The organism is Bartonella pachyuromydis, assembly GCF_039543065.1.
GTDB classification, from domain to species: domain Bacteria; phylum Pseudomonadota; class Alphaproteobacteria; order Rhizobiales; family Rhizobiaceae; genus Bartonella; species Bartonella pachyuromydis.
Map to the genome: position 1 here is coordinate 115,344 of NZ_BAABJA010000003.1, position 57,671 is coordinate 173,014.

38 protein-coding genes and 1 tRNA gene (1 of these 39 only partly in view) are annotated in these 57,671 nt (G+C 37.4%); 19 read left to right on the forward strand and 20 right to left on the reverse strand.

Annotated features, from left to right (window positions below):
- Nucleotides 1–61: 61 nt before the first annotated feature.
- The 7 genes from purC to ABD917_RS03580 all read left to right on the forward strand — a co-directional run bounded on the left by purC (nucleotide 62) and on the right by ABD917_RS03580 (nucleotide 6,391).
- Complete coding sequence (gene purC / locus ABD917_RS03550) at nucleotides 62–826, forward strand: phosphoribosylaminoimidazolesuccinocarboxamide synthase (protein ID WP_345118799.1); 765 nt, start codon at nucleotides 62–64, stop codon at nucleotides 824–826.
- 82 nt (nucleotides 827–908) lie between these two features.
- Complete coding sequence (gene purS / locus ABD917_RS03555; RefSeq protein ID WP_345118722.1) at nucleotides 909–1,148, forward strand: phosphoribosylformylglycinamidine synthase subunit PurS; 240 nt, start codon at nucleotides 909–911, stop codon at nucleotides 1,146–1,148.
- A gap of 12 nt (nucleotides 1,149–1,160) precedes the next feature.
- The gene (gene purQ / locus ABD917_RS03560) at nucleotides 1,161–1,832 is read left to right on the forward strand and encodes a phosphoribosylformylglycinamidine synthase subunit PurQ (protein WP_345118723.1); all 672 of its coding nucleotides are present in this window, start codon (nucleotides 1,161–1,163) and stop codon (nucleotides 1,830–1,832) included.
- A gap of 290 nt (nucleotides 1,833–2,122) precedes the next feature.
- Nucleotides 2,123–4,333 carry a phosphoribosylformylglycinamidine synthase subunit PurL gene (purL, locus tag ABD917_RS03565; RefSeq protein ID WP_345118724.1) on the forward strand — a complete coding sequence of 737 codons (2,211 nt, stop codon included), beginning with the start codon at nucleotides 2,123–2,125 and terminating at the stop codon, nucleotides 4,331–4,333.
- Between the two features lie 64 nt (nucleotides 4,334–4,397).
- Nucleotides 4,398–4,631 (forward strand): BolA family transcriptional regulator, encoded by a 234-nt coding sequence (locus tag ABD917_RS03570; protein WP_273720678.1) that lies wholly within the window; start codon nucleotides 4,398–4,400, stop codon nucleotides 4,629–4,631.
- A 98-nt stretch (nucleotides 4,632–4,729) separates the two neighbouring features.
- Nucleotides 4,730–5,062 (forward strand): Grx4 family monothiol glutaredoxin, encoded by a 333-nt coding sequence (grxD, locus tag ABD917_RS03575; RefSeq protein ID WP_345118725.1) that lies wholly within the window; start codon nucleotides 4,730–4,732, stop codon nucleotides 5,060–5,062.
- Between the two features lie 72 nt (nucleotides 5,063–5,134).
- Nucleotides 5,135–6,391, forward strand: a complete 1,257-nt coding sequence (locus tag ABD917_RS03580) for a multidrug effflux MFS transporter (RefSeq protein WP_345118726.1) — start codon at nucleotides 5,135–5,137, stop codon at nucleotides 6,389–6,391.
- A gap of 93 nt (nucleotides 6,392–6,484) precedes the next feature.
- Here the strand turns inward: ABD917_RS03580 and parC are convergent, their stop codons facing one another.
- A complete protein-coding gene (parC, locus tag ABD917_RS03585) occupies nucleotides 6,485–8,734 on the reverse strand; it encodes a DNA topoisomerase IV subunit A (RefSeq protein WP_345118727.1) in 2,250 nt (749 codons plus the stop codon).
- 906 nt (nucleotides 8,735–9,640) lie between these two features.
- The gene (gene aspS, locus ABD917_RS03590; RefSeq protein ID WP_345118729.1) at nucleotides 9,641–11,434 is read right to left on the reverse strand and encodes an aspartate--tRNA ligase; all 1,794 of its coding nucleotides are present in this window, start codon (nucleotides 11,432–11,434) and stop codon (nucleotides 9,641–9,643) included.
- A gap of 135 nt (nucleotides 11,435–11,569) precedes the next feature.
- Here aspS and rnd point away from each other — a divergent pair, with 135 nt between their 5' ends.
- Entirely contained in the window at nucleotides 11,570–12,724 is a 1,155-nt protein-coding gene (gene rnd / locus ABD917_RS03595) for a ribonuclease D (protein WP_345118730.1), read from the forward strand.
- A gap of 460 nt (nucleotides 12,725–13,184) precedes the next feature.
- On the opposite strand, the gene ppx is transcribed toward rnd, so the two are convergent.
- Both ppx and ABD917_RS03605 read right to left on the reverse strand, forming a co-directional pair.
- Nucleotides 13,185–14,696 carry an exopolyphosphatase gene (ppx, locus tag ABD917_RS03600; RefSeq protein ID WP_345118731.1) on the reverse strand — a complete coding sequence of 504 codons (1,512 nt, stop codon included), beginning with the start codon at nucleotides 14,694–14,696 and terminating at the stop codon, nucleotides 13,185–13,187.
- A gap of 6 nt (nucleotides 14,697–14,702) precedes the next feature.
- Nucleotides 14,703–16,883: an RNA degradosome polyphosphate kinase gene (locus ABD917_RS03605; protein ID WP_345118732.1), complete on the reverse strand. Its 2,181-nt coding sequence runs from the start codon at nucleotides 16,881–16,883 to the stop codon at nucleotides 14,703–14,705.
- 309 nt (nucleotides 16,884–17,192) lie between these two features.
- On the opposite strand from ABD917_RS03605, the gene ABD917_RS03610 reads away from it, so the two are divergent.
- Nucleotides 17,193–17,441, forward strand: coding sequence for a zinc-finger domain-containing protein (locus tag ABD917_RS03610; protein WP_345118733.1), 249 nt, complete (start codon nucleotides 17,193–17,195; stop codon nucleotides 17,439–17,441).
- A gap of 33 nt (nucleotides 17,442–17,474) precedes the next feature.
- Complete coding sequence (locus ABD917_RS03615) at nucleotides 17,475–18,722, forward strand: FAD-binding protein (RefSeq protein WP_345118800.1); 1,248 nt, start codon at nucleotides 17,475–17,477, stop codon at nucleotides 18,720–18,722.
- Between the two features lie 802 nt (nucleotides 18,723–19,524).
- Here the strand turns inward: ABD917_RS03615 and dnaE are convergent.
- Nucleotides 19,525–23,013, reverse strand: a complete 3,489-nt coding sequence (gene dnaE, locus ABD917_RS03620) for a DNA polymerase III subunit alpha (RefSeq protein WP_345118734.1) — start codon at nucleotides 23,011–23,013, stop codon at nucleotides 19,525–19,527.
- A 388-nt stretch (nucleotides 23,014–23,401) separates the two neighbouring features.
- Here dnaE and recG point away from each other — a divergent pair, with 388 nt between their 5' ends.
- A complete protein-coding gene (recG, locus tag ABD917_RS03625; RefSeq protein WP_345118801.1) occupies nucleotides 23,402–25,510 on the forward strand; it encodes an ATP-dependent DNA helicase RecG in 2,109 nt (702 codons plus the stop codon).
- 876 nt (nucleotides 25,511–26,386) lie between these two features.
- Here the strand turns inward: recG and glmS are convergent.
- The 5 genes from glmS to ABD917_RS03650 form a co-directional block, all read right to left on the reverse strand.
- Nucleotides 26,387–28,210 carry a glutamine--fructose-6-phosphate transaminase (isomerizing) gene (gene glmS / locus ABD917_RS03630; protein WP_345118735.1) on the reverse strand — a complete coding sequence of 608 codons (1,824 nt, stop codon included), beginning with the start codon at nucleotides 28,208–28,210 and terminating at the stop codon, nucleotides 26,387–26,389.
- Nucleotides 28,211–28,382: 172 nt separating this feature from the next.
- Entirely contained in the window at nucleotides 28,383–29,732 is a 1,350-nt protein-coding gene (gene glmU / locus ABD917_RS03635; protein WP_345118736.1) for a bifunctional UDP-N-acetylglucosamine diphosphorylase/glucosamine-1-phosphate N-acetyltransferase GlmU, read from the reverse strand.
- Between the two features lie 14 nt (nucleotides 29,733–29,746).
- On the reverse strand, nucleotides 29,747–30,532 hold the full coding sequence (locus ABD917_RS03640) for a cytochrome c biogenesis CcdA family protein (RefSeq protein WP_345118737.1): 786 nt from the start codon (nucleotides 30,530–30,532) through the stop codon (nucleotides 29,747–29,749).
- A 48-nt stretch (nucleotides 30,533–30,580) separates the two neighbouring features.
- Nucleotides 30,581–31,549 (reverse strand): carboxypeptidase regulatory-like domain-containing protein, encoded by a 969-nt coding sequence (locus ABD917_RS03645; protein ID WP_345118802.1) that lies wholly within the window; start codon nucleotides 31,547–31,549, stop codon nucleotides 30,581–30,583.
- 61 nt (nucleotides 31,550–31,610) lie between these two features.
- Nucleotides 31,611–31,934, reverse strand: coding sequence for a HesB/IscA family protein (locus ABD917_RS03650; RefSeq protein WP_345118738.1), 324 nt, complete (start codon nucleotides 31,932–31,934; stop codon nucleotides 31,611–31,613).
- A gap of 100 nt (nucleotides 31,935–32,034) precedes the next feature.
- On the opposite strand from ABD917_RS03650, the gene ABD917_RS03655 reads away from it, so the two are divergent.
- The 3 genes from ABD917_RS03655 (at nucleotide 32,035) to ABD917_RS03665 (ending at nucleotide 37,686) form a co-directional block, all read left to right on the forward strand.
- Entirely contained in the window at nucleotides 32,035–33,237 is a 1,203-nt protein-coding gene (locus ABD917_RS03655; protein WP_345118739.1) for a deoxyguanosinetriphosphate triphosphohydrolase, read from the forward strand.
- Between the two features lie 31 nt (nucleotides 33,238–33,268).
- Nucleotides 33,269–35,026, forward strand: a complete 1,758-nt coding sequence (gene argS / locus ABD917_RS03660) for an arginine--tRNA ligase (RefSeq protein WP_345118740.1) — start codon at nucleotides 33,269–33,271, stop codon at nucleotides 35,024–35,026.
- Between the two features lie 146 nt (nucleotides 35,027–35,172).
- On the forward strand, nucleotides 35,173–37,686 hold the full coding sequence (locus ABD917_RS03665; protein ID WP_345118741.1) for an SPOR domain-containing protein: 2,514 nt from the start codon (nucleotides 35,173–35,175) through the stop codon (nucleotides 37,684–37,686).
- 160 nt (nucleotides 37,687–37,846) lie between these two features.
- Here ABD917_RS03665 and ABD917_RS03670 read toward each other — a convergent pair whose 3' ends face one another.
- Complete coding sequence (locus tag ABD917_RS03670; protein WP_345118742.1) at nucleotides 37,847–38,149, reverse strand: hypothetical protein; 303 nt, start codon at nucleotides 38,147–38,149, stop codon at nucleotides 37,847–37,849.
- Nucleotides 38,150–38,434: 285 nt separating this feature from the next.
- Between ABD917_RS03670 and ABD917_RS03675 the strand changes: the two genes are divergently transcribed.
- Entirely contained in the window at nucleotides 38,435–39,544 is a 1,110-nt protein-coding gene (locus ABD917_RS03675; protein WP_345118743.1) for a branched-chain amino acid aminotransferase, read from the forward strand.
- Nucleotides 39,545–39,668: 124 nt separating this feature from the next.
- On the opposite strand, the gene glpX is transcribed toward ABD917_RS03675, so the two are convergent.
- Together glpX and ABD917_RS03685 are read right to left on the reverse strand one after the other, a co-directional pair.
- Complete coding sequence (gene glpX / locus ABD917_RS03680) at nucleotides 39,669–40,655, reverse strand: class II fructose-bisphosphatase (protein WP_345118744.1); 987 nt, start codon at nucleotides 40,653–40,655, stop codon at nucleotides 39,669–39,671.
- 155 nt (nucleotides 40,656–40,810) lie between these two features.
- The gene (locus tag ABD917_RS03685) at nucleotides 40,811–42,121 is read right to left on the reverse strand and encodes a homoserine dehydrogenase (RefSeq protein WP_345118745.1); all 1,311 of its coding nucleotides are present in this window, start codon (nucleotides 42,119–42,121) and stop codon (nucleotides 40,811–40,813) included.
- A 1,270-nt stretch (nucleotides 42,122–43,391) separates the two neighbouring features.
- Between ABD917_RS03685 and ABD917_RS03690 the strand changes: the two genes are divergently transcribed.
- From ABD917_RS03690 to ABD917_RS03700, 3 genes are all read left to right on the forward strand, one after another.
- Nucleotides 43,392–43,466, forward strand: a tRNA-Glu gene (locus ABD917_RS03690).
- 949 nt (nucleotides 43,467–44,415) lie between these two features.
- A complete protein-coding gene (locus ABD917_RS03695; protein ID WP_345118747.1) occupies nucleotides 44,416–45,630 on the forward strand; it encodes an NADP-dependent isocitrate dehydrogenase in 1,215 nt (404 codons plus the stop codon).
- A 122-nt stretch (nucleotides 45,631–45,752) separates the two neighbouring features.
- The gene (locus ABD917_RS03700; protein WP_345118748.1) at nucleotides 45,753–47,180 is read left to right on the forward strand and encodes an MFS transporter; all 1,428 of its coding nucleotides are present in this window, start codon (nucleotides 45,753–45,755) and stop codon (nucleotides 47,178–47,180) included.
- A 38-nt stretch (nucleotides 47,181–47,218) separates the two neighbouring features.
- On the opposite strand, the gene ABD917_RS03705 is transcribed toward ABD917_RS03700, so the two are convergent.
- The 7 genes from ABD917_RS03705 to ssb all read right to left on the reverse strand — a co-directional run bounded on the left by ABD917_RS03705 (nucleotide 47,219) and on the right by ssb (nucleotide 56,495).
- Nucleotides 47,219–48,427 (reverse strand): MFS transporter, encoded by a 1,209-nt coding sequence (locus tag ABD917_RS03705; protein WP_345118749.1) that lies wholly within the window; start codon nucleotides 48,425–48,427, stop codon nucleotides 47,219–47,221.
- A 688-nt stretch (nucleotides 48,428–49,115) separates the two neighbouring features.
- The gene (gene tgt, locus ABD917_RS03710) at nucleotides 49,116–50,234 is read right to left on the reverse strand and encodes a tRNA guanosine(34) transglycosylase Tgt (protein WP_345118750.1); all 1,119 of its coding nucleotides are present in this window, start codon (nucleotides 50,232–50,234) and stop codon (nucleotides 49,116–49,118) included.
- A 1,069-nt stretch (nucleotides 50,235–51,303) separates the two neighbouring features.
- Complete coding sequence (locus tag ABD917_RS03715; protein WP_345118751.1) at nucleotides 51,304–51,816, reverse strand: peptidylprolyl isomerase; 513 nt, start codon at nucleotides 51,814–51,816, stop codon at nucleotides 51,304–51,306.
- Between the two features lie 19 nt (nucleotides 51,817–51,835).
- Entirely contained in the window at nucleotides 51,836–52,429 is a 594-nt protein-coding gene (locus tag ABD917_RS03720) for a peptidylprolyl isomerase (RefSeq protein WP_345118752.1), read from the reverse strand.
- The gene (gene coaD / locus ABD917_RS03725; protein ID WP_345118753.1) at nucleotides 52,419–52,940 is read right to left on the reverse strand and encodes a pantetheine-phosphate adenylyltransferase; all 522 of its coding nucleotides are present in this window, start codon (nucleotides 52,938–52,940) and stop codon (nucleotides 52,419–52,421) included. The genes ABD917_RS03720 and coaD overlap by 11 nt, the downstream gene beginning before the upstream one ends.
- 21 nt (nucleotides 52,941–52,961) lie before the next feature.
- Nucleotides 52,962–55,748, reverse strand: coding sequence for a DNA gyrase subunit A (gyrA, locus tag ABD917_RS03730; protein ID WP_345118754.1), 2,787 nt, complete (start codon nucleotides 55,746–55,748; stop codon nucleotides 52,962–52,964).
- A 234-nt stretch (nucleotides 55,749–55,982) separates the two neighbouring features.
- Nucleotides 55,983–56,495 carry a single-stranded DNA-binding protein gene (gene ssb / locus ABD917_RS03735; RefSeq protein ID WP_345118755.1) on the reverse strand — a complete coding sequence of 171 codons (513 nt, stop codon included), beginning with the start codon at nucleotides 56,493–56,495 and terminating at the stop codon, nucleotides 55,983–55,985.
- A 333-nt stretch (nucleotides 56,496–56,828) separates the two neighbouring features.
- Here ssb and uvrA point away from each other — a divergent pair, with 333 nt between their 5' ends.
- Nucleotides 56,829–57,671: the start of an excinuclease ABC subunit UvrA gene (gene uvrA, locus ABD917_RS03740; RefSeq protein ID WP_345118756.1), read on the forward strand. The gene runs 2,073 nt beyond the window's last position; the window shows 843 of its 2,916 coding nt (coding positions 1–843); its start codon is at nucleotides 56,829–56,831; the stop codon falls past the right edge of the window.

Consider the following 57,671-nt stretch of genomic DNA (forward strand, 5'->3'; position numbering starts at 1 on the left):
CCAATTAGGATAGTATTATTTATTAATGCTATTTAAAACCTCTCAACAATAGAGAATCATGATGAATCGTCGCCACCGTATTTATGAAGGCAAGGCCAAAATTTTGTATGAAGGACCTGAACCAGGTACCTATATTCAGTTTTTTAAAGATGATGCAACTGCCTTTAATGCAAAAAAACATGAAGTTATCGACGGAAAAGGGGTTTTAAATAACCGCATTTCGGAACATATCTTTAGTCATCTTAGCCGTTTGGGTATCCCAACACATTTTATCAAGCGTATAAATATGCGCGAACAGCTTATTAAAGCCGTCGAGATTATTCCATTAGAGGTTGTTGTTCGCAACGTTGCTGCTGGCTCTCTTGCCAAACGTCTAGGATTGGAAGAAGGAACCGCCCTTTCACAATCCATTATTGAATTTTACTATAAAAATGATTCTCTTGATGATCCAATGGTAACGGAAGAACATATCACTGCCTTTGGATGGGCTGTCCCCCAAGAAATAGAAGATATTATGCAACTTTCAATTCGTATTAATGATTTTCTTTCTGGACTTTTTGCAGGTGTTAATATTCAACTCATTGATTTCAAAATGGAATTTGGTCGCCTGTGGGAAGATGAAACAATGCGCATTGTTCTTGCTGATGAAATATCGCCTGATTCTGCAAGGTTATGGGATATGCAAACGCAGGAAAAAATGGATAAAGATCGTTTTCGGCATGATATGGGTGGGCTTATTAACGCTTATCAAGAAGTGGCAAAACGTCTTGGTATTATCAATGAAAATGAACCTCCAAGGCCAACTGGTCCAGTGTTAGTAAAATAATAAACAAGGTGGCATGCATTCACCTTTCTTTATATTGATACCCCTCTTCAAGGAGAGGCATTTTAACAACAGGAAATAAAAGATGAAAGCACGCGTTACGGTGACTTTAAAAAACAGCGTCCTTGACCCGCAAGGAGAAGCAATTGTAGGTGCTTTAAAAAGTTTAGCGTTTAAAGGTATTCACTCCATTCGCCAAGGAAAAATTTTTGATATTGTGCTTGATGATCAACCTTCTGAAACTGCAAAGCAAAAACTTGAACAAATGTGTGAAGAGTTACTAGCAAATACCGTTGTTGAAAATTACACGATAGAACTTCTGTAAGCGAGGCTCTTCATGAAAACTGCTATCGTTCAATTACCTGGATTAAATCGTGATCAGGATATGGTTGCAGCATTACGCCATATAACAGGGATTGAACCCTTAAAAATTTGGCAAACAGAAACAACAATTCCCGATGTAGATATCATTGTTATTCCTGGTGGTTTTTCTTATGGAGACTATTTAAGATGTGGAGCTATCGGTGCAAGAACCCCCGTTTTGCAGGCTGTACGTGAGAAAGCAAAAAAAGGTGTTACAATCATTGGCATATGTAATGGATTTCAAATCTTATTGGAAGCTGGTTTATTACCCGGCACTTTAATGCGTAACACTTCATTGAAATTTGTTTGCCGTGAAATAAAGCTTGAAGTGGTCAATGCCAATACAAAATTTTCTCGCTATTATTCCAACGGACAGATTATCCGTTGTCCTGTTGCACATCACGATGGGAATTATTTTGTCGACAACGAGATATTAAGACAAATGGAAGACGATGAACAAATTGTTTTTCGCTATGCAGAAAATACAAATCCTAACGGTTCGATAAAGGACATTGCTGGTATCATCAATAAGGCTGGTAATATTCTTGGTATGATGCCTCATCCTGAAAATTTCATTGAACAAGCACACGGCGGTACTGATGGGCGTTTACTCTTCCAAAGTGCTTTAGAATTAACGAATGGGTAATGACAAAAAAGATTTTATGCTACCTCACTGTGTTAAAGTCAAAAATCTATAGTATTTTTCATACGATAAATTTACCAATAAAATGTTTTACAAACACGATGGAGCGTATTTTTAAACACACAAAGATTGTTCAAAAGCCCTTAATAACAAGGGCCAATAACCAGCATCTCCGCTTAGGATTTATAAACCGCTGCCTTATCAAGGCCGAATAAAGTCATTTATGACCGAAACTACTAAGTTTAAAATAATAATGATGCTAAATTTTGATTAATTTAATGGATAAAACGTTCATGAATTCTAGTAATAACAGAGCCATTACGCCAGAACTTATTGCCCAACATGGTTTAAAAGATAATGAATATCAACATATCCTAAGCTTGATTGGCAGAGAACCAACATTTACTGAGTTGGGAATTTTTTCGGCAATGTGGAACGAACATTGTTCTTATAAGTCATCTAAAAAGTGGCTTAAAACGCTTCCAACAGAAGGAAAATGTGTCATTCAAGGACCTGGTGAAAATGCTGGTGTCGTTGATATTGGTGATGGTCAATGCGTTGTTTTCAAAATGGAAAGCCATAATCACCCCTCTTATATTGAACCGTATCAAGGTGCAGCAACAGGTGTTGGTGGTATTTTGCGTGATGTCTTTACCATGGGTGCTCGTCCTGTTGCAGCTATGAATGCTTTGCGATTTGGAGCTCCCAATCATCCTCGAACACGTCATCTTGTTTCCGGCGTTGTTTCTGGAATAGGTGGTTATAGTAATGCTTTTGGCGTCCCAACTGTTGGTGGAGAAGTCAATTTTGACAAGCGCTATAATGGCAATATCCTTGTAAACGCTTTTGTTGCTGGTATTGCAAAGACCGACTCTCTTTTTTATTCCAAGGCCCAAGGAGTAGGACTCCCTGTTGTTTATCTTGGTGCAAAAACAGGACGTGATGGTGTTGGTGGAGCAACAATGGCTTCTGCCGAATTTGACGATTCAATGAGTGAAAAACGCCCAACGGTTCAAGTAGGTGATCCTTTTACAGAAAAATGCCTTCTTGAGGCTTGCTTAGAACTCATGGAACTGAGAGCTGTCGTTGCTATTCAAGATATGGGTGCTGCGGGTTTAACATCTTCTGCAGTTGAAATGGGCGCAAAAGGAGATTTAGGAATACAGCTTAATCTTGATAAAATTCCTGTACGTGAAGAAAATATGACAGCCTACGAAATGATGCTTTCTGAAAGCCAAGAACGCATGCTCATGATACTGAAACCAGAGCTAGAAAAGCAAGCCGCAGCAATTTTTCAAAAATGGGGACTTCATTTTTCCATTATTGGAGAAACAACCGATGATTTACGTTTCCGTGTCTTTCATCAAGGGGAAGAAGTTGTTAATCTTCCCATCAAAGAGCTTGGAAATGAAGCACCTGTTTATGATCGTCCTTGGAGTGAACCCATAAAAAAAACACTTCTTAAAGCAGAAAACGTTGAAAGGGTCGAAAATTTGGGTGATGCACTTCTCACATTATTGAATTCTGCTGATCAAAGTTCAAGGCGATGGGTCTATGAACAATATGATACACTTATTCAGGGAAATACGCTTGTTCGTCCAGGAGGTGATGCTGGTGTCATACGTGTAAGCAGTGATGACAAACGTGCTCTTGCTTTTTCTTCTGATGTGACGCCTCGCTATTGTGAGGCAGATCCTTACGAAGGGGGGAAACAAGCCGTCGCAGAATGTTGGCGCAATATCAGCACAACAGGCGCAGCACCATTGGCAGCCACAGATAATCTTAATTTTGGTAATCCTGAAAAACCTGAAATTATGGGACAATTGGTGTTTGCCATTAAAGGTATAGATGAAGCCTGTAGAGTTTTAGACTTCCCTATCGTTTCAGGAAATGTTTCTCTTTATAATGAAACCAATGGAGAAGCAATTCTGCCCACACCAACAATCGCTGGTGTTGGCCTTCTTGCTGACTGGTCTAAAATGGTAACAATCGATGGTATGCAAAATGAAGATATTATTGTTTTGATTGGAGTATGCGGCTCCCACTTAGGCCAATCAATCTATGCACGTGATATTTTAAATATTGAGACAGGTTCACCACCTCCGGTAGATTTACAGCTTGAAAAAAAGCATGGGCAATTTGTTCGAGATGTTATTCATAACGGTTTTGTAAATGCTGCTCATGATCTTTCTGACGGTGGTCTAGCCATTGCACTTGCGGAAATGGTTATTAAAGCAGGTAAAGGCATTAAAGCTAAATTAAGTAATAAACAACCACATCATGCAGAGCTTTTCGGAGAAGACCAAGCACGTTATCTCTTAAGCGTCAAACCTCATGCCCTCAACAGTCTTACAGAATTCGCACAAACAAACGCAGTTTCTTTAACAGAGCTTGGTAAAGTTGAAGGTGATTCTCTTGACATAGAGGAAGTATTAACACTTTCCATAGACAAGCTCACACAAGCTTATGAAAGTTGGTTTCCGCAATTTATGGGCGAGAAATAAAGAGTTATTCGTCTCTACTTGACTTAATGCTATTCTTATAAAGAATAAATAAAGGAGAATAATCATGGCAATGAGTGCCCATGCAATTGAAACACTTATTCGCGAAGGCATTCCTGATGCAACCGTGATAATTCGTGATCTAGCTGGTGATGGAGAACACTATGCTGCTGAGGTAACTTCTGAAAGTTTTCGCGGTAAAAGCCGTGTCCAGCAGCATAAAATGGTCTATGATGCTCTTAAAGGCAATATGGGAAATGATCTTCATGCGTTAATGCTACAAACGAATATTCCCAAATGATTTTTAAAATTCTTCTTGCATTCATTCACTTAATACGAGTAGAAAATAACATGAATGCAAACACACACTTACAAAATCTGCAATATTGAGGAATGAAGATGACCACTGTTCATGATTTTATTGACAACGAAATTAAAGAAAATGATGTCGTTTTATTCATGAAGGGAACACCCGATGCTCCACAATGCGGATTTTCAGGACAGGTTGTTCAAATCCTTGACTATTTAGGATTAGATTATAAAGGGATAAACATCTTAACTTCTCATGAATTGCGTCAAGGAATTAAAGACTATTCAAATTGGCCAACAATTCCACAACTCTATATTAAAGGAGAATTTGTTGGTGGTTGTGATATTGTGAAAGAAATGTTTCAAAATAATGAATTGCAAGAACTGCTAAAAGAAAAAAATATTCCTTGCAATAGATCATAGGTATCTTTCATTTTTTTTCAGACTCTTAAAGAGAGCTGTGTTCAGTAGAAATTCTTATTTTAAGGATGCCTTATGTCATATCCAATTGATGAACTCACGCACCGTGAGGCGATTAGAAAAAAAATTGGCTATAAAGAATTTGTTCTTCTTATTGGTGCACTCATGGCTATCAATTCTATAGCTGTTGACATTATGCTTCCAGCTATGCCCGATATTTTGAACAGCTTACACATTCTTAATGAAAATGATCAACATTATATCATTTCTGGTTATCTTATAAGTTATGGCATCACACAGATATTTTTTGGACCGATAAGTGATCGTTATGGACGTCGTAAACTTATTCTCATTGGTCTTGCATTTTATTCCTTTACAGCAATTGCTTGTGCCTTTGTATCCAACTTTTCTCTGTTACTTATTTTACGTATCTTGCAAGGCATAGGGGGTGCTGCTATGCGCGTCCTGACAGTTTCTGTTGTACGCGATCTTTATAGTGGTCGAAAAATGGCAGAAGTTATGTCTATCGTTATGATGATTTTTCTGATTGCACCAATGATTGGACCAGCTACTGGACAATTCATTTTATTGTTTGGAAATTGGCAAATTATCTTTATCTTCATGGCAATTATTGGTTTTGGACTGATGGTTTGGATTAAATTACGCCTGCCTGAAACTCTTTATAAACAACGTTCTCTTTCTTTTTCTTCGGTCAAATATAATTTATGGGTTATCATCACCAGTCGTACAACCCTTTGCTATACACTCGCAACTTCCATTATTTTGGGTTGCATTTTTACCGCTGTTAATACATCGCAGCAAACATATGAGGGAATTTATAATCTAGGACTTTGGTTTCCAATTGCCTTTGCTGTTGGTGCAGCTTTTCAAGCTCTATCATCATTTTTAAATTCTCAATTAGTTGGACGCCTTGGCATGCGACGTATCGCACATACGATGCTTTTGCTCTTTTGTATCACCTCATGTATCTGGTTTATTGGCTCACTCTTAACAAATGGCGTTCTCCCTTTTCCTTTTTACATGCTGCTGTTTTGTATATTGATGTTTGCCTGCGGTGGCATTATGGCCAATTTCAATACCCTTGCTCTCGAATCTGTAGGAGAAATTGCTGGGATAGCATCTTCTGTCTCTGGTTTTCTTCAAACGTCTATCGCCACCGGTCTTGGTTTTTTTATTGCCCAACAATTTGATGAAACAACGATACCCAATTCAGCGGCATTTTTCTTTCTCAGCATCATCGCCATATTTCTTGTTTTATGGGCTGAACGTGGGTATCTTTTCAGGCAGTATCACCATGATCCTAATGAATAGAAGTTTCTCCCAAAAAATTAACATACTCCTGCGGTATAAAAATCGTAAAGTCGCTCTTTTAACACCTTATAACTTATAAACCAGAGATATTATTTAATGAGCAAATTTTCCTGATTTTGGAAAACCTTTGGGAACCAAGCGCCCTACCCCAGCGCGTGTTCCCATCCACTCAATGAGCTCATCAGCTTGACGATTAAAACAGCGCTCAGCAGTATCTTGCCAACTTAAACCTTCTGATAAATTAAAAGTTTTAGCATCAACAATACCGCCTTCTTTGTAGCGTTGCAGACGAACTCCTCTACCACGACTCATTTCTGGTATTTGTTCAATGGCAAAAATAAGCATTTTACGATTTTCACCAACTATTGCAACATGATCACCTTTTACTGGAACACAAAGTTTTACTTTATCAGGAGACTTTACATTCATAATTTGCTTGCCTTTTCGTGTATTGGCAATCACCTCAGTTGCAGATACAATAAAGCCATTTGCATGAGATGAAATTAAGAGCAATTTTTCCTGTGCATTATAGACAAAAGCTGTCAAAACATCGTGATCATCATCCATATCAACTAAAAGACGAATGGGCTCACCATGTCCTCGTCCTCTAGGCAAACTATTTGCAGAAATAGCAAAAAACTTTCCCCCCGTGCTTATTATAATAACCTTATCGGTAGTGAATGCCGGAAAAGCTAACTTCAAACCATCCCCTTCTTTGAAAGAAAGTGCATTATAATCACTCAAATGTCCTTTCAAAGAACGCATCCAACCCTTCTCAGAAATGACAATCGTAACCGGTTCTTTTTCGATCATCGCCTGATGAATATCATCAATATCATGCTTTGGTGCTTCCTCAAATGTTGTACGCCTTTTTCCCAGAAGGGTATCAGGACCAAAAATTTTACGAACCTTTATGATTTCCTCTGCAATTATTTTCCATTGTTTTGCACGAGACGCCAATAAATTTTGCAGTTTTTCTTTTTCATCCCTCAAATTTTCAAATTCCTTACGAATTTCAAATTCCTCAAGCTTACGTAAAGAACGTAAACGCATATTAAGGATAGCCTCAGCTTGATTTTCTGTTAATTGAAAACGGTCGATGAGCTTCTTTTTGGGGTCATCCTCTTCACGAATAATCTGGATGACCTCATCAAGATTTAAATACGCAATAAGATATCCATGAAGAATTTCTAATCGGCAATCAATTTGATCAATGCGATAATGAGAACGGCGAATAAGGACTTCTTGACGATGTTCGAGCCATTGCTGTAAACTCTCGCGCAGAGAAAGAACATTGGGTATTTTTCCAGAAGATAGAACATTAAGATTAAGAGGAAATCTTACTTCAAAATCAGTCAATTTAAAAAGAGACTCCATAAGGAGTTCAGGATCAACAGTACGATTTTTAGGAACAAGCACAATGCGGATATCTTCTGCCGATTCATCTTGAATATCTTCAAGCATGGGTAAGCGCCGTGCAAGGAGCAATTCCGCTGTTTTTTCAATAAGGCGTGACTTTTGAACTTGATAGGGAATTTCGGTCACAACAATCACATAAGAACCACGACTACCAGATTCCTGATGCCAACGTGAACGCAAGCGAAAAAACCCACGCCCAACGCGATAAGATTCCTCAATACTCTTTTTAGGCTCAACTAGAATACCACCTGTCGGAAAATCAGGACCAAGCACAAACCGATTTAATTCCTCATCATTTACATCGGGATATGCAATCAAATGAAGTGCTGCATCACAAAGCTCTGCAATATTATGAGGTGGAATAGATGTTGCCATGCCAACAGCAATCCCTGATGAACCATTTGCTAAAAGATTAGGAAAAGCTCCAGGTAAAACAACCGGCTCTTCATCTTCCTCATTATAGGTTAAACGAAAATCAATAGAATTTTCATTAATTCCCTCAAGTAGCAAGGCAGCCACTTCAGTCATACGCGCTTCCGTATATCGCATAGCCGCAGCATTATCACCATCAATATTACCAAAATTGCCTTGTCCATCGACCAACGGATAACGAACAGCAAACCCCTGTGCCAAACGCACCAATGCATCATAAATAGAAGCATCACCATGGGGATGAAATTTTCCCATCACATCACCAACAATCCTTGCACATTTGGCATAAGACTGTCCTGGATTAAGCTTGAGTAAACGCATAGCATGGAGAATGCGCCGATGCACAGGTTTTAAACCATCACGGACATCAGGTAACGCGCGGTGCATAATAGTAGAAAGTGCATAAGCTAAATAACGCTCTTGTAAAGCAGAACGCAATTCTATCGGCTCAATATGTTCTTTATCAAAAGGTAAATTCATTTTATCAGACATAGTATAAGGATGACAATTCCCAAAATAATGAGCAATTATTCCATAAGATTTTTTAGTGTAATCTTTTATGAGCCAAATATTATTATTGAATAATCGACTATATAAAAATAAACAGGGTGATTAAAACATGAACAGAAAATTATATCAATTTGAAAAAGTTATACGCACGCTCTAAACTTTATCTAAAATCCTATACAGGAATGCTTCATGCATTCGGACTCAATCTTTTTCTGGAAACTTGGAAATAATCACAATATATTGATTTATAATGATAATGAACAGTTTTGCATATTAAATGAGAAAACCCCAATATAGTGAAATTCTTTCATTTAAAATCTTTTCATGTTAAATTAATTAAAATCATTATCTCGCATGTTACAAGAGAGATGAGCATGTGGATAAAATTGCCTCCCCTTATGAATCATCTCTAGTGCCAAGGACTAGCAAAACATTGGGATCTAGCAAAGAATATGATGGCATCGGTTTTTTATCAAAAATTCGGCTTCTCTTAGCAAAGACCCCTTGGCTAATCGCTTTATACAATTCAGTTTATACACTCTATAAGAAAATCCTACCTAAATATTATCTCCATAGCCCAAAACACCACAATGTATAAAGCTTCATCTACCTTATAGCATTGCTCTAAACAATGCTATTTTGAGCACAATAGAATAGAAATAATATCTCATTTCATATAATGAACATTATAGAATTTATTAACAAAATGAAACGTTATTAAACACCGCATCATGCTTATAAGCACTAAGATAACCGCTAGTTTCTACAATGCTAAAGAACGTAAACGCAGTATAAACTCAAGCTTTATGAATAGCATACACATTCATACAAGTTAAAAAACTTAAAACTTCATTGTAGACAGAAAGCTGCTAACAATCCAAAATCAATTTATGAACTACTTTTGCCAACAGGAGCCATTCGTATCCCTAAATCACGTAATTGTGCAGAAGAAACATCAGACGGAGCCCCCATCAAAAGATCAAGCGCTTGCTGATTCATAGGAAACAAAGCAACCTCACGTAAATTTTTAACGCCTTGCAAAAGCATAATAATACGATCAATACCAGCCGCCATACCACCATGTGGTGGAGCTCCATAATGAAATGCACGATAAAGAGCACCAAAACGATCTTCTACCACCTCTTTAGAGAGACCAACAAGACTAAAAACTTTAAGCATCATTTCTGGTGAATGATTACGAATTCCACCCGATGCAATCTCATAACCATTACAAACAAGATCATACTGAAATGCTTTAAGAGTAAGAGGATCTTGACATTCAAGAGCATCCTTACCCCCTTGCGGCATAGAAAAAGGATTATGTGCAAAATCAAGCTTTTTCTCATCTTCATTCCATTCAAAAAATGGAAAATCAACAATCCATGCTAAAGAGAAAGAGTCTCGATCAACAAGATCTAATTCTTCTCCTACGTGTGTACGCGCAGCTCCAGCAAAAGATGCGAATTTCTTTGGATCCCCTGCCACAAAAAAGCAAGCATCACCACTTTCAAGTCCAAGCTGTATACGAAGAGCTTCTGTTCTTTGCTCGCCGATATTTTTAGCAATAGGGCCAGCCCCTTCAAATTTCCCCTGCTCTTCACGCCAGAAAATATAACCAAGTCCAGGCTGTCCCTCACCTTGTGCCCATCCATTCATACGATCACAAAAAGCACGGCTTCCGCCCGTTTTCGCTGGAATAGCCCACACCCGTGCATTTTTATCATTCGCTAAAATATGCGCAAAAACTTTAAAGCCAGAACCATAAAAATGCTGTGAAACATCTTCCATAATAATCGGATTACGTAAATCAGGCTTATCTGAACCATATTTTTGCATCGCTTCATCATAAGAAATACGAGGAAATTTTTGTGTTACAGGCTTTCCATTTGCAAACTCCTCAAAAAGAGAGCGCATAATAGGTTCCATTGTTACAAAAACATCCTCCTGTTCAACAAAACTCATCTCAAGATCTAATTGGTAAAATTCTCCTGGAAGACGATCAGCACGCGGATCTTCATCTCTAAAACAAGGAGCAATTTGAAAATAACGATCAAAACCCGACATCATCAACAACTGTTTGTATTGTTGAGGAGCTTGAGGCAATGCATAAAATTTTCCCTGATGAACACGACTTGGCACCAAAAAATCACGTGCCCCTTCCGGCGATGAAGCTGTCAAAAGTGGTGTTGTAAATTCGGTAAAACCATTCTCTTGCATGGAGCGTCTGATAGCAGCAACAATTTCAGTGCGACGTATGATATTTTTGTGCATAGTTTCACGACGCAAATCAAGAAAACGATACTTCAATCGAATATCTTCTGGATAATCAGGCTCACCAAAAACAGGTAAAGGCAACTCATCAGACTTTGAAAGGATTTCCACCTCTTTGGCAAAAATTTCAATTTCACCTGTTGGAAGAGATGTATTGATAACCTCATCAGCACGTGCACAAACGTCCCCGTCTACACGAATGACCCACTCGGCACGTACACTCTCAATAACTTTAAAAGCTGGTGAAGCAGGATCAGCAACAATCTGTGTGATTCCAAAATGATCACGCAAATCTACGAAAAGGATTCCGCCATGATCACGAACACGATGAACCCATCCCGAAAGACGAACCTTTGTTCCTACATCACATTTACGAAGAGCAGCGCAATTATGACTGCGATAACGATGCATAGTTTTTGCCTTTGATATAATATTTCACATGCGCTACAAAGGCTTTTTCATAACCATTTGTCAAGATATGAGGATAAAGACTCAAAAAAAAAGTCAAGAAAAGACAAATTTAATTTCTCTCATTATAATAGAACGATGATGAATCTTATTACACAAACTAAAGATCTTGAAATTGCACTTGCTATTCTACGTAACTCAGATTTTATAACAGTCGATACTGAATTTATCCGTGAGACAACTTTTTGGCCACAGCTGTGTCTCATTCAGCTTGCCTCACCAGATACGACAGTTTTGATTGACCCAATGTCACAAAATATTGATTTACAGCCATTTTTTGATCTTATGAAAGATGAAAAAATTGTCAAAGTTTTTCATGCCGCGCGTCAAGACATTGAAACGATTTATCATCTTGGAGGAATCATTCCCTCACCTCTCTTTGACACACAAATAGCAGGATCAATTTGTGGATTTGGTGATTCTATCTCCTATGACCAAATTGTACAACGTTGCACAGGTCAGCAACTTGATAAATCATCTCGTTTTACAGACTGGAGCTGCCGCCCTCTTTCCGAAAAGCAATTGCTCTATGCGCTTGCTGATGTAACCTATCTCAGAGACGTTTATCTCTTATTAAAAAAACAGCTAGAAAAAAACAAACGCACCCACTGGATGGATGATGAAATAGCAATTCTTTTAACACCTAAAACCTATGATATGCCAGAAGAGGAGGCATGGAAAAAAGTAAAAGGAAAAATCAGAAAACCACGCGAACTTGCCGTATTACAAAAAATAGCAGCTTGGCGTGAACGTAAAGCACGCAAATATAATATTCCGCGTCGTCATGTTATGAAAGATGAGAGCTTGATTGAAATAGCAATCCAACAGCCAACGGATGAAATTGCCTTAAAACGTTTGCGCAGTCTGAACAAAAATTGGGATAAATTCTCAATCGCGCACACACTCATCAAAGCTATAAACGAAGGCTTAGAAGTTGATCTTGCGACTTTACCCCCTCTTCCTAAATATAATCCACTCAATGAAACATCAACTGCCCTTATCGAACTTCTTAAAGTATTATTAAAACTCGTTGCCAATGAAAACGGCATTGCACCAAAAATTATTGCCACAACTAATGATTTAGAAAAAATCGCTAATGGATGTATCAAGAAAAATATTCCCGCCATGAATGGCTGGCGCTATGAAATATTTGGAAAAAAAGCCGAACAAATGCTCAAAGGCCAGATAGGATTTTATTTTGATAATGGAAAAATAAACATCAAACAACTCTAATTTACAAAAGATTTTTTACCGTTTTCGTTCTAAAATTAGCGTAGTAAAATCTTTGAAAAGAGTTTATTCGTTTTGAATATAAGTAAGTGTAGTAAGAATCAAAAAAGGGAAATTGTCTAATCTAATCTCATTAAGCGAGTTTTATGTAAAAAAATAAAAAATCTAGGCAGATTTTAAGTACTTTTGTTCCGAAAAAATCTGTCCTATCATTCACATTTTCTTATTAATTTAGTTCGCGTTAATTTAGAATGTGCTTTATTGTCAATACCAATATGGCAAAAAAACACCTCACAATTTCAAAACTCAAATTCAATCAATGCTTGAGCTTTAAATAATGATAAAAAACCAGCCTCTAATCAAATACTAAACTAGTGCAACACAACAAAAAGCTAAATCTGCCTTAACAAACCTCATGCGTAATAATAGAGCAATGAATTTCTACAAGTTAATAGAAAAAGGATCAAAACGTTTCAAAAGAAAGCGGCTGATTTATTATTTTTGATAACTTCTTTAAGTGATTGAGAGGACGTTCCCCTAATAAATCAGCATAACGCCTCGGAATATACAAAACAATGTGATCTGTTTTTTTATGCCACGATAAATGAGGCAAAATTCCTGCAGTAGAAGCACTGAAAAGGTAAGCAATCCGCATAATTTCACCAAGAGTTCTTGCTTTTTTCACGAGATCTTTAGTTGCAAGTTGAAAAACAGGAAGAGATTCTTCATCAATCAATGAACTTGTATTGCGAAAAAAAACAGCGAGCGCAGCATAAGCACGCCCTTCATGAGAAATTCCCGGATATGATCCTAGTGCTATCCGATTAGCTGCCTCATTCCCCCTATAATCTGGATGGATACGCCAACCAATATCTGCAAGAAGACAAATAGCCTTGCGATAACGGCATTCATTTTCAGTCTCGAGAATTCCAAAAGCTTTAAAAGCGCTTGTCGTAAAATCAATAAGCTCTTCTGCCTGCTTTGGTGAACGAGCTCGTAAAATAGCCATTTCCGTGCATGCTGCAATGAGAGGATCTGAAGAACGAATACTCTCTGGCAATCGTGAATAAAGAAATCCCTCACGAACACCAGCTCCAGAAAAGATGATGCTTTCAAAGCTCATATATTGAATAAGTTCAATAAGAATAATCGCTCCATAAGACAAAAGCTGACGACGATTTTTTGAAACAGCCGCAATTCCTTTTATATTATCAATATTACCACGCACAACAAAACGCAGGAAATCTTCCATTTCAGCAGCATCAACTTCATAGCCATGCATAACAGGTAGCCGATAATGTTTAGTTGCCATATGGAGTTTTGCCAAATTACGCCAAGTTCCTCCTACGGCATAAAAACAACGCACCATGCTCTTGCGAATAACAGAAGATTTTCCAAACTGCTCATGGGCAATTTTGGCTGCAACAGCAATATCATTATTGGACATATATTGTAGGCGCAAACCACCTAATGGCAATGTTACTCCCTCACCTACCTCAGAGCCATCAATCTCAATAAGTTCCAAACTTCCACCACCAAGATCTCCAGAAAGCCCTTTAGGTTTATAAAAAGTAGAAATCACCCCATATGCTGAATAAACAGCCTCTTCACTTCCTGAAAGGAGATATATTTTATTTTGCAAAATATTTTCAGCGTTTTGAATAAATATTGACCCGTTTTTTGCTTCTCGCGCCGCTGCCGTTGCAAGTGTATAGACCTCATCTGCTCCAATCTGTCGACAAAGTGCACGAAACCGTTTTAGTGTCTGCAACGCCATTTTCATTGATTTTTCTTCTAAAAATCCAGTTTTCGCGACACCTTGACCAAGCCCACAGAGAACTTTTTCATTAAATAAAACTGTTGGAGAACGAACAAGCCCCTCATAAATAACGAGTCGAACAGAATTTGAACCAATATCGATAACAGCAACAGGTTTACATCCTTTTAGCCGTCCTTGAGCATTTATATACGTCATTGGATTTCAGTCTTTACGCACTTCGTCTTGTCGCCGATGCAATGCCATCAAACGTGAAGCAGAAGCCTCAAAAGACTTTTTCCACCCCGCAGAACCTGCATTGACCATAAAATACTCCTGTGCATTAAACGGACCTTCACCTTTTTGCGGTGTTATACGCCTTGATTTTCCATTACGAAGTATATCAAAACTTTGTTGATTATCAATAATATTAGCCAACATAATTTGTAAAAGAATCTGTTTACGAACCGTCTTATTAAAAACTGGAACCAATATTTCAATACGATAATCCAGATTACGAGGCATCATATCGGCAGATCCTAAATAAACAAGTGCATTCTCATTTGGTAAATCTTCACCATTACCAAAACAAAAGATGCGACTATGTTCAAGAAAACGCCCTACAATTGACTTTACACGAATATTATCTGAAAATTTTGGAATACTGGGTCGCAAACAACATATACCACGCACTACTAAATCGATCTGTACACCTGCTTGACTGGCACGATATAAAGCATCGATAATTTCGGGATCAACCAATGCATTGACTTTCATCCAAATAGCAGCAAACCGTCCCTGCTGCGCATTGATAATTTCTCCTTCAATACGCTCCAAAATACAACTGCGCAATGTTAAGGGAGAAAAAGCAATCTTCATCACTTCATTTGGGCGTTCATATTGAGCAATATATTGAAACAATAATGCAACATCACGAGCAATATCATCATCGTTAGTAAAAAAAGAAAGATCGGTATAAACTTTAGCATTAATAGGATGATAATTTCCCGTGCCAAGATGAACATAAGAGCGAAGACCTTTTTCTTCACGCCTCATGATAAGTGACATCTTAGCATGTGTTTTTAAAGCAATAAAACCAAAAACAACCTGTACACCTGCACGCTCAAGATCACGCGCCCAACGAATATTTGCTTCCTCATCAAAACGTGCTTTAAGTTCTACCAAAGCAGTCACTGATTTTCCTTGTTTAGCAGCCTTAATCAAAGCACTGACAATTGGGCTATCACTCGATGTACGATAAAGTGTCTGTTTAATTTCCACAACATCAGGATCGTTGGCCGCTTGATGTAAAAATTGTACAACAACATCAAAGGATTCATAAGGATGATGAAGTACGATATCATTTTCACGAATAGCTGCAAAACAGTCCCCCTTATGCTCACGAATACATTCAGGAAAACGAGGATGATAAGGAATAAATTTTAAATCATTACGTGGGATAGAAATGATCTCTGAAATCATATTAAGCGCCAAAAGCCCATCAAGAACACTGATCCAGTTATCAGGAACAGCAAGAGCATTGCTGATAAATTGGCGTAAATTCTCTGGCATTCTGGCATCAAATTCAATTCGAATAACCAGCCCACGACGACGCCTTTTAAGAGCAGTTTCAAAAAAATGAACAAGATCTTCAGCCTTTTCTTCTACCTCAATATCACTATCACGAATCACTTTAAATGTGCCAATTCCATCAACTTTATGATCAGGAAATACATAATTTATGAAAAAGCTAATAATATCTTCATAGGCAATAAAACGAAAATGATTGTCTTTTTGAGGGAGAAGAATAAAACGCCTTAAAGCTATTGGCAGTGGTAACAACACTACAATCGCTTGGGGATCATCACACCTAGACAATTGCAAAGCAAGTGAAAGCCCTAAATTAGGAATAAATGGAAAAGAGTGAACAGAATCAACAAACAAAGGCTCTAGAATAGGAAGAATTTTATCAAGAAAATATTTTTCAAGCCATGATTTTTCAATTTTTGAAAGCTCATCAGGACAAATAATTTCGATATCATTCTGTTTTAATTCATGGCGTAAAACACATAACTCTCGTAATTGCTGAGCCTGCAAATGCGAAATCTCAGCTAACACAAGATCAAGTTGCTCTTGTGGTGTGCGCCCGTCTGCACTGCACACTGTAGCTCCAGCACGAATTTGAGCAGCAAGACCAGCAACACGAACCATAAAAAACTCATCAAGATTTGCTGCTGAAATGGAGAGAAATTGTAGACGTTCTAATAAAGGATGCCTTGTATTAGTTGCCTCCATTAATACACGCGTATTAAATTGTAACCATGAAAATTCTCTATTAACAAACCTCATCGGATTTTTCATCGTTATATCTGATAGAGAACTCTGACCTTCCACCCTCTGTCCCATATATTTTAGCTAAACTTCCTTTATACTTTCTAAGATTTTATGGTTGAATATACCATAGAACACTTTATCATATATTCTGTTTAACAATCTATTTTTCTTATGGTATTTACATTAAATACTTCAAACAATTAATATTCTTCCTCCATGTAAAATGCTAAAAAACAAAATAACTAGCTCATTAATATACAAGATAGTGAGTTTGTCTTAAAAAGCACCTTGCATTATTATAAGCTTTATTACAAACTCATACATATACAATAACAAATCTCAATCATAGCTGAAGAGATAATTTATCCGGAGCTTGACACCATGGCTGATCACAACATTCCTCATTTTCAAAATGACCTTGGATATAAAACAATCGAAATTGGTGTAAAAGAATTTATGTGTGTGGGTGCTACACAACCCTTCGATCACCCTCATATTTTTATTGATATGGGAGCAGCTGATGAAAAAATTTGCCCTTATTGTTCAACACTTTATCGCTATATTTCCTCGTTATCATACAATCAAACAAATCCACCAGGATGTTTATATCATCCCAATAATTCATTATAATGCGTTTGCTACTTTTTCAATATGAAGAAACTTATAAACCTATCGCCAATCATCGTTGGAGGTGGAATTGCAGGTTTAAGTACTGCTTTAGCACTCGCCCATAAAGGAATAGAAAGTACACTTATTGAAAAGTGTAAACAGCTTGATGCTGTGGGAGCTGGTATTCAGCTTACCCCAAATGCAACCTGTATCCTTGCTCGTTGGGGAATTCTTAATAAGCTCATAGAAATGGGTACAACACCACGTTTTCTTGAGTTAAGAGATGGGCTCTCTTTAAAAATGCAATTACGTGTTGATCTAATCAATCTATCAGAAAAATACTGGAAATTCCCTTATATTACAATTCATCGTGCCACCTTACAAAAAGTTTTATACAACACCGTTATGGAAAATCCCCTTATCAAATATAAAATAGGCGAAGCGATTATATCGTCTACTCCAGCCCAAAACAGCATTGATATAAAAACCATAAAGACAGATACATCAAATAAGACAGAACAACACCAATTTTATTCAACACCTCTTCTTATTGGATGCGATGGAGTTTGGTCCACACTACGGAAATTGGCTCCTTTTCATGAAAAAGCGGATTTTAGTGGCTTTATTGCTTGGCGCGCAACAACAGAATTTGAAAATCTTCCTAAAGACTTTCGTTCTTTATTACAAAATATAAAAACAATTATTGCTTGGATGGGACCTCAAAATCATCTTGTTGTCTATCCCATTCAACCATCAGCAAAACTGTTTAATTTTGTAGCCATCACAAATGGAGAAAATTCAAAACAAGGATGGGCACATAAAGGAAATAAAGAATATTTGAAATTTCTTTTTAAAGATTGGCATAAACAAATTTTGCAAATCTTTGACCATATTGATGAGTGGACCTATTGGCCTCTCTTTCATATGAAACAACATCGTTTTTTAGGCTTAGAAAGACAAGTATTTGTTGGTGATAGTGCACATGCAGCCCTCCCTTTCGCTGCACAAGGCGCTGCTATGGCAATAGAAGACGCCGCCACACTAGCAGAAACACTCTCTCATAAAAATCTGTCATTTAAAAAAGCTCTTTTGCTTTATGAAAAAATACGAGCGCCCCGAATGAGAGCAGTAAAAAAACGCGGCGATTTTAATAGAATAGTCTATCATGCAACGGGTCCCATAGCAATTGCACGTAATTTTATCATGAAAATTCGTACACCAGAGAGTATCATCTCTCAGCTTAATTGGCTTTATATGTATGATGCTATGAACACTATAAAAATGGACGATAAAAACTTATAAAATATCCCTAATAACTTTAAAGACCTAAGAAACACTTTATTTACTTTATGATGTTACCAGCTTGACATCATGTATCAAAAATAAAAATAAGAATTTTCACTGTTTCTAATCTGGTTTAAAGAAGAACTTCCCTCCCCACAAATCAATTAAAACATAGCTTGTAATAGACAATACATTTAATTTATTAATTTATCATGATAATTTATTGTTTTGCATGTTGAATGAGAGACTTGAACATTCTAGGATTTCTCCATTTCAAATTTCTTTACTTTGAATCAATCAAAATCATTCGTTTACACGTTATGCGTAAGATGAGCATGTAAATAAAAAAACACTAATGCAAGGAGTAAAAACATTTCTAATAAACGATCTCAGACGCCAAAGACTGTAGCAATATTGAGAATTTGTAAAGAGTATAATAGTGCCGGCTTGTTCCTTTCCTTCATAAGTGTAAAGATGATGCTGCACAATGAATTTACCATTATAGTATTCACGGGCGAGCCTTCGCAAAATGGGATTAGGGATGTCCTGAGAAATGTTCCTTTAAAATAAATGCGTAAGTTAGCAATTCAATAACATTTTGTTTTACATATGGGGCATGTCGTTCTTTTAAGGACATGATAAACAAAAGCATGAAACAATACGCAGTCTCCATTACTTAATAAGATATTGCTTTGGATAGTTTTGAAAACCGTAAAGCCGAATTAAAAGGAGATAAAAACTGGCTTATACCCTTAAGCTTCATATTCTTCCTCAATTATGCGATCACCGTGCAATAGCAATCACCTTATAAATCCCAAGTTTAAGTCAACTCTACATTGATAACCCCCTGAATCGATTTCATAGCACTTGCTATATGTGAATTAACCTTATACCGTTTTGGAAGCGCAATTTCAACCTCCCGTAATCCATCTTCTTGAATAAGAATAATCCCAACTTCTCCATTCCCATGAGGATTTAAATTTTTCTCAATTTGCGCAAGCATATCAACTGTTTTTATAAAGAGGCGCATCATTTTATGATTCTGTAACGCTTCCTTTTCCAAAGATTGAACCGTCTCTAGTCGCAAACTAACACCCTCAAAGCGATTTTCCGCACTCACTGTGATGATAAAAGATTTTCCAGGTTCTAGTATTTCTTCATAATCCGCAAGTGTGTCAGAAAAGAGCACTGCTTCATACTGTCCACTCGTATCAGAAAAATGAATAATCCCCATTTTTTTACCAGACTTTGTTTTGCGCACTTGTTTTGCTACGACAGTTCCAGCAAGTCTTGCAGCAGTTGCTCCCCCTTTTACGGCATTGGCAAAATGAAGCCAAGTCTGAACGCGTTTTTTAGCGAGAATAGCTTGATACTCATCTAGAGGATGTGCAGAAAAGTAAAAACCTATTGCTTGAAATTCTCGATGAAGTTTTTCATTCAGCAACCAAGGAGATGTTTGCGATAAAACTAAAGGTTCTTTTAATCCCCCCGTCATGCCAAAAATATCAATCTGTCCGCTAGAATTATTCTCGAGAATACGAAGCGCACGTGCATGAAGCGTTCCAAGACTTGCCAATAGAACTTCTCGTGCGATATGAAAACAATCAAAAGCGCCAGCGCAAATCAAGCTTTCCATCGCACGCTTATTAACAATACGCGGATCAATACGCGCGCAAAAATCTTCCAAATCCTTAAAAGGTTTATTTCCCCGACAAGCAACAATATGATCAACAACCGCTTCGCCTACACCTTTAATGGCAGCAAGAGAATAATAAATACAGTTATCACCAACTTCAAAAATACGATGTGACGTTTGCACACAAGGTGCAATGACTTTAATACCTAACCTTAATGCTTCACGGCGAAAATCATTTAACTTATCCGTATTTGTCATGTCATAGGTCATTGAAGCGGCTAAAAACTCAACGGGATGATGTGCTTTCATATAAGCTGTCTGATAAGAAACGATTGCATAAGCAGCAGCGTGTGACTTATTAAAACCGTAATCGGCAAATTTTGCTAAAAGATCAAAAATAATATCAGCTTGATCTTTATCAACACCACCAGCAACGGCTCCATTCACAAAGCGCGTCCGCTGTTGTTGCATTTCTTTATGAATCTTTTTACCCATAGCACGACGCAATAAATCCGCTTCCCCAAGCGAATAACCAGCAAGTACTTGAGCAATCTGCATCACTTGTTCCTGATAGACGATAACACCTTGTGTTTCTTTAATAAGATGATCTATTTTAGGATGAATGGAAGCAATTTCCTCTTCCCCGTGTTTGCGTGCATTATAAGTTGGAATATTCTCCATTGGACCAGGACGATAAAGTGCAACAAGAGCAATAATATCTTCAATACGGTCAGGTCTCATTCCAATCAATGCTTTACGCATACCAGCACTTTCAACTTGAAAGACACCAACCGTTTCACCACGCGCCATCATAGCATAGGTCGCATCATCATTGAGTGGAATATTTGACAAATCTATTTTGGTACCTTTTCGTGCAACAAAATCTACCGCCATTTTTAAAACAGTAAGGGTTTTCAACCCAAGAAAATCAAATTTAACCAATCCAGCCTGTTCAACGTATTTCATATTAAACTGTGTCACAGGCATATCGGAGCGAGGATCACGATACATTGGAACAATCTCTGAAAGCGGTCGATCACCAATAACAATCCCTGCAGCATGGGTTGATGCATGACGATAAAGTCCCTCCAACTGAAGCGCGATATCTAATGTACGCCCTATGAGGGGATCTTTTTTCTTTTCTTCCTCAAATTTAGGTTCATCTTTGATAGCATCAGCCAACTCAACTTGGCTCCCCGGCGCAGCAGGAACGAGTTTTGTAAGATAATCCACCTGCCGATAAGGTACTTCTAAAACACGCCCAACATCACGCAACACCGCACGTGCTTGCAATTTACCAAAGGTAATAATTTGCGCAACTTGATCACGACCATATTTTTTTTGAACGTACTGAATCACCTCTTCGCGTCGCTCTTGACAAAAATCGATATCAAAATCCGGCATAGACACACGATCAGGATTAAGAAAACGCTCAAAGAGAAGAGAAAAACGCAATGGATCAACATCAGTAATAGTCAACGCATAAGCAACCAGTGAACCAGCACCAGAACCACGCCCTGGGCCAACTGGAATATCATGAGCTTTTGCCCATTTTATAAAATCTGAAACGATAAGAAAGTAGCCTGAAAATTGCATACGTGTAATAATGGACACTTCATAATCAAGCCGCTCTTCATAATCTCTAACAGTATATCCTTCAGCCAATCCAATTGTCTCAAGGCGCATTTTTAAACCAGCTTTAGCTTGATTTAACAATTCACTATCTTCTACTTCTAAAGTACAGTTTAAATCAACAGACTTTTCTATAAAACGAGGCAAAATAGGTTTTCGAACTGGCGTAGCAATATGGCAACGCAATGCAATTTCAACACTGTTTTCCAGAGCTTCTGGAAGATCAGAAAACAGTGCGACCATTTCATCTTGTGATTTCAAGTAATGATCTGGTGTCACACGTTTACGCTCTGGATTAGAGACAAGTTGTCCTTCTGCAACTGCCATCAATGCATCATGAGCTTCATAGCCTTCTTTATTCAGAAAGAAAGCTTCATTGGTTGCAACAAGAGGAATATCATATTGATACGCCAACTCAATAAGTGCAGCTTCTACTTGTTGATCAAAAGAGCCATGCCGCTGTAATTCTACATACAGACGATCAGCAAAAATTTTTTTTAAAGAAATTAAGCGTTCAGCAGCTCGTTCTTTTTTTCCTTCTGCCAAAGAGAAATTTATAGGCCCTCCCTTGCCCCCCGTTAAAGCAATGATTCCTTCACTGTGCAATGACAACCAATCAATTTTTATATGAGGAGGATCAGTATCGCACTTATCAAGATAAGCACGACTAACAAGACGAACCAAATGGGCATAACCAATCTCGCTAGCCGCCAACAAAACAATAGAGCCAAAATCAGCAGAATAACGCGATTGAGCAAAACACGTATTATTATCCTCATCAGCAAAATCAACAGTAAGTTGACAGCCAATAATAGGCTGTATTCCATGAGAAAAACAATATTGTGAAAATTCTAAAGCACCAAACAAATTATTTGTATCGGTAATAGCAACCGCTGGGACATGATCTGAAATCGCATGTTGAATGATTTGTGGGATTTTTAGAGCACCTTCAAGAAGTGAATAAGCAGAATGTACTCTCAAATGAATAAAGCGAGGGAGAGAACTCTTTTCATCTCGTATTTTACTTTTATCTTCTGCCACTTTCACAGTTTCCCATTATAAAATAAATGTCAAATTGAGTCTTTATCTGCCTTATAATAGAGAATACTCTAACATCTCTTTTCCTTAATTTATAAGTCCATCATACCGGTATATAAGCAAGACATTTTAAGTTTATTGCTATTTATAAAAGACTTTCATCAAGAAAATATCTCTATTCACAGCAAATAAATAGACAAAAACAAAAAGGAAAAAATTGTATAGAATATGCTACATATTGCTCTCTTTTTATTTTAGATACTCTTTTAAAGATAAAATTTTCTGCTTGAAATTCAAAGTGTAAATAAAGTAATTTTCTCTTCTGTGTCTTATCCTCAAAAAGCCCTTCTAAAGCACTAGTAAAAACAAAATGAGCAAGCTAAATTTGTCTATGCCTCCAAACCTTATTGCTCCCCTTTTTAATTCTATCCGTACCCTTTCTGGGGTCACAGCTAAAGTCTATAGCTTACTGGCAAAAGTCTTAAACATTAATCCTACACAACACGACCCCACCCTCATTGATCTTCTTCAATTAATGCCCTATTCTGTTATAGACCGCAGAATACGTCCGAGCATTGCTGATGCACAAGAAGGAGATACTGTTACACTCGAAATTGTTATTGATCAGCATCAACCACCACCAATGGGCCGCAATCGATTACCTTATCGGGTCACTGCACATGATCCAACAGGGAAAATGACTTTAGTCTTTTTTCATGCCAAGCCTTTTTGGTTGAAAAAACAACTACCGGAGGGAAAAAACGTCATTGTATCAGGTAAAGTTGAACGTTTTAATGGACAACTCTCAATGGTCCATCCCGATCACATCATAGCAAACGAACAATCAAATCAAATACCCTTGGTTGAACCCGTTTACCCTTCTACCGCTGGACTTCCTACAAAAACACTAAGGCGTGCCATACAAAATGCTCTTGATTCTCTTCCTCTTTTACCAGAATGGATAGAAGAAAATGTCAAAAAGCAGCAAGATTTTTGCTCTTTTTCCGTTGCTTTACGCCGTATTCACACCCCTGTTGATCCCAATGACTTAACTCTAGAAAGTGCAGCACGCAAACGCCTTGCCTACGATGAACTGCTTGCTTGTCAATTGGCTCTTGGACTCGTGCGTTTAAAAACCAAGTCTCTTTCTGGAACATCTCGTCCATCAACAGGGATTTACACTGAAAAATTGCTGCAAATCCTTCCCTTTCAACTGACGAATGGACAAAAAAAAGCGATATGCGACATTGCAAATGATCTTTCTTCACCTGAACCGATGCTACGGCTTCTCCAAGGTGATGTAGGAGCAGGAAAAACCGTCGTTGCACTAATGGCAATGGCACAAATTGCTGAGAATTTAGGACAATCAGCTTTAATGTCACCAACAGAAGTTCTTGCTAGACAACATTTTGCAACAATTGCACCTCTTGCCGAAAAGATTGGCTTACAAACAGTTCTTTTAACGGGACGAGAAAAAGGAAAAGTACGCACAAATATTTTAAACGCTATTCATTCAGGAGAAGCTTCTTTTATCATTGGAACCCATGCACTCATACAAAAGAGTATTTCCTATCATAATCTTTCCCTCGCCATTATCGATGAACAACACCGTTTTGGTGTACATCAACGTCTTGCCCTTACAGCAAAAGGGCATAAACCTGATATGCTGGTTATGACTGCTACCCCTATTCCACGTACACTCGTCTTAACAACTTTTGGGGATATGGATGTTTCTCAGCTTACAGAAAAACCGATGGGACGACAGCCTATTACAACAGCAACACTTTCTTTAAAACGTATTGATGAACTCATAGAACGAATTGCCATTGCCTTAGAAAAAGGAGAAAAACTCTATTGGATTTGTCCTTTAGTAGAAGAATCGAAAGCTCTAGAGCTCACTTCTATTGAAAGTCGTTTTACTATGCTCCAAGGGCTATTTGGAACACGTGTTGGTATGATACATGGCAAAATGTCGACGGATGAAAAAGAAGCAGCTATGACATCCTTTAAATGCAGAGACATCAGTATTTTAGTTGCAACAACGGTCATTGAAGTAGGGGTAGATATTCCAGATGCTTCAATCATCGTCATCGAACATGCGGAACATTTTGGTCTTTCACAACTACACCAATTGCGTGGACGTGTCGGACGGGGAGAAAAAAAATCCTCCTGTATTTTGCTCTACAAAGAGCCCTTAACAAAAACGGCTGCACAACGCCTTAATATTATACGTAGTACAGAAGATGGTTTTAAAATCGCTGAAGAAGACTGGCGCCTGAGAGGAGAAGGAGAACTTTTAGGCACACGACAATCTGGTATACCTGAATTTCACATAGCAAACCTTGCCGTACATAGTGATCTTTTATCGATAGCAAGAAGAGATGCACGTTTATTTTTGCAACGTGATCCCCATCTTTCTTCACAACAAGGGCAAGCCTTACGTTTGCTGCTTTATCTTTTTGGAAAAGATGATGCTACACGTCTCTTACGAGCAGGATAATGATAAAAAAGCCATTCAATAAAAAATTAAAATTTATATCCTTATTCAAGCATACTCTTACAATTTGTATTCCCATCGTCGTTCTCCTAAAGAGTATACTGTAAAACTCTAGCCTCCATCCTCAAAGTTATAACGTCACATAAACAAAATTCTCCCTCCTCACAGCTAAAATTATACTGCTCTCGCATAAAAACAATTTATAAAAGGCATATCCTTTTATATTTTTCTATTCACACATCTAACGCCTTTTCTGACATGGTAGAAAACGTTTTTGAGTTATGAAGAAAATGAAAAAATATTTCTATATTTAATATCCTCATAAAATGCATAATATACAGATTTATAATGATAATTTATTGTTTACTCCTATTGAATTAAGGTTTAAATATTGTCAGATTTTTTCATTCTAAACCCGTTTATATTGAAATAATCAAAATAACCTTTGTGTACATCACAAGCAGAACTGACGTGTAAGCAAAAATTGTACAAAAAAGGACTAAAGATGTCTCTTATGAATCATCTTAGCGAGCAAGGACTATAGCTATATTGAGAACTAAAAAAATAGTAGATTGTGCCAAGTTTGCTTCTTCACAAGCGTAAAGATAGTGTGTTTAATCTTTATTGCTATACCATTCACGGACGTCGTCACGAAATGGGCTGGAGAGTATTGAAAAATATTTTTTAAAACAAATGCGTAAAATATGCAACGCAACGGCGTTCTATTCTACGTGAGAGATCCCTATGAAAGAAGGCGAAAAATAAAAACATGAGGCAATATGTATTCTTTATTATGAAAAATAAGATACCACCACTCCTCATGAATCTGTTATATTCTCCAATGATTCCTGCAAAGCTTCAGAGACATAAAATCATCTTTTACTCAACAGTGACTGATTTTGCTAAATTGCGAGGTTGGTCAACATCTGTTCCTAATAAAACAGCCGTATGATAAGCAATTAATTGAATGGGTAAAGCATAAATAATAGGTGTAATAAATTCCGGAATATCTGGCAAAATGATCGTTGATAAAGTATCAAGATGAACTGCTTCTGCCCCTCTTTTATCAGTGATCAAAATAATACGCCCCTTTCGTGCTGCCACCTCTTGCATATTAGAAACAGTCTTTTCAAACCACTGATCATAAGGTGCAACAACAATTACTGGGACTGTCTCATCCACCAACGCAATTGGTCCATGTTTTAACTCACCAGCAGCATAACCTTCAGCATGAATATAAGAAAGCTCCTTCAGTTTAAGTGCTCCCTCAAGAGCAATAGGATAAGAAGTTCCACGGCCAAGATAAAGAACACTTTTTGCATGCATTAAATCACGACAAATATGTTCAATCTTATCATCCAGCTTGAGAACCTCATTTAAAATACGCGGAATCTCTGCCAATTGTTGAACTAACTTATGTTCCGCTTCTTTTAAGAGATATCCCCGTTGCTTAGCTGCTCCAAGCGCCATTGCAGCAAGCGTTGCTAACTGACAAGTAAAAGCTTTTGTTGAAGCAACACCAATTTCTGGTCCAGCGCGCGTTGGTAAAATAAAATCAGCTTCTCTTGCCATTGTTGATTGCTCAACATTCACAATTGTTGCGGTTTTTACACCACGCTCACGACAATAACGTAAAGAAGCCAATGTATCAGCTGTTTCACCAGATTGAGAAACAAACATCGATAATACATCATAAGTAAGAGGGGGTTCACGATAACGAAACTCTGAAGCGACATCATTATCAACACTTAAAGCAGCAAATTTTTCAAACCAGTAGCGAGCAATTAAGGTTGAATAATAAGCCGTTCCACAGCTTGCAAAAACGATCCGATTAATATTTTTCCAATCAATTGAATTCTCAAGTGGGCGAACCGTATGGTTTCCAAGGTCAAGATAATGAGCTAAATTATGAGAGATCACTTCAGCTTGTTCAAACATTTCCTTGTGCATGAAGTGACGATGGTTCCCTTTAGAAACCAATAAATTTCCTTCCAATAATGTTTTCACAGGGCGTTTTACCGGTTGGTTATCCGTATCGTAAATTGTTACACCCTCACGCGTCAAAACAGCCCAATCTCCATCTTCCATATAACTAATACGATTGACGAATGGTGCCAAAGCAATTGCATCCGATCCAACAAAAAATTCATCTTTTCCGTAGCCAATTGCCAGTGGTGGCCCAGAACGAGCAGCAATCATAAGATTGTCTTCACCCTCAAAAATAACAGCAAGTGCAAAAGCACCTTGCAATCTTTTCCAGCTTGTGCGCATGGCTTCCTGTGGAGAAAGAGCATTGTTTAATGCGCGCGTAATTAAATGTGCAATAACCTCCGTATCTGTTTCCGTTTCAAAGCTATAACCATCTTCAATAAGTTCCTTTTTCAATTCTACAAAGTTTTCAATAATACCATTATGAACAATCGCCAGCTTTTCCGTTACATGAGGATGCGCATTTCGTTCCACAGCAACTCCATGGGTCGCCCAACGCGTATGGCCAATTCCTAAATTTCCTTTTAAAGGCGTTTTTTTCAATTTTTCTTCTAAATGAACAAGCTTACCTTCAGCGCGCACGCGATAAAGCTTCCCATTATAGACTGTTGCGATCCCCGAGGAATCATATCCTCTGTACTCAAGACGTTTTAAACCATCAACTAAAGAGGATGTAACACATCTCTTGCCAAAAATTCCTATAATTCCACACATGAAAAAGCTCCAACTCACATCTGAGACTTATATAATCTCATAAAACAATCAAATTATCTTTATTTAAAATTTACAGCTATCAACTAAACAAAACATGTAGGACAATATGCTAAAGTAAGCCTGCTATAAAATTTTAGATTACCCTAAAACAAAGAAAATAGACTGAAAATAATCACTTTTTCTGTTTATCTGTTAATAAGCGTGCACGCAATTTCGTTGCATAATCCTTTTTCGTTACTTGTCGTGCACGTCCAAAAGCCATACTATCCATAGGAACATTTTCAGTGATAACACTTCCTGACGCAATATATGCACCATTCCCTATCATTAATGGAGCAACAAGTGCCGAATTAGACCCAACAAAAGCATAATCACCAATTATCGTTTTATACTTATGAACACCATCATAATTACAAGTAATCGTACCAGCTCCAATATTGCTATGTGTACCAATTTCTGCATCCCCAACATAACTCAAATGATTAATTTTAGAGAATTCTCCTACCCTAGCTTTTTTGACTTCACAAAAATTTCCAACCTTTACTGACTGTGCTAACTCTGTACCAGGACGCAAACGTGCATAAGGGCCAATCTGTGCATTCATACCAACCACTGTCCCCTCTAGATAACTAAATGCATGAATAACCGCACCAGATTGTACTCTCACTCCTTGCCCAAAATAAACATTTGGCTCAATGATAACGCTAGGTTCAATCTCTGTATCATAAGAAAAATAAACAGTTTCTGGTTTAAGGATTGTCACACCAGATAACATGAAATCGCGTGCTTTACGCTTTTGCCACAAAGCATCCGCCTCAGAAAGTTCAAAACAGTTATTAATCCCGACAATATTTTCATAAGGCACTTCAACAACACGAATATCTAATCTCTCACACACTGCAATAGATACAATATCTGTAAGATAATATTCTTTCTTCGCATTATTATTACCAACCTTCTCTAAAAGAGAAAGTGCATGCTTTCCATTAAGAGCAAATATTCCACCATTACAAAAAGAAATTTTTTTTTCTTCATCGCTGGCATCTTTTTCTTCTATAATCGCAATCAGTTTACCATTTTTCTTAACAAGGCGACCATATCCCGTTGGATCTGCAGCATAAAAACCAGCCACAACAACATCTGCCCCACCAGCAAGTTGCGCGCGAATTTTTTGCAATGAATTTTGCTCAATCAAAGGGGTATCACCAAAAACAATAAGTACATCATCAACCCCTTTCTGCAAAGCTACACGAACAGAAAGAGCAGCATGTGCAGTTCCCAAACGCTCTTTTTGTTCAAAAATCATTGCATTTTTTGCAAATGATTGAACAATTTCCGTGACATCTTTAGCACCACATCCCACAACAACAGCTAATTGCGAAGCCCCTACTGCTTCTATTTGTTTGATGACATGGCATATAAGGGGTAATCCAGCAATTTTATGCAACACCTTAGGAAGAGACGATTTCATACGCGTCCCTTCGCCTGCTGCAAGGATAATAGAAAGACAATTTCTAACCATAAAAACACATAAGATTAACGAGAAAATCCAAAAAAATTTACAATATCATCCCAACGAAGAGCTTCAACATTACTCAACGAAGGATAATGTTCCAAGAGCCAGAAGGAAAGATCCTGCATTGAACCTGTTAAAAATAAAATACCGCTAACAATCAAAGAAATGCCAATAATTTTTTCAACTTTTCCTAAATGAATACGAAAAGATCCTAAAAACCTCATAAAACTTCTGGAAAAGAGAGCTGCTAAAACAAAAGGCACCCCAAGGCCTAACGCGTAAATTCCCAAAAGAAGAGCTCCCTCACCTACAGTTTCTTTTGTCCCTGCCAAGGTTATGACAGGTCCTAAAATTGGACCAATACATGGTGTCCAACCAAATGCAAAGGCTAAACCAATAACATAAGCTCCTAAAGGACCAGCTGGCGTTCCGCGTGTTTGAAAACGTGCTTCGCGAAATAAAAGAGCAATCTTAAAAAAACCCAAAAAATTTAAACCAAAAATGATAATGACAATTCCCGCAGCAAGAGTAAGCCAATCACGATAATAACCAATAAACTTACCAATTATGCTCGCACTGGCACCCAAAGCAATAAAAACAGTTGTAAAACCGAGCACAAAAGCAATAACAGAGGATAGAAGCCTCCACCGTATAAATACCTTCCCATTGTACTTTTCTGAACGAAAATCATCAATACCAATCCCTGCCATATAGCATAGATAAGGAGGAACTAATGGCAAAACACATGGTGATAAAAAAGACAATGCACCAGCTAAAAAAACACCTACTGTTGAAATTTCTATCACAAAAACCCTCTATTCATTTCTCATCATATTCTATGCTAAAAATCGCTATTAATCCATTTCCTCATCGATTTGTTGCATATTTTGTTTATTTGCTACCACATTTATTTCTTCATCATATCCAGAAACAACAGAAAAAACTTTCTGGTAAATTTTATCTTGATTTTTAGCAATCGCAATATATTCCCCCTCAGCTAATACGAGCGAAACATAAGCACCAACTGTCTCATAAACGATATCACCAGAATCATTTGTAATAGACCAACTTGTATCAGCAAGCGCTTCCCCTCCTTCTTGCCTTACCAACTTCAAAACGATTTGAGCTGCCTGATGTTCAAGAGTAACTTCTGTAATTTTACCTGAATCTACTTGAACATCAGAACGAACAGTAGCGTTAATAGAACCATAATGGGAAGAAACATGATAACGGCCCGCTCTCAAACGCACAATTGATTGAGCTCTAATATTCGATAAAATAATACCAGTTTCATCATTTTCTTTTTCATCTTCGTAAACAGTGAAACGCAATTCCTTTTCATTGATTGCACCATTGAGCAGTGTCGCATTAAAAATAATACCACCAGCGTCAAAGTTAAAATTCTTCACAAGATTTTGTCCACTTTCTAAATTTACATTCTCCACGGCACTCACATGACCGAATGAGACATGAATAAGGTAGCTTCCTGGTTCTAAATCAAAACGCGCGCTCCCCCCCTCATAAGTTGCAATGAGTGGTAATTTATTATCAATACCTAAGATAGGTGCATAAACCCGCCATATGAGCCCTTTCACAATATCTTCGTTGCTATTTTTTAATCGAGCACGCAAAACAAGCCTACTTTGAGGAACAAAATTTTCTTTTTCATGATCTGGTTCATAATGTGGAGATGTTATAATAAAGCTTTTTAGTTGTGTCTGCTGATGATCTTCTCCTTCTCTAGAAAAGACGCAATGACTCCAAACCAATAAGCCAAACACCACACATAAACACCGGCACAATATTTTTGTAAAAACACCCATTTGTCCATTGTTGACTAAAGTGATAACTTTTTCAAGAAACAATATCACTAAGTCATCACTCTCAAATTGAAAAACTCACCCCACATCCACAAGATGAAACTGCATTGGGATTATGAATTTGAAAAGACTGTCCCATAAGATCATCAACAAAATCAATTTCAGCACCTTCCATAAAGGGAAGTGATAATGAATCAATAAAAACAATCGCCCCATCTTTTTTTAAAACAAGATCATCTTCAGACATTTCAGAAACTAAATCATATTTATAAGAAAAACCAGAACATCCCCCGCCTTCAACGGAAATACGTAATCCTATTTTATCGGGTTCACTCAAAAGTATCTGTGCAATTCGCTTGGCTGCAACATCTGAAATATTTACACGCATTCTATATATCCTTGCATTAAACTATCAAGAAAGAGTATCCCCAAAGAAAGAGACGTTAATAAACCCACCACAATTTTAAGATGAGAATGGACAGCTTGCAATGGATATAAGTAATATCAATACCAATTACCAATCTCGAGCAGTCTACAGTAGCAACCCACAAACAAGCCGTGGTAGATTATTTCATGAGACTGCGAATACCATAAGGTCACCTTTTCAACGAGATAGAGATCGTATTATTCATTCTAATGCATTTCGACGCCTGAAACACAAAACGCAGGTGTTTATTGCTGATGAAAGTGATCATTATCGTACGCGATTGACACATTCAATAGAGGTTTCTCAAATTGCACGAACATTAGCCCGAGCCCTCTGTCTTGATGAAGATCTTGCCGAAGCCATTTCCCTTGTTCACGACTTTGGGCACACACCTTTTGGTCATGCAGGAGAAGATGCCCTTAATGAAGCAATGGCACCTTATGGTGGCTTTGATCATAATGCACAAGCATTACGCATTGTTACAAAACTAGAACAACGCTACGCAAATTTTGATGGGCTTAACCTCACTTGGGAAACTCTCGAAGGACTTGTGAAACATAACGGTCCCCTTTTAGGCCCTTATGCAAATAAAACGCAGGTTTCTATCGATATTCTACAGTACAATGCAAAACAAGATCTTGAACTCGACTGTTTTGCAGGACTAGAAGCACAATGTGCTGCTATTTCTGATGATATTGCTTACAATGCACATGATATCGATGATGGGCTACGTTCACAATTGTTAACGCTTGATCAGTTCGAACAAGTTTCATTAACAGCAGAATTATTAAAAGATATTACAGATGAATATCCACAACTCGATCAAGTTCGTCGTGGTTACACACTCGTACGAAGACAGATAAGAACTATGGTTGAAGATGTGATCAAACAATCGCAAGAAAACTTAGCACGAATCAAACCAACAAGCACCAAGGATGTTCACAACGCAAAACAAACCATTGTTACCTTCTCCCCCGCAATGGCGCTTCACGAAAAAGAACTCAAAGAATTTTTATTTAAAAATCTTTACTATCATGAACAAGTTCTTAGTCGTCGTAATACAGCAAAATGCATTGTACAAAAATTATTCGACTATTATTATAAAAATCCAGAGAGTATGCCTGAAAATTGGTGCAAAAAGACGGAGCACTTAACAAATCAAGAGTTAGCGCGTCTTATTGCTGACTTTCTATCAGGTATGACCGATCACTATGCTCTACGTGAATATCACCGTTTATTTGACTACACAAATAATTTCATTTAACTGCTTTTAAATACCATGATGGAAGTTGAATATGAATGTCTTTAAAAACTTCGAGAGAAAAATTAAAAAATCGCTTGAATCATCTGATGTAAAAGGGAAAAATGGAGAGGATTTAGATTTATCAAGAATCACTGTTGATCCTCCACGTGATTCTTCCCATGGGCATTTATCAACGAATGCTGCTATGGTGCTTGCCAAATCTATCGGATTAAATCCTCGAATACTTGCAGAAAAGATTATTAATCTTCTCAAAAATGAGCCCTCTATTGAGAGTATTGATGTTGCCGGTCCTGGTTTTATCAACATAAGGCTTACAAAATCGTTTTGGCAAGATGTTATAAAATCGATGCTTGAATTAGGTCTTTCCTACGGTCGTATCGCCATGGGGCAAGGAAAACGCATCAATGTTGAATATGTATCAGCAAATCCAACAGGACCAATGCATGTGGGGCATTGCCGAGGTGCTGTTGTTGGAGATGTTCTCTCCAACTTGCTGCAATTTGCCGGCTATAACATTACAAAAGAATATTACATCAATGATGCTGGTCAACAAATCGAAATACTCGCTCACTCTGTGCTCTTGCGCTATCGTGAAGCTCTTGGAGAAAAAATCACTGAAATTCCAGAAGGTCTCTATCCTGGTGAATATTTGATACCATTAGGCCAAACACTTGCACAAGAATTTGATGATCAATTGCTCACTATGGATAAAGATGAAGCTTTATCTATCGTAAAAGAGCGTGCCATTCATGCAATGATGTCGATGATTCGTGAAGATTTAGCCGCCCTTAATATTTATCACGATATCTTTTTCTCTGAGCGAATGCTGTATGCAGATAATGCGCGCGCCATTCGTAATACGATTAATGACCTTACCTTAAACGGTTACATCTATAAAGGAAAACTCCCACCACCAAAAGGACAAAACGTAGAAGATTGGGAACCAAGCGAACAAACTTTGTTTCGTTCAACAGATGTTGGAGATGATCAGGACCGTGTCTTAGTGAAATCTGATGGCTCTTATACCTATTTTGCTGCGGATGTTGCGTATTTTCGTGATAAATTCAATCGTCAATTTGATGAAATGATTTATATTTTAGGAGCAGATCACGCTGGTTATGTAAAGCGCTTGGAAGCGATGGCAAAAGCAATTTCTGGCGATAAAGCTAAGTTGAGCGTTTTCTTATGCCAATTAGTAAAACTTTTTCGCAATGGTCAACCTGTACGCATGTCAAAAAGAGCCGGATCATTTGTCACTTTACGTGATGTTGTAGAAGAAGTAGGCCGTGATCCTGTGCGTTTTATGATGCTGTATCGTAAGTGTGAAGCCCCTCTTGATTTTGATTTTACAAAAGTAACAGAACAATCAAAAGATAACCCCATTTTTTATGTACAATATGCAAGTGCACGCTGTCATTCAGTCCTTCGTCAAGCACGAGAAGCTCTTCATATTGAAAATCTTTCAAATGATACAATAACCACGCACCTTAATCGATTAACTGATGATAATGAGATATCCTTAATACGCAAACTTTCTGAATATCCACGTATCATTGAACAGTCTGTTGTTCATAAAGAACCACATCGATTGGCATTTTATCTCTATGATCTGGCTTCCAGCTTCCATGCCCATTGGAATAAAGGAAGCGACAATCTAAATTTACGCTTTATTCAGCCTGACGATAAGGAACTATCGCTTGCCAGATTGGGCTTAATACAAGCTGTCATAAATATTTTATCATCAGGGCTTACAATTATAGGAGTCGAAGCTCCAATAGAAATGCGTTGAAAAAGTTCTATAATTACATAAAATGAGTACTTTATTAACAAACTTTTTCGTATATTTTGATAGGGAGGGGAAAATTATAATGAAGATAACAAATCAAAATTAACCATTTATTGCACCAAGATGCAGATCATCATGTGAGAAAAGCTATGAGCGACAACGATCGCAAGAATCCACACGAAATGAAACAAAATCATGAACATCATGATCCTTTAGAGAGACTTGCGCGAATTTTTAATCCGCATAAACAAAGCGAAAGTCAAAATGATCAGTCTCCCATACGGACTAATCAAGCAATGTCTCATTCCTCGAAAGTTCGACCCTCTCCTGAAAATTCATCCTATGATGATTTTGATTTGTCTTTTCTAGAAGCAGAACTTGAAAATAATTTAACGAATGATTTGCCCTTTAATGAGCAAAAGAAGCAATGGGACTTACATACAACTACCGATGAGAAAACGTCAGATGTTGCATCAACTTCTTCTTTCAATCATTTAGAAAGAAAAGGCTTTTTACCTAAAGAAGAGAAATCTTTGCCTATGAGTCATGATGAAGAGCAAATTTTAGATGCACTTTCTCCATTACCCATTCCTCAAAATCAATCACCTCAAAAGAAAGCGACTTCTTTTGAAAAAAGTGATTTTAGTACACAATCAGAGTCTTCCTTATTTGATAAAGCTGATAGACAAGCCAGCCAAAGAAACATAACAGACCCTCGCGAACAAACTGTCCGTTTTTCACCATCAGCCTCACCACAAGAGAGCGCTGCGAATATACAACGAAATGACAACGACGATCAAAGCTTCTACGATAGTTTTATACAACATCCCTATAAAGTTTCGACTTATGAAGAAAATCAAATAAAAGAATATCATACTGATGTTTCTTCCTCTTCTACAAACAGGTTCTTCTCTTCTTCTCATCTTAGTGCAGAAAAAGAAGATACGAAAAAAAATGAAACAATGAGAAACTTCTCATCACCCTTGGATGTAACACAAATAAGCGAACATTCTGATTTAAAAGATTCCCTCCAAGAACATCATATGACCAATTACCCAAAGTTTTTTGAAGAAGAAACCTCTCAACAAGAAACTTATGCTGAAAAAAATCTTAAATATCACAATGTTCAAACCGAATATATCAATATTGCTGAAAACTCTGAGCAAAACAATAAAAAAGAAGGGTTGTATAATCAAAATAATTTAAATGATATAGGCTCCCCATCGGAACCTCTTACGACAAGGCAAATAGGTGGTTTTTCTACGCATAACTATACGCATAAAAATACTCCTCCTCCAAATATAGATACTTATAAATTTGCAGAGGAGATTGTAGAAAAAACCGGACCAATTATGGTCCCTGAAATTCCCTATAACGCGCCAGAATATAATATACCAACTGATGGCTTAAAAGAAGAATTTGCTGATGTCCTCAATGTTGGACATGTTTTAGAAGAAAGTTTTTCGCGACAGCAACAACAAAATGAAGTTTTCAATGAAATCTTTCATCAAACCATGCAAAACCCAAGAGACGACGCATATACGAATTTTCAGAATCAAAATCCCGACTCTTTCCCTCTTGATAATATGGAGTACAATTCCTCCTCTTTTACTGAGAAGCACTCATACAAAGGCATAGATAAAACTTCTGCTCATGCATCAACTCCTCCTCCTGTAAAAAATTTTATTGTTGGAAAAACCCTTACCAAAAGTGCTATTCTTCTTATCTTAATAGTAATTGGTTTTGTTGGTTATTCTCATTTTTTTACGCCATCACAAAAAAATGGGAATACCCCGATCATTCGTGCTGATAATACGCCTTTCAAATTTAAACAAGAATCAACCGAAACGAAGGACGATATTGCCCATAATTTAGATGTTTATAAACAAACAACCGATCAAAATGAAAAACAAGAAAATACACAACAATTCCTTATTGATGATTCTGAACAGCCTAAAGACTTAACGGAAGTAAACCAACAAGAAACGACAGATTCTGTATCTCCTTCTTTTACTGAATCCGATGTCGATGATGCAGTAACCGAAGCCGTAAATCACACTATTCCAACAAGGGAAGTACAAACTGTTATTGTAAACCAAGACGGAACAGTTTTATTAACACCAAAGAATTCCGCAGAAGAAAAAAACACTGATGAGCCAAAGGAAACGAATGGTCAAACGACAGTAGAGCAATTTCAAGATTCGTCCCCTACTGTTTCGCACAAATCTGAGATAAATAACAAAGAAACAGAAGATAAGCTTATGGGTGATATTGATAAAATAATAGCTGAAAATACTTTTCATTCTGATATTGAAGAAAAGACTATACCTGTGCCTTCCCATGCAGAAAAAAATTTACAGTTACAGACACATACTGCTTCTCACCCAACACTATCAAACCAAATCAGCAGACAAAATTCAGAAAGTTATTACGTACAACTTGCATCCCAACCAACCCATGCGCTGGCTGTGGATTCATTGAAAAAAATGAAATCTAGATTTGAAGCCCTTATTGGTGTTCGCCCTGTAAATATTCAATCTGCTTTCATCCCAGGGAAAGGAACCTATTATCGTGTTCGGATTCAAACGCAAAACCGGAATGATGCCATAAGTCTTTGCGAAAATATCAAAAATTATGGAGGAAGTTGCTTTATCACGCGCTAAATAAAACAATGCAACAGTTTTAAAAGCTGTTGCGTTGTTTATGTTTAGAGTGATTAACTGATCAACAAACTTCGAGAGTAAAAATCTACCTGATCAATTTTTCTATAGCTATAGATGGTAGGTCGTTTTATTCTTTACCCTATGTTGGATTGGTTCCCTCTCAAGAATTTTGTTCATGAGATGAAGGTAAGCCTTGATCCTTATAGGTATGAGGGATCGGAGATGTTGAATCTAAATCTTTTTTTGGCGTTGTTATTGTTTGACTTGATTCTGTCGTATTATAGTGAGATATATGTTCAGGAGACTTTTCAAAAAAAGATCCTAAAAAAACGAAAATGAACCAAAGTATAAAAAGTGCGAGAAGAACAGCAAGAATGCCTTTACCAATCGCATTACGTTGTTCACGCTCTTTTTTTTCTGCAGCGATACGTTCTTCATATGTATGGTAATTTCTATCAATCATAGTAAATTCCTTTTCTCAATTCCCCTACTTTTAGGTTATAAGATATGCATATATAAAATTATTCAGACACTTTTTAGAAAACGAAGAATATGTATAAAAGTTCCTGATGATTTGATAAAATTGAAAAAAGGGTACAAAATACTTCTCAATAGCCTCTTCTTTTAATTTTATAATAAGGCATTGACACAACTTATTTGCTAATAATAAAGTTGTATTAAAGGAATTTCTTTATTTTTTATAATAAAAAACACCTAGAAATAAAGCATATCTTAAAAGGTTTTACTTATGAACTCTCCTACATCATCAATTCCGTTTAAAATAGAAAAAAATCCATCACCTTTCTCAGATGAAGAACGTGAACGTATTCTTAAAGATCCTAGTTTTGGACAATTTTTTACAGATCACATATGTACTATTCAATGGACTAAAACAAAAGGTTGGCATAACGCTGTTATCTCTCCATACAAGCCTCTAGAGATTAGCCCAGCAAGTGCTGTCTTGCATTATGCGCAAGAAATTTTTGAGGGTTTAAAAGCATATCGTGCAAAAGATGGGCGTATTTTATTATTTCGCCCTGATGCCAATGCACAACGCTTTATAGAATCAGCAAAACGCCTCGCTATGCCTGAATTGCCAGAGGAGATTTTTTTAGATGCAGTTCATCAATTGGTAAGAATTGATCAGAAATGGGTTTCAGAAGGCCCCAATGCTAGCCTTTATATACGCCCATTCATGTTTGGCAATGAAAACTTTTTGGGAGTTCGGCCTTCTGAAGAATATCTTTTCTGTATCATAGCCTCTCCTGTTGGATCATATTTCAAAGGAGAAGAAAAACCTGTCAGCGTGTGGATTGAGACAGATTATAGCCGTGCTGGTCTAGGTGGAACAGGTGCAGCAAAATGTGGAGGTAACTACGCAGCAAGCTTACTTGCACAAAAAATCGCAACTGAAAATAATTGTAGCCAAGTCCTTTTCCTTGACATGGTTGAACATAAGTGGATTGAAGAGCTTGGTGGTATGAATGCTTGCTTTATTATGGCAAATAATACACTTGTAACACCTGCACTTAATGGCACTATCCTTCCAGGAATAACACGTCATTCAATTTTACAGTTAGCTCAGCAAATGGGATTAACCATAGAAGAACGCCCTTATTCGTTTGAATCCCTTAAAGAAGATGCACGAAGTGGTCATCTAAAAGAAGCTTTTGCTTGTGGTACGGCAGCCGTCATCACATCAATCGGCCATTTTAAATATAAAGATGGTGAATTCGTTATTGGGAATGGAATGGTTGGTGAGATCACAAAACAACTTCGTACACAGCTTGTTGATCTTCAAAAAGGCAATCGAGAAGATGAAAATGGCTGGATACATTCTATCGAGCTTTCATCGTAAAAAAAGATCTCTCTAAACACAACCACCAATACTTCCCATGAGCGCATTTCTTAAAAACCTCATGGGAGCGTATGTTCCCAAAAGATACTTTTTTATTTTTTAACAACGACGGCAAAAAACGAGGTTAATCAAACTTTGAATGATCCCTATGCTGTGCTTTGATATTGCGGATTGTCCCTGTATGTGAACGCATTACCAGAGTATCTGTTTGAATATAACGAGAAGTAAATTTAACACCAGAAAGCATATTGCCATCCGTTACACCTGTTGCAGAAAACAATACATCGCCCCTTACCATTTCTTCCATTGTATAAACTTTATTGGGGTTATCGATTCCCATCTTGGCCGCACGCGTAATTTTTTCGTCTGTATCGAGCTGTAAACGTCCCTGCATCTGCCCACCAATACAACGTAAAGCTGCCGCGGCTAAAACACCCTCTGGTGCTCCACCAATCCCCATATAGATATCAATACCCGTTTCCTCTGGATCAGTTGTATCAATAACAGCAGCAACATCTCCATCACCAATTAAACGAATTGATGCTCCTGTTGTTCGTACTTCATCAATCAACTTTGTATGACGAGGCCTATCCATAATACAAACAGTAATCTGATTAACAGCCACCCCCTTAGCCTTTGCGAGAGCATGAATATTATCAGCAGGATGCGCATCTATATCAACAATTCCTTTTGGATAACCAGGACCAACAGAAATTTTTTTCATATAGACATCAGGAGCATAAAGGAGGTTACCCTTTTCAGCAATTGCAACCACAGCTAAGGAATTAGCAAGATTTTTAGCACAAATCGTCGTTCCCTCAAGTGGATCTAATGCAATATCAATCGCCAGCCCATTTTGCAAACCTACTTTTTCTCCAATGTATAGCATAGGAGCTTCATCGCGTTCACCTTCACCAATAACCACTGTACCATCGATAGGCAACCGATTAAGTTCCTGACGCATTGCATCCACAGCAGCCTGATCAGCAGCCTTTTCATCACCGCGCCCCCGCCATCGCGCCGCCGCAACAGCAGCACGCTCAGTGACGCGCACTAATTCAAGTGTTAAAATACGATCAAGTCCATTTAAAGTCTTCTGAGTTGCTGGCATATGAAAAATCCTACTGAAAAAGCACTATAACAGATATTAGCATTTATTGCTAATATCTAAATATAAGGAATAATGCTTTTGGCAAAGATGAGAACTTTCCACAAGAGAAAAAGCACTCCCGCCTTTATTTACCATTATAAAACAAATTATTTGTTCTATGCGATAGGCTCAATACGAATGAATTGAGATTTTGCAACAAGGTGTCCGTCTTTTTCAATTGCTTCCAGTGCTTGCCGTACATTCACTTCCGTTGTCTCATGTGTTATTAAAATAATTGTTTTGACAATCTGACTCTCTACAAAAGGCTTTTGAACAATCGACTCTAATGAAATGTAATTATCAGCCATATGCTTTGCAACCGCTGCAAAAACTCCAGCACGATCATGAACATTTAAACGAATAAAATAGCCCCCTGCATGATGGGAAATACGCGCTTTTTTATGAGGAGCAAGCCCCAATCCTGGACTTCTTAAAACAGGTGCATACTGAAAACCAGGACGTGCTCTCGCTATATTAGCCAAATCACCAATAACCGCTGATGCTGTTGCCTCTCCCCCAGCACCGGGCCCAGAAAACAATAGTTCACCTAATAAATCACTTTGAATAGAAAGAGCATTCGTCACACCGTGAATCTGGGCAATCATTGAAGATGTTGGTACCATCGTTGGATGAACACGTTGTTCGATTCCAGTATCGGTTTTTAATGCAACTCCTAAAAGCTTAATCCGGTACCCCAATTCATCAGCCGCACGGATATCAATCTGCGAAATATTACTAATTCCTTCAACATAAACATCATCTAACGAGAGAGTTGTTCCAAATGCCAAACTTGTCAATAAAGCTAACTTATGAGCGGTATCATTTCCCCCAATATCAAAAGTAGGATCAGCTTCAGCATAACCAAGTCTTTGTGCATCTGCCAAACACTCTTTAAATGAAAGACCTTCTGTAAACATACGTGTTAATATATAATTACACGTTCCATTAAGAATACCATAAATCCGCGATATTTGATTACCGACAAGTGATTCTCTCATCGCCTTAATGACAGGAATTCCCCCTGCAACAGCAGCTTCAAAATGCAGAAACACACCTTTTTTTTCTGCACTGACAGCAAGTTCCACCCCATCTTTGGCAAGAAGTGCTTTATTAGCAGTAACAACATGGTGCCCCACCTCAAGCGCCTTTTTAACGGCCGTATACACAACATCTAATTCGCCACCAATGAGCTCAACAAAAACATCAATCTCATGAGACGCAGCCATTTCTACAGGTGAATCAAACCATTTTACATCACTCAAATCAATCCCACGGTCACGGCCTTTATCACGTGCACTCACAGCAATAATTTTGATTGAACGCCCACATTGGTCAGCCAAACTATTAGCTTTTTCACGTAGAATTCGAATAACTGAAGTACCAACAGTACCAAGGCCTGCAATACCAACCCTTAAAGCTTCTGTCATTATCTAACTGCTTATCCCTATCTTCTCTAAAAAATATTTAAATAACGTGCAAACCAGCCCAAATGATACTTATAATCAGTATAACTTAAAGAAGTCCCCCGCTTTATTTAAACCAATTTTGATCTTCGTACAACACTATCATGCATGTAATCAAAATCCCTCAAAACACAAGTATAAAAATAACTGATTCAGAGATCAGATATTGAAGATTGCAATGCATACATAAAAATTTTAATAACAAGCTCCACACTTCTCTTTATAGATCTTTCAAACGATAGAAAATCGACTTCCTCCCCACACCTCAAATGACAAAGATCCACCTAATGCAAATCTGCAAGCCATTTATATGCTTCATTAACATAAGGCTTCTCTGAGAAAGCCCTACTCTGAATACGCGCCACATATTTTAAAAACACTTAATTGTATAAAATCCCACATGCTTTATATTACTATATAAACACCCCTCAAAAGGCAGCGCTTTACAGTATGATAATATAAAGAAAACTTATTTTTCAAGAAATTGGTCATGAACACTTTTATGCAAAAAATACCTGCTAGCCTAACATTTTTTAAAATGCTTCACAGGTAAACTATCACATTTACAGATGCAAATTATCATCAACAAACTCTATAAATGGATATTTTTATTCTTAGAAAAAACAAAGACTTTTTCATAAAAATTAAACTAAATAAACAAGATATAAAAGCAAAAAAACAATCAACAACCGACAAAAAACAAGTGACGTGCATGAAAAACAACTTATCCAACTAAGCCCACTACTGAATAACAATACCCTGCATATGATAAACTAGAATGATGGATATCACAAAAAAATAGCAGAAGCTAATACCCCATATTCTGCGACAATCGCATAACTTGAACTTCTGTTTCTACAGTCAAATACTTTGATAACCTAGAATATCTCAATAGAGTCTCATCTTAGAACAAGAAGCATAGGCTTATCTTGTATACAATGCAATTCTCAAATATTGGCGTATTATGGTCACGCGCACCTAAATTAATTTCTCCACGTATAGAAACCTTCAAACAAAAATATTTCAGCTCTGTGCAACCAGCAAACCTTAATTTTTTTCTAAAATCTCCTCATTTAGCCTATAAAGATAAATACAGAGGACAGCGATTATTTATTTTTGCTTTTCAAAGAAGCATAGCTAAAAAATAATTTAATAAAATATGTTTTTTTCAAAAAAATCACTTAGAGGGCTTGCGAATTAAACAGATCCTCTCTATAAGCCTCATCATTGGTTTGCGCCCATCGTCTAGCGGTTAGGACGCCGCCCTTTCACGGCGGAAACAGGGGTTCGATTCCCCTTGGGCGTACCATACTCTCTTTTTTACTAAATAACATATTGATTTCTCATATGTTTTTTAAGGGTTAGGGGAGCTAGAATAAAGGTGCGGGAATAGGATTTTCGAATGTCCTTTTACAGGGTGCATTTTTGGCAGATTATTTATAAAAATGATTTGAATGCTTTTAACTCTCCCCTTTTATAATTACTATGATTTCTTCTGTTGTAGATAATGTGTTGATTTATATACTCTTTTAAAGGTTAAAGAGTAGGGCTTTGAGTTATATTTTTGTATATCTGCATACAAAGAATCACAAAAATTGCCTTATGACTGCTTCCTTCTTTCTTTATCAAGGATAGTGTTTTATTTTACCCACAAATCATCAAAAGTGAGAACTCAATCACAAATAGAATCTCTGGGTAATTTTAGCTCACAATAAGAAAGAATTTATCAGATGTACTAGTATAAAGTGTAAAGTTTGTTTTTTTTGATTCAAGCTTAGCCTATTCTTTATAAGTTCTTACTTAAAATGACTTTAATCAATAATTATTTCCAGAATATTCTGAAAGATTAACAAAAAATTCGGTGTCTATAATCAATTCCTAGTTACGTCCCTCTTTATCACATTGAATTTTTATCCAAACAAATAAGTCAAAGCTTGAAGATTAAACAACAATACAAAAAGATTATAACTTTACTAAATTCATACAATAGTTTTTTAAAAATCCGTAAATAAAATGAGAAGCTATTATCAAACCATGAGATGAAATACTTTATAAAGAAAAACGGATAACCCCGATATTACCGGTAAACATCTACCTAATAGGTAAAATCTACAATAAAATTTTTATCTCTTTAGAAGATATAGTTTTAATTGATATCATATTTAAAAGCATCCTCTATCATTCTTGTTTTTACTTTTCATTACAAGTCTGAAAGTGCTATAAAATAGGCAACATTACTTAAACAAAAAGGACTTCTAATGGCAAAGATCAAAGTGGAAAACCCCGTTGTTGAAATTGATGGGGATGAAATGACTCGGATCATTTGGAAATATATCAAAGATAAATTGATCCATCCTTATCTTGATATTGATCTCAAATATTATGATCTTTCTATCGAAAATCGAGATACAACCAGTGATCAAGTAACGATCGATTCTGCTAATGCTATCAAAAAATATGGAGTTGGTATAAAATGTGCAACTATCACACCAGATGAAGCACGTGTTAAAGAATTCAGCTTAAAAAAAATGTGGAAATCACCTAATGGTACAATTCGTAATATTTTAGGGGGAGTCATTTTTCGCGAACCTATTATCTGCAAGAATGTCCCACGTCTCGTACCTAACTGGACAAAACCAATTATTATCGGTCGTCATGCTTTTGGAGATCAGTATAAAGCAACGGATTTTAAATTTCCCAGCAAGGGAAAATTAAGTATTAAATTTGTTGGTGATGATAATCAAGTTATCGAACACGAAGTCTTTGACGCTCCAAGTGCAGGAATTGCTATGTCTATGTATAACCTTGATGAATCCATCCGCGATTTTGCCCGAGCATCTTTTAATTATGGCCTACAGCGGAATCTTCCAGTTTATCTTTCAACAAAAAACACTATATTAAAAGCTTACGATGGTCGTTTTAAAGATATTTTTCAAGAAATATTTGATACAGAATTTAAAGCTAAATTTGAAAATCGTAAATTATACTATGAACATCGCCTCATTGATGACATGGTTGCTTCTGCACTTAAATGGTCGGGTGGATATGTCTGGGCATGTAAAAACTATGACGGGGATGTGCAATCAGATATTGTTGCTCAAGGCTTTGGTTCTCTTGGGCTCATGACTTCTGTTCTCATGACACCAGATGGTAAAATTGTCGAAGCAGAAGCTGCACATGGTACAGTAACACGCCATTACCGTCAGTATCAAAGGAATGAAGAAACATCAACGAATTCTATTGCTTCTATTTTTGCATGGACACGTGGGCTAGCGCATCGTGCTAAATTAGATAACAATGAAAAATTAAAGAACTTCGCCACGACATTAGAAAAAGTTTGTATTAAAACCGTTGAAGAAGGTTTTATGACAAAAGATCTCGCTCTTTTGATTGGCCCTAAACAAAAATGGCTTTCTACAACAGGATTCCTTGATAAAATTAATGAAAATCTAAAAAAAGCAATGGGGGATTGAATTATAACCTCATTTAAATTTCAAAGCTCTGCGCAAGGAGAGCTTTGAATTGTCTCTTGGAAAATTCAAGGAGCTGTCTTATAAATAAGAGAGGTTAACTTTTTTACTAAATAGTCATAACAGTGGAAAAACAAGGCTGGTCTGCACTCTTAGGGGGAAAAAATGGTATTCGCTTTTTGACGTTTACAGGTGGTGTTATGTTACACGCCACCAACATTTATATTGTTGTCACTATTTTACCCTCTCTTATGAGTGAGATGAATGGGAGTCTTTATTATTCTTGGGTAGCAACTGTTTTTATTATAGCATCACTTCTTGGGACTTCGCTTGCAACAAAAGTGTTAGAAAAAATAGGCCCTCGTAAAGCTTATATTATCTCTGGATTAATCTTCATCGTAGGAACCCTTATATGTAGTATTGCCTCTACTATGCCATTATTTTTAATAGGGCGCTTTATTCAAGGATTCGGAAGTGGTTCTTTACTATCCCTATCCTATTCTATGATACGTATTGCCTTTAATCCATCTGTGTGGTCACATGCATTAAGTATTATCTCTGGAATGTGGGGAATATCAACCCTGTTAGGACCAGCTATCGGTGGCATATGCATATATTATGGCGTATGGAGAGCATCTTTTTGGGTGATTGAGGCATTAGCAATAGTCTTTTGGCTCATAACCTTTAAAGTTTTACCAAAAGAAAATAAAAATGATATTCCTAAATCTCCACTCCCTCTCACACAACTCATCATACTCACTTTGTTGATTTTTATTATTTCTGCTGGAGGAGCTATGGATACTACAGTTGCAAAAGTCTGTGGGTTAGTAATCGGATTGAGTCTTCTCTTTGTTCTAGCAAAAATTGAATCGTTTACACTTTATCCCATATTACCACGCCACTCTTTTTCCTTCTCTTCTGAATTCTTTCCTGTCTATGCATTGATACTGATTACGACTATAACCGTGTATAGTATGGAACTTTATTTTCCACTTTTTCTTCAAGAACTTCATGAACAAACCCCACTTATTGCCGGTTATATAGCCTCACTCATGAGTCTTGGTTGGACATGTGGTTCTCTCTCGAGTGCTAGTATATCTACAAAAAAAGTTCGCAGATTCATTATATATTCTCCTCTCTTAAATCTTTTTTGCATAAGCATTCTTTTATGGCGCGTTCCAACAAATACTTCTACATCTGAAGATATTCTTATCATTTGTTGTTCATTATTTTCTATCGGAATTAGCACTGGCATAGCATGGCCACATTTACTAAAACGAATATTACAATGTGCAAAAGATGAAGATGCCCTCCGTGCCAGTGTATCTCTTACCTCTGTGCAACTCTTTTCAGCTGCGTTGAGCGCAGCACTTGCAGGAACAATTACCAATCTTGCAGGTCTCTTTAACCCTGGAGGAGTAGTAGGAATGATTTTAGCTGCAAAAACCCTTCTTGCCACACTCATCAGTCTTTTATTTTTTCTTGGTATTCCATTTGCTCTACGCGTTTCCTATCGCATATTAAAAAATCCAACAGGACAATCAAAAAGCTAAATAAATAAAAAATGCTTTTTCTCAAAAGCGAAAGAATATTAAACACGCTTTTCCATAGACCATGAAAAACAAAAAATCACTAAACCACATAAGGTTAAAACACTTCCAACAATGGCAGTATATTCGTAACTATATCCCAACCTTAAAACCCATGCTCCAGATTCTGCTCCAAGAGCATTGGCAATATTAAAAGCAGATTGCATTAATGCTCCTGCCAAAATCTTTCCATCAAGAGCAACATCCATGATTTTTGTTTGTATCGAAGGCATAGCAGCAAAAGAAGTACCAACAAAAAAACATCCTAATGCTGCAGTTAATGGCGTATAGGACAAAAAGAAAAAAATAAAAAAAACAAATGTGCTCCAAAGTATAGAAAAAAATATCATTGGTGAAATACCAACTTTAACTGCAAATTTAGGCCCTAAAAGATTAGCGACCACCATTCCAATTCCAACTAACGGCATAATAAATGGTACCCATTCAAGCGGAATACCAGAAATATGCATTAATGTTGACTTAATATAAGTAAAAACAGAAAATAATCCCGAGGCTCCAATGGAAACCATCGTTAAAAGAAACCACACTTGTTTTTGCTTTAATACATAAAGTTCGCGTAGAGGACTTGTTTTTGAGAAATTCAAATCAGAAGGCAAAAACTTACAAATAAGCAAACAACATAATAAAGCGATAGCACCAACAAAAATAAAAGCAATTTGCCAACCAACAAGCTGACCAATCCAAGTTGCACTTGGAGCTCCTAAAACGGTCGCAATTGTTAAACCAAGCATAACATAGCCAACAGCTTTAGAACGTTCACCCGTTTCCACCATTGAAGCTGCAACCAGAGTCGCAAGACCAAAATAAATGCCATGGGGAAGACCACTGATAAAGCGTAACATTACCAAAATGCTAAAATCAGAAAAAAGAGCACTCACAATATTTGCCAGCGCATAAAAAAGCATCAATCCTACCAAAACAATTTTACGTGAGAACGCAGCTGTTGTAACAGCTAAAAGAGGTGCTCCAATCACAACTCCCAATGCATAAGCAGAAATATATTGCCCCGCTGTAGGAATATCAACAGATGAGCTTCGCGCCATCTCTGGCTGTAGCCCCATTGCCACAAACTCTGCCGTACCAATAGCAAAACTTCCCACCGCAAGAGCAAAAATTGCCAAACACCGAGTACGAGAATTAATCCCTGATGCAAGAATGTTTTGTTTATGAAAATTTTTCACTGTCGTCATTTCTATATCGTGACACTTCAATCATAAATATCTGTAATATGACACAAATAAACTCAGAATCCTCTTACATCTATGCCTGAAAATTTCCAACCTCTCATTAAAACATCGTCCACAACGAAAGAAACAATAGTTTTAAAATGCGTATCTATAAATAGAATTTGTTTTTAAACGATAGAGAAACTACAATCTTTCGTAATGAATACAGAACTTCAATTATGCAAATATTCTTATAAAAATAAGCTACGAACTTAAAAATATTCATTATTTAAAATTTTCTCACTTATAATTGAGATGAGATAACCTTCATAATCCCCCTCTAAGTGAGAAAACTTTTTTAAAACTCCATTTTCTAACGAAAAAATGCAAAAATGACTCTATAAAAACGCAATTTTCATACTTCTTTAAGGGTTCGCTAACCCCTCATTAACATTGTTGCTCTAAACAGTCATCAGAAACAGAAAAACTGTTTTTCTCCGGATCAGGTAGCGCGTACCGGAGTAACAGTTTCTGTTTACTATCATAGTTGCACAACGAATGCAGCCCTATAAAGCTATACATTTATCTTTTACTTCAGTACAATTTATATTTTTAAAAAGCATCTTTCATTTTTTCTTTAGCAAAAGCTTTGCATACAAAATAAATTGAGCAATGCGAAAAAAGCAAACACTACGGCATGAGGATTAACTCTTTAACGTCCTTGCGCCCATAAAGCGCGGGTTTCAGCACAAAAATCAGCATAACATCCCTCTTCAATGGCATCACGAATTCCTTGCATAAGCTGTTGATAATAAAAAAGATTATTCCAAGTCAACAACATGCCACCAAGAGACTCACCAGATTTGATCAAATGATGTAAATAAGCACAACTATAATCATTTGTTGCGGGGCAAAGGGATTGTGGATCAAGAGGATGTGGATCTTCTGCATAACGTGCATTACGCAAATTAATTCTCCCCAAACGTGTGAAAGCCAAACCATGGCGCCCTGCACGTGTCGGCATAACACAATCAAACATATCGATACCACGAGCAACGCTTTGTAAAATATCATCAGGTGTTCCAACCCCCATGAGATAACGTGGCTTATTTTCTGGCAAAATCGGACAAGTAACATCCAACACGGCGGTCATAACACTCTGCGGTTCACCAACAGCAAGCCCCCCAATAGCATAGCCTTTCAAATCCATCTCTTTTAATGCTTGGGCAGAACGTTCCCGCAATTTTGCATTATCACCGCCTTGAACAATACCAAATAGTGCTTTTTCTGGCTGATTACCAAAAGCTGTTTTACAACGCTGTGCCCAACGCAATGAAAGTTCCATAGCGGCTTCTATTTCTTTTTCACTTGCAGGTAATGCGATACATTGATCCAACTGCATCTGAATATCGGCATTAAGAAGCCCCTGAATTTCGATAGAACGTTCTGGACTCATTTCATAATACGCTCCATTAATATAAGAGCGAAACATCACACCTTGTTCAGTAATTTTACGGATTCCCTCCAATGACATAACCTGAAAACCACCAGAATCGGTTAAAATAGGTCCAAACCAGCGTGAAAATTCATGTAAACCTCCCAAACGCGCAACCCGCTCTGCTCCTGGACGCAACATTAAATGATAAGTATTGCCCAAAATAACATCTGCTCCAAGAGCACGCATCTGGTCCATATACATAGCTTTAACGGTTCCTGCCGTCCCAACTGGCATAAATGCAGGTGTACGAATACACCCACGACCAGTTATAATTTCACCACGACGGGCATAACCATCCTGAGCAATCTTTCTATAATGAAATGTCTTTATCATCACTCTCGTCTTTTTATCTTCCATAAATTCATCTTGCCATAGAAAGAAAAGCTATACCTCTCTTGACCAGTAGCATCATAAACTTTACGGATTGATTCTCGATTTGCTAAACGATGTCACTAACATAAAAAATGAAATGAGATAAAGAAATCTTCACAACCAAGTGATAATTACAATCAATGTCATAATCTTATTTTTCAGCAAAACTAAATAATATAACGCGCTAAGAGATCTATGCCTACTCACTCTAAATTTTAAAGCGTTGTGAGATTAGCTTTTAACAATAATGCTCTTACTTTCACCACCAATAATACCCAGAAAATTCTGTCTTGATAAAAGAAATCTCTAAAATATTGCATAGAAATTCGAGTACTTTTTACTTTCACAGTGAAAAATTGATGTCTATATAGGATTTGTAAATAATTTTTTACTTTTATCTTCAATATCTAAATAAAATATAAGCATAATACTATATTTCATTTAAAAGCATATCATATCTTACAGCGATAATATACTCTGTAGCTACACTACAATTGACGTATATTATTTAGAATTAATAATTTATTTCATCAGAAAATTGCAAAAATGTGTATATGAAAAGCTTCGCTTATCTTCTTTAAAGAAACACGAAGCAAAATCACTCTCTTTCATCTAGATAAATACATGCAATGCAAACTATTACACTCAATAACTGCTTGCAAAATTCCATCTACCATAAAAAAGTGAATCACAACTCACGCACCTAAGGTATAAAAACGATTACAAAGAATAATAAGCTCTATAATATATATTATTAAATGGATGAATCTTATTAAAATTACAAACAAACAGTATCACCTAAACAATGCGACCTTATACACGCTCTCTTAGAGCATGATATTTACCAAAAACAAGCAAACGACATATCATAGGCCGCTTGGCGCTAAAAGCAACAAAACCTAATGCGGGAAGAATCCATAACAAGATAATTTTTTATGGACCAAAGTCGCAATAATTGTTTATCATCGCATTCAAGACAACAATTAAACAAGAATATTTTTACTTAGTAATCTAGTTGAAATCGATAACTCTATTTCGTATCCGCAACAATTGTCGCTTTAATAATTACGTCAGGATCTACAACAGGCTCACCACGCTTAATTTGATCAACATTTTCCATACCATCAATAACCTGTCCCCATATGGAATATTGACGATCAAGCCAAGGAGCATCGGCAAAACAAATAAAGAATTGAGAATTAGCGGAATTAGGATCTTGGCTGCGTGCCATAGAAACTGTACCACGCTTATGGGAAAGATTTGAAAACTCTGCCGTTAAATTAGGTCTCTCTGAACCACCCATGCCCGCGCGTGATAAATTAAATTTTTCACCGTCCTTTTTGCCAAATTGCACATCACCAGTTTGCGCCATAAAACCATCAATAACACGGTGGAAAATGACGTTATCATAAGCCCCTTCACGCGTAAGCTCTTTAATACGTGAAACATGACCAGGAGCTAAATCAGCAAAAAGTTCAATAGTCACTCTACCTTTAGTTGTTTCAAGAATTAAGGTATTTTCTAAATCTCTCATTTCGGCCATAGGGCTAGTCTCCTTTAATTCATCTATCAGCTTGCAAAACAGCAGCATGAATAACATCAGGATTTGTTACAGATCCATTATTAGTTGTGGACCCTTTTTTTATTTTATCAACAACATCCATTCCCTTTATAACCTCTCCAATAACAGTATACTGACCATTCAAAAAATCAGCATCAGCAAAACAAATAAAGAATTGAGAATTAGCAGAATTTGGATCTTGCGAACGTGCCATCCCAACAGTACCACGTTTAAATGGCTGCTTTGAAAACTCCGCCGGTATATTGGGATAATTGGAACCTCCCATACCAACGCGTTTTAGATCAAAATCTGCACTGTTCTTTTTTCCAAACTTTACATCACCAGTCTGAGCCATAAAATCTGGTATAACACGGTGAAAGACAACATTGTTATAAGAACCTTCTTTTGTTAATTTTTTAATTTGTGCAACATGCTTTGGTGCTAGATCAGGACGAAGGCGTATCACCACATCACCATTTTTGAGGGACAAAATAAGCACGTTAGAATCATCAAGCGCATTAGAATCACTCGCTACAGCACGCAATGAAAAAAAACAAAAAAAACATGTCAAAACAGCAAAAATTCTAAAATACATGATCATTCTCTCCTGACGATTGAAATTTTAAGCGCAAAGCTCTGGCAATATTTGCAGGTACAAAGGGTGTTACATCACCTCCCACAGAAGCGATCTGACGTACCAATGTAGAAGTTATTACCCGCCCCAAAACACTCGCTGGTAAAAAAACAGTTTGCAATTCAGGAGCCATGATACTGTTCATTCCCACCATTTGCATTTCATAATCAAGATCAGTGCCATCACGCAATCCACGAACAAGAAAAGAAGCACCAATTTCACGCGCCTTATCAATCAAAAGAGTATCAAATGAAATAACACGCAACCGATCAGGCCCTATACCTAACAACTCTTTTCCTGCCGTGGTGATTAAAGAAACACGCTCTTCAAAACTAAAAAGTGGTTCTTTTTTAGCTTGAATCCCTATAGCCACAACCACTTTATCAGCTAAAGCAAAACTGCCTTGTAAAATATCAAGATGACCATTTGTAAAAGGATCAAAGGAACCCGCATAAAGAGCAATTTTCTTCATTTTACTCTACACTTTTCAAAATTACTTTTCTTCACTCACATCAATCGTATCAGCATGTTTTCCCACACCATCATCTAATTGCTCATCATCATCTTCAGCTTCAGAAATACGCTCAACAGATACGACTTTTTCACCTTCAGCTGTATTGAAAATCGTTACTCCCTTAGTTGAACGCCCCGCTATACGAATCCCCTCAACAGGAACGCGAATGAGCTGTCCTCCATCTGATACCAACATGATTTGATCTTGTGCATTCACCGGAAAAGCTGCTACTAATTTGCCAATTTCAGCCGTTTTAGATGGATCTGTTGCACGAATTCCTTTCCCACCACGTCCCGAAATACGGAATTCATAGGAAGAAGATCGTTTCCCATAACCAAACTCACTTACTGTTAAAAGCATCTGTTCACGCGCATGAAGTTCTGCGTAGCGTTCTTCTGTCAACTCTGTTTCTGCTTCTCCCTCTTCTTCATCAAGAGTAACAATATCATCCGTCTCAGCATCAGTACCAGCAGCACGTCGCTCATTAATCATACGTTTGACGTAAGCAGAACGCTCAACCGACGTAGCTTCAACATGTTCTAAAAGTGTCATAGAAATGACTTTATCACCGTTAGCCAAATTAATTCCACGCACTCCAACCGAATTACGCCCTGCAAAAACACGAACCTCAACAACTGGGAAACGAATACACTGTCCATTAGCCGTTGTTAGCACCACATCATCACGTTCTGTACAAGTTTCTACAGAAAGAATTTCATCCCCTTCTTCATCAAGTTTCATGGCAATTTTGCCATTACGATTAACTTGAACAAAATCTGATAACTTATTACGGCGCACCGTTCCACGTGTCGTTGCGAACATAACATCCAATGTACTCCAATGCGTCTCATCCTCTGGTAAGGGCATAATCGTTGTAATGCGCTCACCTTGCTGTAAGGGCAGCAGATTAATCAAAGCCCGCCCGCGCGATTGGGGCGTACCAAGTGGCAAACGCCAAACTTTTTCTTTATAAACAATCCCACGCGAAGAAAAGAAAAGCACTGGTGTATGCGTATTTGCTACAAACAATCGCGTTACAAAATCCTCATCCTTTGTAGACATACCAGAACGCCCCTTTCCACCACGACGTTGCGCACGGTATGTATTGAGAGGAACGCGTTTGATATAGCCACTATGGCTTACCGTAACTACCATATCTTCTGGCGCGATCAGGTCTTCAGACTCCATCTCAGCGCTACCAAAACCAAATACAGTACGTCGAGGTGTTGCGAACTCTTCACGAAGAGCACTCAATTCATCTTTAACAATAGCCATGATACGTGAACGCGATGCCAAAATACCCAGATAATCAGCAATATCTACACCAATTTTATTCAATTCATCAGCAATTTCATCACGCCCAAGTGCGGTCAACCTTTGCAAACGCAATTCTAAAATAGCGCGCGCCTGTTCTTCAGAAAGATTATAAGTACTATCCTCATGAATGATATGACGGGGATCATCAATAAGTTTAATCAAAGGTGCTACATCAAAAGCTGGCCAACGCCGTTCCATTAATTGCGCACGCGCTGTCTGTGGATCGGGCGCTTTACGAATAAGCGCTATAATTTCATCAATATTAGCAACAGCAAGGGCAAGACCGACCAAAACATGGGCCCGCTCACGTGCTTTACGCAAAAGATATTTTGTCCGCCGACTGACGACTTCTTCACGGAAAGAAACAAACGCACGAAGCATATCAAGCAACGTCATTTGCTCAGGCTTTCCCCCATTTAATGCCACCATATTACAACCAAAGGAAGTTTGCAGTGGCGTATAACGATACAATTGGTTCAAAACAATTTCCGCAACAACATCCTTCTTGAGTTCAATAACGACGCGATATCCATCACGATCAGACTCATCACGCAAATCAGCGATTCCTTCGATACGTTTATCGCGCACCAATTCGGCCATTTTTTCAATCATCGTTGCTTTATTAACTTGATAAGGAATTTCACTCACAATAATTGCCTGTCGACCATTGCGAATTTCCTCAATCTCAACCTTAGCGCGCATAATAATTGAGCCACGCCCTGTTTCATAAGCCGAACGAACACCAGAATGACCAAGAATAATGCCACCTGTAGGGAAATCAGGACCAGGAATAATTTCAATAATTTTATCAAGTGTAATATTGGGATCATCAATCAAGGCGATACAACCATCAACGACTTCACCAAGATTATGGGGAGGAATATTGGTTGCCATTCCCACGGCGATACCACCAGACCCGTTAACCAAAAGATTTGGAAAACGTGCAGGTAAAACGACCGGTTCACGCTCACGACCATCATAATTATCCTGAAAATCAACGGTCTCTTTATCAATATCAGCTAACAGCTCTTCTGAAACTTTTTCTAAACGACATTCTGTATAACGCATTGCTGCAGGTGGATCACCATCAACAGAACCAAAATTTCCTTGCCCATCAATCAAAGGATTTCTCAAAGAAAAGTCCTGTGCCATACGCACCAAAGCATCATAAATTGAAGCATCACCATGAGGGTGAAACTTCCCCATAACTTCACCAACAACCCCTGCAGATTTACGATAAGGTTTATTAAAAGAAAGCCCCATTTCATTCATAGCATGAAGAATACGCCGATGAACCGGTTTAAGACCATCACGTACATCAGGAAGTGCACGCGAAACAATCACACTCATCGCATAATCGAGATAAGAGCGTTGCATTTCATCAATAATGCTGATTGGTTCAATACCGGTCAGCACATCACGTTCTGGGTGTGGAGTAAAATCGCTCACAGCTTCAAGACTTTCAAAAAAGAATCATTTCACTTTGTTTATATCGAAAAACGCCCCAAAATGCTAATCTCTCTTCCTCAAGAGAAAGGAAATTTAACAATAATTTTCAACATGTTATTTATTTGTATTTAAAATCATAGATAAAACACGCAAGATTTAAATGTTCCCAGACTTTAACAACCTTAAAACAAACAACAAAAGGCAATAATAAATAATACCGCACTCTAAAAACGATTAGAAAGGTACATCATCATCTAATTTATGTGAAAAACTTTCTTCTGGTTGGTCGTTGTTATGACCAAAAGCATTTCTCGGATTTGAACTACTATCAGCAAAACCACCACTGCCATAACTAGCTTGATTTGCTCCTTGCATTTGCTCCCCACCAGCACTCCCACGTCCATCAAGCATTTGCAATTCCCCACGGTATTTTTGCAAAACAACCTCTGTTGTATAACGATCACTGCCGTTTTGATCTTGCCACTTTCGCGTTTGCAGCTGACCTTCAATATAAATTTTACTGCCTTTTTTTAAATATTGCTCTACAACTTTGATAAGGTTTTCATTAAAAATAACGATATTATGCCACTCGGTTCGCTCTTTTCGTTCATTTGTATTACGATCACGCCAACTCTCTGAAGTAGCAATACGCAAATTTGCTACTTGGTCACCAGAGTTCAAACGGCGGATTTCAGGGTCCGCACCGAGATTACCAATCAAAATAACTTTATTAAGGCTACCAGCCATCGCATAAACTCCAAAATTTTAATTTGCAAATAATCTTTGTTGTATAAATGGTCATATCAGCTTGACCCTGTCATCTGCATATCTGCAATTGACCTTCAATGTGGATTTTGTTGCCCTTTCTAAAATATCGTATCGTGTAATTATAACAAAAGATGTTAACAACGCATAGTTTATTCCATCATCAGAGAATAAAAAGCTGTTTTCTCTATTTTTCTTTCCACAGAACTTGTATTCTTTATCCTCGTTAGGGCAATTAAACACGTTGTAATTCTTAAAAACAGTTTTACTCTATTTTGGATGCTCGATTTTTGTTATATATGCCGAGGATAAAATATGTCTCACCAAAAATACATCTCCATTCGCGGCGCACGTGAACATAATCTTAAAAATATTGATCTCGATCTCCCTCGTGACAAACTCATCATTATCACAGGACTTTCTGGATCAGGTAAATCATCTTTAGCTTTTGATACAATTTACGCCGAAGGTCAACGCCGTTATGTTGAAAGCCTTTCTGCTTATGCGCGCCAATTTCTCGAAGTAATGCAAAAACCAGATGTTGACCGAATAGATGGTCTTTCCCCAGCCATTTCTATTGAACAAAAAACCACCAGCCGTAATCCTCGTTCAACAGTCGGAACTGTTACTGAAATCTACGACTATATGCGACTTCTCTTTGCACGTATTGGTATTCCTCATTCACCAGTTACAGGACTTCCTATTGAAAGCCAGACCATAAGCCAAATGGTTGATCAAATTATGGACTTACCAGAAGGTACACGAATTTTTATTATGGCCCCTTTAGTGCGAGGACGAAAAGGAGAATATAAAAAAGAGCTAGCTGAACTTTTAAAAAAAGGCTTTCAACGTGCTAAAGTTGATGGAAAATTCTATGAAATTCCTGATATTCCTCCTCTTGATAAAAAATATAAACATGACATAGACGTGGTAGTAGATCGTATTGTTGTAAACAATGACATTGCCTCTCGCTTAGCAGATAGTATAGAAACCTGCTTACAACTAGCAAATGGCTTGGCTGTTGCTGAAATGGCAGACCAACCTTTGACACAAAAAGCAACCACAAAAGAATCAGCACATAAATCAAAAAATGAAACGCACAAACGGCTTATTTTTTCAGAAAAGTTTTCTTGCCCAATCTCTGGATTTTCTATCCCT

What these genes read in the sequence shown, in the direction of transcription:
- ABD917_RS03645 (WP_345118802.1), bottom strand. Translation starts at nt 31,549, where the DNA reads ATGGGTGTTTTTACAAAAATATTGTGCCGGTGTTTATGTGTGGTGTTT.
- ppx (WP_345118731.1), bottom strand. Translation starts at nt 14,696, where the DNA reads ATGACGTATATAAATGCTCAAGGACGGCTAAAAGGATGTAAACCTGTT.
- aspS (WP_345118729.1), bottom strand. Translation starts at nt 11,434, where the DNA reads ATGCATCGTTATCGCAGTCATAATTGCGCTGCTCTTCGTAAATGTGAT.
- argS (WP_345118740.1), top strand. Translation starts at nt 33,269, where the DNA reads ATGAATGTCTTTAAAAACTTCGAGAGAAAAATTAAAAAATCGCTTGAA.
- grxD (WP_345118725.1), top strand. Translation starts at nt 4,730, where the DNA reads ATGACCACTGTTCATGATTTTATTGACAACGAAATTAAAGAAAATGAT.
- parC (WP_345118727.1), bottom strand. Translation starts at nt 8,734, where the DNA reads ATGTCTGATAAAATGAATTTACCTTTTGATAAAGAACATATTGAGCCG.
- ABD917_RS03705 (WP_345118749.1), bottom strand. Translation starts at nt 48,427, where the DNA reads ATGACGACAGTGAAAAATTTTCATAAACAAAACATTCTTGCATCAGGG.
- ABD917_RS03650 (WP_345118738.1), bottom strand. Translation starts at nt 31,934, where the DNA reads ATGCGTGTAAATATTTCAGATGTTGCAGCCAAGCGAATTGCACAGATA.
- ABD917_RS03715 (WP_345118751.1), bottom strand. Translation starts at nt 51,816, where the DNA reads ATGGCCGAAATGAGAGATTTAGAAAATACCTTAATTCTTGAAACAACT.
- ABD917_RS03610 (WP_345118733.1), top strand. Translation starts at nt 17,193, where the DNA reads ATGGCTGATCACAACATTCCTCATTTTCAAAATGACCTTGGATATAAA.
- tgt (WP_345118750.1), bottom strand. Translation starts at nt 50,234, where the DNA reads ATGATAAAGACATTTCATTATAGAAAGATTGCTCAGGATGGTTATGCC.
- ABD917_RS03670 (WP_345118742.1), bottom strand. Translation starts at nt 38,149, where the DNA reads ATGATTGATAGAAATTACCATACATATGAAGAACGTATCGCTGCAGAA.
- glmS (WP_345118735.1), bottom strand. Translation starts at nt 28,210, where the DNA reads ATGTGTGGAATTATAGGAATTTTTGGCAAGAGATGTGTTACATCCTCT.
- ABD917_RS03665 (WP_345118741.1), top strand. Translation starts at nt 35,173, where the DNA reads ATGAGCGACAACGATCGCAAGAATCCACACGAAATGAAACAAAATCAT.
- ABD917_RS03655 (WP_345118739.1), top strand. Translation starts at nt 32,035, where the DNA reads ATGGATATAAGTAATATCAATACCAATTACCAATCTCGAGCAGTCTAC.
- ABD917_RS03605 (WP_345118732.1), bottom strand. Translation starts at nt 16,883, where the DNA reads ATGGGACAGAGGGTGGAAGGTCAGAGTTCTCTATCAGATATAACGATG.
- ABD917_RS03675 (WP_345118743.1), top strand. Translation starts at nt 38,435, where the DNA reads ATGAACTCTCCTACATCATCAATTCCGTTTAAAATAGAAAAAAATCCA.
- glpX (WP_345118744.1), bottom strand. Translation starts at nt 40,655, where the DNA reads ATGCCAGCAACTCAGAAGACTTTAAATGGACTTGATCGTATTTTAACA.
- recG (WP_345118801.1), top strand. Translation starts at nt 23,402, where the DNA reads ATGCCTCCAAACCTTATTGCTCCCCTTTTTAATTCTATCCGTACCCTT.
- ABD917_RS03685 (WP_345118745.1), bottom strand. Translation starts at nt 42,121, where the DNA reads ATGACAGAAGCTTTAAGGGTTGGTATTGCAGGCCTTGGTACTGTTGGT.
- purQ (WP_345118723.1), top strand. Translation starts at nt 1,161, where the DNA reads ATGAAAACTGCTATCGTTCAATTACCTGGATTAAATCGTGATCAGGAT.
- ABD917_RS03580 (WP_345118726.1), top strand. Translation starts at nt 5,135, where the DNA reads ATGTCATATCCAATTGATGAACTCACGCACCGTGAGGCGATTAGAAAA.
- glmU (WP_345118736.1), bottom strand. Translation starts at nt 29,732, where the DNA reads ATGGTTAGAAATTGTCTTTCTATTATCCTTGCAGCAGGCGAAGGGACG.
- purS (WP_345118722.1), top strand. Translation starts at nt 909, where the DNA reads ATGAAAGCACGCGTTACGGTGACTTTAAAAAACAGCGTCCTTGACCCG.
- coaD (WP_345118753.1), bottom strand. Translation starts at nt 52,940, where the DNA reads ATGAAGAAAATTGCTCTTTATGCGGGTTCCTTTGATCCTTTTACAAAT.
- rnd (WP_345118730.1), top strand. Translation starts at nt 11,570, where the DNA reads ATGATGAATCTTATTACACAAACTAAAGATCTTGAAATTGCACTTGCT.
- purL (WP_345118724.1), top strand. Translation starts at nt 2,123, where the DNA reads ATGAATTCTAGTAATAACAGAGCCATTACGCCAGAACTTATTGCCCAA.
- ABD917_RS03695 (WP_345118747.1), top strand. Translation starts at nt 44,416, where the DNA reads ATGGCAAAGATCAAAGTGGAAAACCCCGTTGTTGAAATTGATGGGGAT.
- ABD917_RS03570 (WP_273720678.1), top strand. Translation starts at nt 4,398, where the DNA reads ATGGCAATGAGTGCCCATGCAATTGAAACACTTATTCGCGAAGGCATT.
- purC (WP_345118799.1), top strand. Translation starts at nt 62, where the DNA reads ATGAATCGTCGCCACCGTATTTATGAAGGCAAGGCCAAAATTTTGTAT.
- ABD917_RS03720 (WP_345118752.1), bottom strand. Translation starts at nt 52,429, where the DNA reads ATGTATTTTAGAATTTTTGCTGTTTTGACATGTTTTTTTTGTTTTTTT.
- ssb (WP_345118755.1), bottom strand. Translation starts at nt 56,495, where the DNA reads ATGGCTGGTAGCCTTAATAAAGTTATTTTGATTGGTAATCTCGGTGCG.